The 57,671-nt window shown below is 62.0% G+C and carries 50 protein-coding genes (1 of these 50 running past the window's edge); 34 read left to right on the forward strand and 16 right to left on the reverse strand.

Annotated features, from left to right (window positions below):
- The first annotated feature begins 291 nt into the window (after positions 1 to 291).
- The 9 genes from IE097_RS19465 (at position 292) to IE097_RS03235 (ending at position 8,799) form a co-directional block, all read left to right on the forward strand.
- Positions 292 to 1,656: a lytic polysaccharide monooxygenase gene (locus IE097_RS19465; RefSeq protein ID WP_189458711.1), complete on the forward strand. Its 1,365-nt coding sequence runs from the start codon at positions 292 to 294 to the stop codon at positions 1,654 to 1,656.
- Between the two features lie 148 nt (positions 1,657 to 1,804).
- Positions 1,805 to 2,359, forward strand: a complete 555-nt coding sequence (locus IE097_RS03200) for a GbsR/MarR family transcriptional regulator (RefSeq protein WP_229797403.1) — start codon at positions 1,805 to 1,807, stop codon at positions 2,357 to 2,359.
- Entirely contained in the window at positions 2,356 to 2,577 is a 222-nt protein-coding gene (gene cydP, locus IE097_RS03205) for a cytochrome oxidase putative small subunit CydP (RefSeq protein ID WP_505735615.1), read from the forward strand. Before IE097_RS03200 ends, cydP begins: the two co-directional genes overlap by 4 nt.
- Positions 2,561 to 4,126: a cytochrome ubiquinol oxidase subunit I gene (locus IE097_RS03210; protein ID WP_189458713.1), complete on the forward strand. Its 1,566-nt coding sequence runs from the start codon at positions 2,561 to 2,563 to the stop codon at positions 4,124 to 4,126. Before cydP ends, IE097_RS03210 begins: the two co-directional genes overlap by 17 nt.
- 7 nt (positions 4,127 to 4,133) lie before the next feature.
- Entirely contained in the window at positions 4,134 to 5,273 is a 1,140-nt protein-coding gene (cydB, locus tag IE097_RS03215; protein ID WP_229797404.1) for a cytochrome d ubiquinol oxidase subunit II, read from the forward strand.
- 14 nt (positions 5,274 to 5,287) lie between these two features.
- The gene (gene cydX, locus IE097_RS03220; protein ID WP_189458714.1) at positions 5,288 to 5,446 is read left to right on the forward strand and encodes a cytochrome bd-I oxidase subunit CydX; all 159 of its coding nucleotides are present in this window, start codon (positions 5,288 to 5,290) and stop codon (positions 5,444 to 5,446) included.
- A 160-nt stretch (positions 5,447 to 5,606) separates the two neighbouring features.
- Entirely contained in the window at positions 5,607 to 6,692 is a 1,086-nt protein-coding gene (locus IE097_RS03225; protein ID WP_189458715.1) for a phospholipase A, read from the forward strand.
- 70 nt (positions 6,693 to 6,762) lie between these two features.
- Complete coding sequence (locus IE097_RS03230; RefSeq protein ID WP_189458716.1) at positions 6,763 to 7,923, forward strand: HPP family protein; 1,161 nt, start codon at positions 6,763 to 6,765, stop codon at positions 7,921 to 7,923.
- A gap of 261 nt (positions 7,924 to 8,184) precedes the next feature.
- Positions 8,185 to 8,799: an SEN1982 family lipoprotein gene (locus IE097_RS03235; protein WP_189458717.1), complete on the forward strand. Its 615-nt coding sequence runs from the start codon at positions 8,185 to 8,187 to the stop codon at positions 8,797 to 8,799.
- A 70-nt stretch (positions 8,800 to 8,869) separates the two neighbouring features.
- On the opposite strand, the gene IE097_RS03240 is transcribed toward IE097_RS03235, so the two are convergent.
- The 6 genes from IE097_RS03240 to IE097_RS03265 all read right to left on the reverse strand — a co-directional run bounded on the left by IE097_RS03240 (position 8,870) and on the right by IE097_RS03265 (position 15,187).
- Positions 8,870 to 10,090: an EAL and HDOD domain-containing protein gene (locus IE097_RS03240; protein WP_189458718.1), complete on the reverse strand. Its 1,221-nt coding sequence runs from the start codon at positions 10,088 to 10,090 to the stop codon at positions 8,870 to 8,872.
- Positions 10,091 to 10,158: 68 nt separating this feature from the next.
- Positions 10,159 to 12,009 carry a chemotaxis protein CheA gene (locus tag IE097_RS03245; RefSeq protein ID WP_189458719.1) on the reverse strand — a complete coding sequence of 617 codons (1,851 nt, stop codon included), beginning with the start codon at positions 12,007 to 12,009 and terminating at the stop codon, positions 10,159 to 10,161.
- A 29-nt stretch (positions 12,010 to 12,038) separates the two neighbouring features.
- Positions 12,039 to 12,797, reverse strand: coding sequence for a protein phosphatase CheZ (gene cheZ, locus IE097_RS03250; RefSeq protein ID WP_189458720.1), 759 nt, complete (start codon positions 12,795 to 12,797; stop codon positions 12,039 to 12,041).
- 43 nt (positions 12,798 to 12,840) lie between these two features.
- Positions 12,841 to 13,230 (reverse strand): chemotaxis response regulator CheY, encoded by a 390-nt coding sequence (cheY, locus tag IE097_RS03255; protein WP_189458721.1) that lies wholly within the window; start codon positions 13,228 to 13,230, stop codon positions 12,841 to 12,843.
- Between the two features lie 41 nt (positions 13,231 to 13,271).
- Positions 13,272 to 14,195 carry a chemotaxis protein gene (locus tag IE097_RS03260; RefSeq protein ID WP_189459179.1) on the reverse strand — a complete coding sequence of 308 codons (924 nt, stop codon included), beginning with the start codon at positions 14,193 to 14,195 and terminating at the stop codon, positions 13,272 to 13,274.
- Positions 14,196 to 14,236: 41 nt separating this feature from the next.
- A complete protein-coding gene (locus IE097_RS03265) occupies positions 14,237 to 15,187 on the reverse strand; it encodes a chemotaxis protein (protein WP_189458722.1) in 951 nt (316 codons plus the stop codon).
- Positions 15,188 to 15,397: 210 nt separating this feature from the next.
- Here IE097_RS03265 and IE097_RS03270 point away from each other — a divergent pair, with 210 nt between their 5' ends.
- From IE097_RS03270 to fliJ, 11 genes are all read left to right on the forward strand, one after another.
- The gene (locus IE097_RS03270) at positions 15,398 to 16,570 is read left to right on the forward strand and encodes a sensor histidine kinase (RefSeq protein ID WP_189458723.1); all 1,173 of its coding nucleotides are present in this window, start codon (positions 15,398 to 15,400) and stop codon (positions 16,568 to 16,570) included.
- A gap of 86 nt (positions 16,571 to 16,656) precedes the next feature.
- Positions 16,657 to 16,962 carry an STAS domain-containing protein gene (locus IE097_RS03275; protein ID WP_189458724.1) on the forward strand — a complete coding sequence of 102 codons (306 nt, stop codon included), beginning with the start codon at positions 16,657 to 16,659 and terminating at the stop codon, positions 16,960 to 16,962.
- Positions 16,963 to 16,969: 7 nt separating this feature from the next.
- Positions 16,970 to 18,691: a fused response regulator/phosphatase gene (locus IE097_RS03280; protein ID WP_189458725.1), complete on the forward strand. Its 1,722-nt coding sequence runs from the start codon at positions 16,970 to 16,972 to the stop codon at positions 18,689 to 18,691.
- A 30-nt stretch (positions 18,692 to 18,721) separates the two neighbouring features.
- Positions 18,722 to 19,348 (forward strand): chemotaxis protein CheB, encoded by a 627-nt coding sequence (locus IE097_RS03285; RefSeq protein WP_189458726.1) that lies wholly within the window; start codon positions 18,722 to 18,724, stop codon positions 19,346 to 19,348.
- A gap of 18 nt (positions 19,349 to 19,366) precedes the next feature.
- Entirely contained in the window at positions 19,367 to 20,701 is a 1,335-nt protein-coding gene (locus IE097_RS03290) for a sigma-54-dependent transcriptional regulator (RefSeq protein ID WP_189458727.1), read from the forward strand.
- 51 nt (positions 20,702 to 20,752) lie between these two features.
- Complete coding sequence (fliE, locus tag IE097_RS03295; RefSeq protein WP_189458728.1) at positions 20,753 to 21,073, forward strand: flagellar hook-basal body complex protein FliE; 321 nt, start codon at positions 20,753 to 20,755, stop codon at positions 21,071 to 21,073.
- A gap of 86 nt (positions 21,074 to 21,159) precedes the next feature.
- A complete protein-coding gene (gene fliF, locus IE097_RS03300; RefSeq protein ID WP_189458729.1) occupies positions 21,160 to 22,869 on the forward strand; it encodes a flagellar basal-body MS-ring/collar protein FliF in 1,710 nt (569 codons plus the stop codon).
- A 39-nt stretch (positions 22,870 to 22,908) separates the two neighbouring features.
- Positions 22,909 to 23,865: a flagellar motor switch protein FliG gene (gene fliG, locus IE097_RS03305; protein WP_373295731.1), complete on the forward strand. Its 957-nt coding sequence runs from the start codon at positions 22,909 to 22,911 to the stop codon at positions 23,863 to 23,865.
- A 3-nt stretch (positions 23,866 to 23,868) separates the two neighbouring features.
- Positions 23,869 to 24,645 (forward strand): FliH/SctL family protein, encoded by a 777-nt coding sequence (locus IE097_RS03310; protein WP_189458731.1) that lies wholly within the window; start codon positions 23,869 to 23,871, stop codon positions 24,643 to 24,645.
- Positions 24,638 to 26,035, forward strand: coding sequence for a flagellar protein export ATPase FliI (gene fliI / locus IE097_RS03315; protein WP_308429675.1), 1,398 nt, complete (start codon positions 24,638 to 24,640; stop codon positions 26,033 to 26,035). The genes IE097_RS03310 and fliI overlap by 8 nt, the downstream gene beginning before the upstream one ends.
- 14 nt (positions 26,036 to 26,049) lie before the next feature.
- A complete protein-coding gene (gene fliJ, locus IE097_RS03320) occupies positions 26,050 to 26,475 on the forward strand; it encodes a flagellar export protein FliJ (protein WP_189458732.1) in 426 nt (141 codons plus the stop codon).
- A 12-nt stretch (positions 26,476 to 26,487) separates the two neighbouring features.
- Here the strand turns inward: fliJ and tssE are convergent, their stop codons facing one another.
- From tssE to tssJ, 4 genes are read right to left on the reverse strand one after another with little or no spacing between them, the layout of a single operon-like run.
- A complete protein-coding gene (gene tssE / locus IE097_RS03325; RefSeq protein WP_189458733.1) occupies positions 26,488 to 26,970 on the reverse strand; it encodes a type VI secretion system baseplate subunit TssE in 483 nt (160 codons plus the stop codon).
- On the reverse strand, positions 26,967 to 27,662 hold the full coding sequence (gene icmH / locus IE097_RS03330) for a type IVB secretion system protein IcmH/DotU (RefSeq protein ID WP_189458734.1): 696 nt from the start codon (positions 27,660 to 27,662) through the stop codon (positions 26,967 to 26,969). Before icmH ends, tssE begins: the two co-directional genes overlap by 4 nt.
- A 22-nt stretch (positions 27,663 to 27,684) precedes the next feature.
- On the reverse strand, positions 27,685 to 29,034 hold the full coding sequence (gene tssK / locus IE097_RS03335) for a type VI secretion system baseplate subunit TssK (protein WP_189458735.1): 1,350 nt from the start codon (positions 29,032 to 29,034) through the stop codon (positions 27,685 to 27,687).
- 47 nt (positions 29,035 to 29,081) lie between these two features.
- Positions 29,082 to 29,639, reverse strand: a complete 558-nt coding sequence (gene tssJ / locus IE097_RS03340; RefSeq protein WP_189458736.1) for a type VI secretion system lipoprotein TssJ — start codon at positions 29,637 to 29,639, stop codon at positions 29,082 to 29,084.
- A gap of 167 nt (positions 29,640 to 29,806) precedes the next feature.
- Between tssJ and IE097_RS03345 the strand changes: the two genes are divergently transcribed.
- Genes IE097_RS03345 through tssH form a run of 13 tightly spaced genes read left to right on the forward strand, consistent with a single transcriptional unit; the run spans position 29,807 to position 51,635 of the window.
- Positions 29,807 to 30,637, forward strand: a complete 831-nt coding sequence (locus IE097_RS03345) for a M15 family metallopeptidase (RefSeq protein ID WP_229797406.1) — start codon at positions 29,807 to 29,809, stop codon at positions 30,635 to 30,637.
- A 48-nt stretch (positions 30,638 to 30,685) separates the two neighbouring features.
- On the forward strand, positions 30,686 to 34,432 hold the full coding sequence (gene tssM / locus IE097_RS03350) for a type VI secretion system membrane subunit TssM (RefSeq protein ID WP_189458737.1): 3,747 nt from the start codon (positions 30,686 to 30,688) through the stop codon (positions 34,430 to 34,432).
- An 8-nt stretch (positions 34,433 to 34,440) separates the two neighbouring features.
- Positions 34,441 to 35,460, forward strand: a complete 1,020-nt coding sequence (gene tagF / locus IE097_RS03355) for a type VI secretion system-associated protein TagF (RefSeq protein ID WP_189458738.1) — start codon at positions 34,441 to 34,443, stop codon at positions 35,458 to 35,460.
- Positions 35,461 to 35,516: 56 nt separating this feature from the next.
- Complete coding sequence (gene tssB, locus IE097_RS03360) at positions 35,517 to 36,026, forward strand: type VI secretion system contractile sheath small subunit (RefSeq protein WP_189458739.1); 510 nt, start codon at positions 35,517 to 35,519, stop codon at positions 36,024 to 36,026.
- Between the two features lie 16 nt (positions 36,027 to 36,042).
- On the forward strand, positions 36,043 to 37,521 hold the full coding sequence (gene tssC, locus IE097_RS03365) for a type VI secretion system contractile sheath large subunit (RefSeq protein ID WP_189458740.1): 1,479 nt from the start codon (positions 36,043 to 36,045) through the stop codon (positions 37,519 to 37,521).
- 46 nt (positions 37,522 to 37,567) lie between these two features.
- The gene (locus IE097_RS03370) at positions 37,568 to 38,065 is read left to right on the forward strand and encodes an Hcp family type VI secretion system effector (protein ID WP_189458741.1); all 498 of its coding nucleotides are present in this window, start codon (positions 37,568 to 37,570) and stop codon (positions 38,063 to 38,065) included.
- A gap of 59 nt (positions 38,066 to 38,124) precedes the next feature.
- Positions 38,125 to 38,589 (forward strand): OmpA family protein, encoded by a 465-nt coding sequence (locus IE097_RS03375; protein ID WP_189458742.1) that lies wholly within the window; start codon positions 38,125 to 38,127, stop codon positions 38,587 to 38,589.
- Complete coding sequence (locus tag IE097_RS03380; RefSeq protein ID WP_189458743.1) at positions 38,590 to 41,625, forward strand: type VI secretion system Vgr family protein; 3,036 nt, start codon at positions 38,590 to 38,592, stop codon at positions 41,623 to 41,625.
- A 47-nt stretch (positions 41,626 to 41,672) separates the two neighbouring features.
- A complete protein-coding gene (locus IE097_RS03385; protein ID WP_189458744.1) occupies positions 41,673 to 44,750 on the forward strand; it encodes a phospholipase in 3,078 nt (1,025 codons plus the stop codon).
- Positions 44,750 to 46,075, forward strand: coding sequence for a hypothetical protein (locus IE097_RS03390; protein ID WP_189458745.1), 1,326 nt, complete (start codon positions 44,750 to 44,752; stop codon positions 46,073 to 46,075). The genes IE097_RS03385 and IE097_RS03390 overlap by 1 nt, the downstream gene beginning before the upstream one ends.
- A 25-nt stretch (positions 46,076 to 46,100) precedes the next feature.
- Complete coding sequence (gene tssF / locus IE097_RS03395) at positions 46,101 to 47,960, forward strand: type VI secretion system baseplate subunit TssF (protein ID WP_189458746.1); 1,860 nt, start codon at positions 46,101 to 46,103, stop codon at positions 47,958 to 47,960.
- The gene (tssG, locus tag IE097_RS03400) at positions 47,924 to 48,955 is read left to right on the forward strand and encodes a type VI secretion system baseplate subunit TssG (RefSeq protein ID WP_189458747.1); all 1,032 of its coding nucleotides are present in this window, start codon (positions 47,924 to 47,926) and stop codon (positions 48,953 to 48,955) included. The genes tssF and tssG overlap by 37 nt, the downstream gene beginning before the upstream one ends.
- A gap of 40 nt (positions 48,956 to 48,995) precedes the next feature.
- Positions 48,996 to 51,635 (forward strand): type VI secretion system ATPase TssH, encoded by a 2,640-nt coding sequence (gene tssH, locus IE097_RS03405; RefSeq protein ID WP_189458748.1) that lies wholly within the window; start codon positions 48,996 to 48,998, stop codon positions 51,633 to 51,635.
- Between the two features lie 63 nt (positions 51,636 to 51,698).
- Here tssH and tssA read toward each other — a convergent pair whose 3' ends face one another.
- The 6 genes from tssA to IE097_RS03435 form a co-directional block, all read right to left on the reverse strand.
- On the reverse strand, positions 51,699 to 52,808 hold the full coding sequence (gene tssA, locus IE097_RS03410; RefSeq protein WP_189458749.1) for a type VI secretion system protein TssA: 1,110 nt from the start codon (positions 52,806 to 52,808) through the stop codon (positions 51,699 to 51,701).
- 25 nt (positions 52,809 to 52,833) lie between these two features.
- Positions 52,834 to 53,097: a PAAR domain-containing protein gene (locus IE097_RS03415; protein ID WP_189458750.1), complete on the reverse strand. Its 264-nt coding sequence runs from the start codon at positions 53,095 to 53,097 to the stop codon at positions 52,834 to 52,836.
- Positions 53,094 to 54,536, reverse strand: a complete 1,443-nt coding sequence (locus IE097_RS03420) for a hypothetical protein (RefSeq protein ID WP_189458751.1) — start codon at positions 54,534 to 54,536, stop codon at positions 53,094 to 53,096. The genes IE097_RS03415 and IE097_RS03420 overlap by 4 nt, the downstream gene beginning before the upstream one ends.
- Before the next feature lie 635 nt (positions 54,537 to 55,171).
- Positions 55,172 to 55,333, reverse strand: a complete 162-nt coding sequence (locus IE097_RS03425; protein ID WP_189458752.1) for a hypothetical protein — start codon at positions 55,331 to 55,333, stop codon at positions 55,172 to 55,174.
- Complete coding sequence (locus tag IE097_RS03430) at positions 55,330 to 55,608, reverse strand: hypothetical protein (RefSeq protein WP_189458753.1); 279 nt, start codon at positions 55,606 to 55,608, stop codon at positions 55,330 to 55,332. The genes IE097_RS03425 and IE097_RS03430 overlap by 4 nt, the downstream gene beginning before the upstream one ends.
- A gap of 74 nt (positions 55,609 to 55,682) precedes the next feature.
- Complete coding sequence (locus IE097_RS03435) at positions 55,683 to 55,886, reverse strand: hypothetical protein (protein WP_189458754.1); 204 nt, start codon at positions 55,884 to 55,886, stop codon at positions 55,683 to 55,685.
- A 684-nt stretch (positions 55,887 to 56,570) separates the two neighbouring features.
- On the opposite strand from IE097_RS03435, the gene IE097_RS03440 reads away from it, so the two are divergent.
- A protein-coding gene (locus IE097_RS03440; RefSeq protein WP_189458755.1) for a ShlB/FhaC/HecB family hemolysin secretion/activation protein crosses the window boundary here: on the forward strand, positions 56,571 to 57,671 show its 5' portion. It continues 603 nt past the right edge of the window; the window shows 1,101 of its 1,704 coding nt (coding positions 1-1,101); its start codon is at positions 56,571 to 56,573; its stop codon lies beyond the right edge, outside the window.

A 57,671-nucleotide genomic window follows, 5' to 3' on the forward strand; every position in this document is an offset into this window, starting at 1 on the left:
TTCCCGTGTGAAAGTAGGTCATCGCCAGACTCCCCATGCAAACCCCCTGCAGCCATGCTGCAGGGGGTTTTTGCTTTGGTGCGAATCGACGGCTGCAAAAACATACCAGTCGCCGTTTGCCGGTGCCGTACGGCTTTGAACTCTTCTCCTGCTCAGTGCTAGATTGTCTCGCTTTCAAAGTCTAAGTTCATGATTTTGAAAGCTAATCAAGATGGCACACAAACCGGGTCGATCAGCCTTATTGATCGCCCGATTTGCCCTGTTGCCAGAACAAGTCTGGAGGAGACGAGGATGAAGCTGTACTGGAGTGCGTTGTTTTTGCCGTTTTTTTCGCTGGTACCCAATCTGGCGCTTGCACATGGCTCGATGGAAGTGCCAGTCAGCCGTGTACTGAACTGCTTCAAGGAAGGTCCCGAAGCCCCGCAATCGGCTGCCTGCCAGGCCGCCGTTGCCATTTCGGGCCCGCAGATGCTGTATGACTGGAATGGCGTGAACCAGTTGCCGAACGGCAACCATCAGGCATTTGTTCCGGATGGCCAGTTGTGCGGTGGCGGCAAGTCGAACTATGCCGGCTTGAATCTTGCCCGTACCGACTGGGTGAGTTCGCCGATCGCGCCGGATGCCAATGGCAATTTCGAGTTCATCTACAACGCCCCGGCGACGCATGCCACGAAAAACTGGGTGTTCTACGTGACCAAGGATGGCTGGGATCAGACACAGCCGCTGAAGTGGAGCGATCTGGAGAAGTTCTGCGAACTGGGCAATACCGCGCCGGATGCGACCAAGCGCTATCACCTGACCTGCCCGCTGCCGAAGAACAAGACCGGCGCGCACATCATCTACAACACCTGGCAGCGTTCGGACAGCGCCGAAGCGTTCTATTCGTGCTCCGACGTCCGCTTCTCGGCCGTCGTGTCGACCTACAAGGAACTGGGGCAGATCCGCGCCTCGCAGGATCTGGCTTCGGACACCAAGGTGACGCTGCGTCTGTTCGACGCCAACGGCGGCGACCTCGAGTCGATCAGCGCCGTGATGAGCTGGGACAGCGTGACCGGTGCGGAAATGTTCCGTGCCGCCAACTGGCCGTACTACCTGGCCAAGGCGATCAACAGCGCATCGCGTTACATCGTTGCCGGCGTACTCAACAGCAGTGGTGCCGTGGTGCCGGAACAGAACGCGACGAGCAACCGCGTCTATTCGCGTGACGGCAAGTCGTATACCTACGCAATCGACGTTGCCGGTACTACCGTACCGACGCCGACGCCGACGCCGACGCCGGTTCCGACTCCGGTTCCGACTCCGGTTCCGACTCCGGTTCCGACTCCGGTTCCGACTCCGGTTCCGACGCCGGTTCCGACGCCGGTTCCGACGCCGGTTCCGACGCCGGTTCCGACGCCGGTTCCGACGCCGGTTCCGACGCCGGTTCCGACGCCGGTTCCGACGCCGGTTCCGACGCCGGTTCCGACCCCGGTTCCGACGCCGGCGCCTTCGTCGAATTGCGCGGCAGCCTGGGTTGCCGGTACGACGTATGCCAATCCGGGCAGTACCGTCAGCTACCTCGGTCACAACTACAAGAACAAGTGGTGGACGGTTGGCGACGATCCGAGCAAGTCCGGGCAGTGGGGCGTGTGGCAAGACCTCGGCGTCTGCAAATAAGCCTGCACAGCAATGATGTACGAAGCCCTCCCATGCGGAGGGCTTTTTTTTCGGGGCTTGCCAGCGCTTTTTGCTGAAATCCGGATTTGTCCGAGATCAAGTTTGTTTTATAATTTCAGGAAATACTGAAAATACAGGAACTGCTGGAATGATGTCTCCGCTCACCGAGCGTTTCGTGCTGCACTTCGGCGAAATGGGCAGCCGCTGGGGTGTGAATCGCACCGTCGGGCAGATCTATGCCTTGTTGTTCCTTTCTGCCGAGCCACTCAATGCCGACGAGATTGGCGAGGCGCTGGGCTTCTCGCGCTCCAACGTCAGTATGGGGCTGAAAGAGCTGCAGGCCTGGCGTCTGGTGCGCTTGCTGCATCAACCGGGCGACCGGCGCGAATATTTCGAGACGCCGAAAGACGTCTGGGAAATATTCCGCACCCTGACCGAAGAGAAGCGCCGACGCGAGGTCGAGCCGACCCTGTCGTTGTTGCGCGATGCCTTGCTCGAGCCGGCACAGGACGACACCGAGCGCCATGCGCAGGCGCGGATGCGGGAAATGCACGACCTGATCGAAATGACCACCGGCTGGTTCGACGAAGTCCATCGCCTGTCACCGGAAACCCTGCAAAAGCTCATGCAGCTGGGGGCGCGGGTGACCAAACTGCTGGAGATGGCTGAACGACTCCGTATCGGCGGCAAGGAGGTCAAGTGAGGCGCCGAACCGGTCTGCCGTTGTGGGCGGAAATTACTATCATGCTGCTGATCAAGTGCCTGCTGCTCTATGGCGCATGGCGGCTGTGGTTCTCCGCGCCACTGGCCAAGAAAATGACCGTTCCCGAAACGGCCATCAACCAGCAGCTGCTGGGGCAGCCCGCAGCTGCCGATCACCGCTCAACCGTCCCTGGAGATAACAATGCTACCCGCCGCTGATGTGGTGGAGTTGTCGCGGCTGCAGTTCGGCCTGACCGCGATGTTCCACTTTCTGTTCGTACCGCTCACGCTTGGCCTGTCGTGGATCCTGGTGATCTGCGAGTCCATGTACGTGATGACCGGGCAGCAGGTCTACAAGGACATGACCCGTTTCTGGGGCAAGCTGTTCGGCATCAATTTCGCCATGGGCGTGACCACCGGGATCACGCTGGAATTCCAGTTCGGCACCAACTGGGCGTACTACTCGCACTATGTCGGCGACATTTTCGGCGTGCCGCTGGCGATCGAAGGGTTGATGGCGTTTTTCCTCGAGTCGACCTTTGTCGGGCTGTTCTTCTTCGGCTGGGACCGGCTGTCCAAGGGACAGCACTTGTTCGTGACCTTTCTGGTCGCGCTCGGCTCGAACCTGTCGGCACTGTGGATCCTGATCGCCAATGGCTGGATGCAGAATCCGGTCGGTGCGGTGTTCAATCCGGAAACGATGCGGATGGAGCTCGCCAGCCTCGGCGAGGTGTTCTTCAACCCGGTCGCACAGGTCAAGTTTGTCCACACCGTGGCGGCAGGCTATGTTGCGGCGTCGATGTTCGTGCTCGGCGTGTCGGCCTGGTATCTGCTGAAGGCGCGCGATACGGGCTTTGCCTTGCGCTCTTTCGCGATCGCCGCCGGGTTCGGTCTGGCTTCGACGCTGTCGGTTGCGGTGCTGGGCGACGAGTCCGGTTATACCGCCGGTGAAGTACAGAAAGTGAAGATGGCCGCGATCGAAGCCGAATGGGAAACCCAGCCGGCGCCGGCGGCGTTCAACCTGTTCGCGATTCCGGACCAGGAAAACGAGCGCAACCACTACGAGGTGAAGATTCCGTATGTGCTGGGTCTGATTGCGACCCGTTCGCTCGACAAGGAGGTCACCGGCATCAAGGACCTTAAGGTCGAGCACGAGGTGCGCATCCGCAGTGGCATGCAGGCCTACGACGCGCTGAGCAAGATGAAGGCCGGCGACAAGAGCGAAGCCGTCAAGGCGCAGTTCGCCAAACACGAGAAGGACCTTGGCTTCGGGCTGCTGCTGAAGAAGTACACCCCGAACGTGATCGATGCGACCGAAGCACAGATCAAGGCCGCGGCCAACGACACGATTCCGCAAGTGGCGCCGCTGTACTGGTCGTTCCGGGTGATGGTCGGCCTCGGCATGTGGTTCCTGTTCATTTTCGCGGCCTCGTTCTACTTCCTGGCACGCCGCAATCTCGCACCGCAGCGCTGGCTGCTGAAGCTGGCGGTCTGGTCGATTCCGCTGCCGTGGATCGCGATCGAGTGCGGCTGGTTTGTCGCCGAATACGGTCGTCAGCCGTGGACGATCTCGGGCATCCTGCCGACGCGCCTTTCGGCGTCGGCGCTCGATGCCGGGCAGCTGCACTTCAGCCTGATCGGCTTGCTGGGCATCTATTCGCTGCTGTTCGCGGTCGAAATGTACCTGATGCTCAAGTACATCCGCCTTGGCCCGTCGAGCCTGCACACCGGCCGCTATTTCCGCGAAGCCCAAGCCCAACAGGCATGAGGGACTGATGATGATTGATTACGAAACACTCAAACTGGTCTGGTGGGCGCTGATCGCCGTGCTGCTGATCGGCTTTGCCCTGACCGGCGGCTTCGACCTCGGCGCCGCTGCGCTCCTGCCCTTTGTCGGCAAGACCGACGAGGAGCGCCGCGTGGCGATCAACGCGATCGGTCCGACCTGGGAAGGCAACCAGACCTGGCTGATCACTGCCGGCGGTGCGATCTTCGCCGCATGGCCGCTGGTGTATGCGGCGGCATTTTCGGTGTTCTACATCGCCTTCATGCTGCTGCTGTTCGCGCTGTTCCTGCGGCCGGTCGGTTTCGACTATCGCAGCAAGGTGACCGATCCGCGCTGGCGGACCACCTGGGACTGGGGCCTGTTCGTGGGCGGGCTGGTGCCGGCCATCCTGTGTGGTGTGGCGATCGGCAATCTGTTCGTCGGCCTGTCGTTCCGGTTCGACGATACGATGCGTGTCAGCTACGGCGCCGGCTTCTTCTCCCTGCTCAACCCGTTCTCGCTGTTCTGCGGGGTGGTGTCGCTGGCGATGCTGTTGCTGCACGGCGCGACCTTCTTGCATCTGCGCACCGATGCCGATGTCCAGCGTCGTGCCCGAACGGCCGTCATTGCGTTCGGTCTGGTTACCGCGCTGCTGTTTGCCCTGGGCGGCATCTGGGTCAGGCAGCTGGCTGGACTGCACATTGCCGAGATCGGTGATGTCAACGGTGTGGTGACGCCCTTGTCGAAATCGGTCCAGGTCGGCGAGGGGGGCTGGTTGGCCAACTTCAGCCTTTGGCCGCTGGCCTGGCTGGCGCCGGTCGCCGGTCTTGCCGGGGCGTTACTGGCCGCGCTGTCGGGCTATCTGCGCTGGCAGTGGCCGGCTTTCCTCGCCAGCGGGCTGGCGATCACCGGCATCATCCTGACTGCCGGGCTGGCGCTGTTCCCGTTCGTACTGCCGTCGTCGCTCGACATCAATTCCAGCCTGACGGTCTGGGACTCGGTATCGAGCCGGAAAACGCTGGCCATCATGCTCGGCGTGGTCATCGTGTTCCTGCCGATCATTTCCATCTACACCACCTGGGTTTACCGGGTCATGCGCGGTACGGTCACGGTTGACCGGATCCGCAAAGAAACGCATACGAGCTACTGAGAGGAGCCCGAACGATGTGGTATTTCGCCTGGATACTCGGCCTTGCCGCCGCGCTGGCTTTCGGCATCATCAACGTCATGTGGCTCGAGAGCCATTTCGCTTTCCGCGAGCGCTACGAGGACAAGGTCAACGACCGGTTCAAGGACGCACGCGGCAAACGGCGCAAGCGCTGAACGAAAAGCGGACCCCGGTCCGCTTTTTTTATTCCCGACGCATGCATTACCCTCGCGTTGCATTGCGGTCGTGGCAGATACTGAATGCAGAAGGCATCGCCCGGCCTTGTTCCGCCGCCGGGAACGACGTCCAAACGCGCGCCGTACCGGGATCCGCCGCATGATCATCCGCTACCTGTCACCATTGCTGATCGCCGTTCCTGCCGCAGCCATCGCGGCAGAGACGGTCTTCCTGCCCCAACAACCGGCCGGGAACGACGTTGACGTGCTGTTCGTCAATCGCGGCGAGCAAGCGGAACGCTTCACGCCGCCGGCGCGACTCATCTGCCCGGGCGGCAAGGAGTGCAGTACCGACAGCACGACGCCGCTGGAGGTGCCGGCCGCGTCGGCAAGGCTGGTCCGCTACCGCATCGAAGCGCCGGTGCAGCCGGTAGCGGCCTTGCCGCCAACGCAGCCCGAGCCGGATACCACGCCGGCCGCATCGGCACCGCAAGCCATCGCCGACCGGGAAATCCGCAACACGACCCTGGCCGACTACAAGCCGCAGCGCTTCTCCGCCTACGAACCGATGTACTTCATCGTCGATTCCGCGCTCGACGATGCGCGCTTCCAGTTCAGCTTCAAGTACCAGTTTTTCGATCCCGAGAACGAGTATGTCCATCGCAATCCCTGGCTGGCAGGACTGCGCTTCGCCTATACGCAAACGTCGCTCTGGGATATCGGTGACGATTCGAGCCCGTTCTTCGATACCAGCTATCAGCCCGAGTTTTACTACGAACAGGCCAATGTGCTGACGTTGCCTGGCGTCAGCCGCACCGACGTGGCGGTCGGCTACCGGCACGAGTCGAACGGTCAGGGCGGCGACGCCTCGCGCAGTCTCAACCAGCTGTTCATCCGGCCCAGCTTCGTGTTCGGCGATCCGCAGGGAACGAATCTGGTGTTCCAGCCGATGCTGTACAGCTACCTCGGCAGCCTGTCCGACAATCCGGACATTGCCGATTATCGCGGTTATGTCGACTGGCGCTTGCGAGCCGGCAGCAGCGACGGGCTGATGTTCGCGACACTGGCGCGTCTGGGCAAAGGCGGGAAGGGCGGTGTGCAGTTTGACCTGAGCTATCCGCTGCGCACGATTTCCGGACTGGATCTGTATGCCTACCTGCAGTACTGGAGCGGCTACGGCGAGAGTCTGCGCACCTACGACGAAAGTACCCAGAGCCTGCGATTCGGGATCAGCTTCACCCGCTAAGCCACCGGTGCTAGAGTCGGTCTCCCGCACCATTTTGGTGAACCATTCGCTTCACCGTAGAACGCCACGCATGAAAACCTTGCTTGATCCGGCCCGCTGGCCACGCCGTCTGTCCCGTTTTGTTCCGCCCCCACCGACTGTCGGTCATCTCGAGCGCTGGCGGGCGGTCGGTTTTGCATTGCTGGCGATATTGATCTGCGGTCTGGCGACCCACTTGCTGCTGGGGCCGGCGTTGTTGCCGTGGCTGGTGGCGTCGATGGGCGCCGCATCGGTCATCATTTTCGCCATGCCCAGCAGCCCGGTCGGCCAGCCTTGGGCCCTGATCGGCGGTCAGGTGCTATCGGCACTGATTGGGGTTGCCAGCCTGCGCTGGCTCGGTCCGTGGCTGCCGCTCGAGTTTGTCGCCGCGCTTGCCGTTGCGCTGTCGATCGCGGCAATGCTGTACGCGCGCTGTCTGCATCCGCCCGGGGGCGCAACGGCGCTGACGGCAGTGCTCGGCGGGGATGCCGTCACGCACCTCGGTTTCGGTTTCGTCTGGATGCCGGTACTGGTGAACGCGCTGATCCTGCTGGCCGTGGCGCTGATTGCCAACAACAGCGTGCGTGGCCGACGCTATCCGCTGGCGAGGGTTCAGGACAATCCGCACGGTACCCGCGATCCGCTGCCGACGGCACGCGTCGGGCTGCGCGAAGATGACCTGACCGCAGCCATGCGCGAACTCGGCGAAATGGTCGACGTCAGTGCCGAGGAGCTCGGCAACATCGTTGCGCGCGCGGAACGGCACGCCAATGCGCGGCAGTGGCACGACATCGACTGCGGCCAGCTGATGTCGCGCGATCTCGTCACGGTGCCGACCGGAGCGCCGGCAAGCGAAGGCTGGGCCTTGTTGCGGCGCCACCGGATCGGTGCCTTGCCGGTGATCGAACCGGGCACCGGGCGGGTTGCCGGCATTCTGGCGCTGGTCGATTTTCTCAAGCATGTCGAGGCGGATACCGCCATGGCGTTGCCGCAACATCGCGATCCGGCACTGACCGTCGACGCGCTGATGAGCCGGAACACTGTCACGGTCAGGCAAACCACGGCGGTGAGCGAACTGGTGCCGCTGATGGCCGATCGTGGCCTGCATCGACTGCCTGTCGTGGATGCCGATGGCCGTTTGGTCGGCATGGTGACGCAGTCGGACCTGATTGCCGCCCTGTCGCATCAGGGTGCAATGACCGCCGCCTCCTGAGCGTACTGTCGTTGACTGGCTAGCACCCAAAGGACGGCGCTGGGTACAGATCGACGAAACCACTCCGCATTGCTTGAACCAATCGCTCGTTGCCGGATCTACCTGCCTTGCCTGCATTCATCGCGCGTGCTTGTGCAGTGCAAGCAATAGTTGCGCCAGCGCAATTCGCAGCCCGGGCATTTTTCGGTATTATTCTTCTTACATTTTGTAACAAGCCGTTTTGGTCGCGAAGTGTGACGGCGGCACCGACAAGGAGATCCCATGCGTTATCTGAAGCAGACCGGCGTGATGTTGTTGATGGCGGCAGGGCTGAGCGCGTGCGGCAAGGGCGGTGACGCCGACGAGGCGACGGTCAAGGTCGACCAGGCCGAAATCATCAGTGCACTGAACAACGAGTTGCATACGGCCGAGCGCAGCTGCATTCCGATGCCGGTACGTTTCGCCGAGCCGGTCGCCAAGGATTTTGCCAAGGAAACCGAACCCAACGGTGCGCAGCTGGCAACGCTGGTCAAGATCGGCCTGATCAAGGCCGTGCCGGCCGAGGGTGGCAAGGTCGAGTTCGAACCGACCGATGCCGGCCGCGAAGCCTACACGGGGCTGGCCGATCCGGCAGGCCCCGGTTTCTGCAGCGGCACGCTTGAAGTCGACAAGATCGTCGATGACAAGACCACCGAAGAGCGCAGCGACTTCCGTCGTCACGAAGTCCGCTACACCTACAAGATTGAGTCGCCGGCATCGTGGCAGGGCGACGCCGAAGTTCTGGCCAACTACCCGGACTTTGCCAAGCTGGTCGAGGGTGTCGGCAAGGCCGAGTTCAAGGCCGTGGTCGAAAGCCGCGGTCAGGGCTGGCGTGTCGACTCGCTGGGCGACAAGTAAACGCCCGTCGCCAAAACAAAAAGCCCGTCGAAAGACGGGCTTTTTGTTTGAGGAGAGGAGGCTTGAAGCTTCAGAGATCCAGCTCTTCGACCCAGCTGAGCGCACTGATGTGCGCGCGGTTGAGCACGTCGGCGGTGATTTGCAGCTGCTCGGTCAGGCGCGGCACCTCGGACATGTCTGGGTCTTCGCATGCTTCGGCCAGCTCGAGGAAGGGACCGTAGATGCCGCTGCGGTTGATCAGCGCATCGCAGATGTTCTCCGGCAGGATCAGCGTTTCCAGCACGCGGTCCATCGGCATGTCGAGCAGGACGTCGAGCAGCGAGAACATGCCGACAATGAACAGGTTGTCCTTTTCCTGTCCGTCCAGATAGTGGGCACCCAGCAATTCGACCATCCGGCCACGGGTCACCGCGGTCTTCAGCAAGGCCGGCGGGGAGCCGCTTTCGGCCGCTGCGGTCACCAGCAGCAGCGTCAGCCAGCGGTAGAGCTTCTGGTAGCCGAGAATGGTCACTGCGTGTCGGAACGACTGGATTTCGCACGACAGACCGAAACCGGCAGAATTGATGTAGCGCAGCAGCTTGAACGACAGCGCAACGTCGCTCTTGAGCGCGTTCTCGATATCGCGGATTTCCGCGTTGTTGCGCAACATGTTCAGCAGGTTGAGGATGTTGGCGTAGCTCGGGTGGATGACCTTGGCCGACAAGGTTTCCGGGCGCGCGAAGTAGTACCCCTGGAAGCAGTCGAAACCGATCTCGAGGCATTGCTTGAATTCGGCCTTGGTTTCGACCTTTTCGGCGACCTGCAGTGCCGGAAACTTGCGCAGTTCCTGCGACAGTGCCGGTACCTGCGGCATCCCGAGCATCTGGATGTCGAGCTTGATGTAGTTGGCGTGCTCGAGGAAATGCATGCTTTCCTGCGTCAGCACGAAGTCGTCGAGCGCAATGCCAAAACCCTGCGCACGCAGGTTCTGCAGCCGCTGCAGCAAGGCCGGCGATGGCTGGGTCGATTCGACGACTTCCAGTACGACACGCTGCGGCTGCAGGAGCTCGAGAAAATTGCTCTCGAGCATCGACTCGGCCACGTTGATGAAGGCAAGTTTGCCTCCCACCAGCCAGTCGGTACCCATATTGGTCAGCGTATTGACCAGCACATTGGTGCTGGCCTGCATGTCGCTGGTGAATTCGGCGCTTTGCGCGTCCTTGTCCAAACGGAACAGCAGTTCGTAACCGATGATCTGCTGTTGCCGGTTGAGAATCGGTTGGCGGCCAATGAATGCGTGATCTTGCGTCATCGTTGTGTCCACGTGCGGGGCGGGTTGGCGGCCATTGTATCAGTCGTTGCTGATCTTTTAACGCCTCATCATGCTGTGGCGAGCCAGCGGGTAGCGCTTGGTGCCGCGGTCTCGGCTGCCGGCGTTGCCAGCAGGTCTTCCATGTCGAGCACCAGCACCACCGAACCGTCGCCGGAAAGTGTTGCGCCTGCGACACCGAGCGGGCGAATGTTCTGCAGCGGTTTGATCACCACGTCGTCGCGACCGATGAAGCTGTCGACGGCAAGGATGAACGAGTGCTCGGCACTCTGCATCAGGACACCGAAGCGCGGGACTTGGGTTTCCGGCCAGCCGAGCAGGCCGGCCAGCGATTTGACCGGGAGGATCTCGTCGCGGACGACGATGGTGGCGCGGCCGGATACTTCCTGGATCGAGCGGTTGTCGATCGGGATGATCTCGCGGACCATCGCCAGCGGGACGGCAAAGGCCTGATCGCAGACTCGGACCACCAGTACCGGCAGGATCGCCAGCGTCAGTGGCAGCGAAATCGAGAAGCGCGTGCCTTCGCCGACGACAGACTGGATATCGATGCGGCCATTGAGCTTCTGGATGTTGGTTTTGACCACGTCCATGCCGACGCCGCGACCGGAGACGCTGGAAATCTGGTCCTTGGTCGAAAAGCCGGGCAGGAAGATCAGCTGCAGGCTCTGCTTGTCGTCGAGGCTGTTGGCCGTTTCGGCATCGATCAGCCCCTTGTCGACGGCCTTCTTGCGGATCACGTCCGGGCGCATGCCATGGCCGTCGTCGGTGATCTCGATCAGGATGTGATCGCCGACCTGGGTGGCGCTGAGCTGGACGATGGCCTTGGCCGGCTTGCCTGCGGCCAGCCGGTCCTCGATGGTTTCGACGCCGTGATCGACCGCGTTGCGCACAAGGTGCACCAGCGGGTCGTTGAGGTCCTCGAGCATCGTCTTGTCGAGTTCGGTTTCTTCGCCGCTGATGACCAGCTCGACTTCCTTGCCGAGCTGGCGGGCCAGATCGCGCGCGAGGCGCGGGTACTTCTGGAACTGGCGGCCGATCGGCTGCATCCGCGTTTTCATCACCGCGTTCTGCAGGTCGCCGACCAGCAGGTCGAGCTGGCTGATCGCTTCGTCCAGTGCCTTCAGTGTCGAACCGTCGATCTTGCCGGACACGACGTCGCTTCGCAGCGTCGTCAGCCGGTTCTTGGTCAAACCGATTTCGCCCGACAGATTCAGCACCTGATCCAGGCGATGGGTGTCGATACGGATCGTGGTTTCCTGCGTGCCGGCGGCTGCGCTGAGGTTGGCGGATTTGGCCGGCAGGCGCGGTGCGGTTTCGTTGAGCATGACTTCGGGTTCGGCGATCGCCATGGCGACCTGGGGGACGGGAGCTGCCGCAGTCGGTTCGTTGCCGAGCAATGCGTCATACAGATGCTGCCAGTCGGGTTCGTTACCAACCGGCGCAGCAACAGGCGCGCTGGCTGCCGGCGTCGCGACCGGTGCGGCGGACTTGGCAGCACCGGGAATTTCGCCACGCAGCACGGCGTCCAGCGTTTCGAGCAGTTCGGGCTCGACCGGTTGCGGCATCCGGCCTTGCGCCAGCGCGCCGAACATCTCGCGCACTTCGCCGGTGGCGGCAAGGATGACGTCGAGGTATTCGGGCGACAGGGTCATTTCGCCATTGCGCAACTTGTCGAACAGGTTCTCGGTGCGGTGGCACAGACTGACCATCGCGTCGACGTTGAGGAAGCCTGCGCCACCCTTGATGGTGTGGAAGCCGCGGAAAATGTCGTTCAGCAGATGGCGATCATCCGGGCGCTTTTCCAGTTCGACCAGCTTGTTGTCGACCTCGGAAATCAGCTCGGTGGATTCGGTGATGAAGTCCTGCAGCAGGTCATCCATGCCGGCGAAATCATTCATTTGGGCTCTCCCGAAAAATGCGGTGACGATCAGAAGCCGAGGCTTTCGAGCAGGTCGTCGACTTGCTGTTGATTGGTGACGACGTCGGTTCGGCCATCACTGTTGATGACCGGACCGTTGAGCAGGCCGCTTTCTTCGTGCTTGGCCTGCTGTTGCGAGAACATCACCAGGAAGTCGAGCAACTGGGCTTCCATGTCCTTGGCCATGTCGAGCACCTTCTTGATGACCTGGCCGGTGAGGTCCTGGAAGTCTTGCGCCATCATGATTTCGAGCATCTGGCTGCTGACGCGCTCGGAGTCGGCATTCGTCTGCGCCAGGTGGGCACGGGTGCGCTGGACCAGCGACTTGAATTCGTCGACCGACAGCTTGTTGGCCAGCAACTGATCCCATTCACCGCCAAGCGTGCGGGCGTCCCCGGCAATGCGGTCCTGCAGCGGCTTGGCTGCATCCAGCGCATTCAGCGTCCGGTCGGCGGCCTGCTCGGTCATCGTCGCGATGTAGGACAGGCGATCACGGGCGTTCGGAATCTGCGACGCGGCTTTTTCCAGCGACTTGTCGAGGCCGAGTTCGCGCAGCGTGTCGTGCAGTTTGCGGGTCAACTGGCCGATGTGCGAGAACATTGCCTTGGCCGGCTCGGCCTGAAGCTCGTCGGTCGAAGCCGCCGTTGGCGCAGCCGCTTCGGCCACAACGGCCTGTGCTGGCGTGCTGTCCCAGGTCGACTGGGCAATGCTGTCGAACAGTGCCTCCAGATCGGCGTTGTCTGCGTTGTTGTTGGCAAGGTCGCTCACGTCGGACTCCTGAATGCGTGTACTCGGAAGGCGCCTGGGCGACTTACTTGTTCAGATTGGCAAAAATTTTCTTGAGCTTTTCGTCGAGGGTCGCCGCGGTGAACGGCTTGACGATATAGCCCGAGGCGCCCGCGGTGGCGGCTTCGATGATGTTTTCCTTCTTGGCCTCGGCCGTCACCATCAGCACCGGCAGGTGCTTGAGCTGCGGGTCGGTGCGTACTGCCTTGAGCAGCTCGATGCCGGTCATGTTCGGCATGTTCCAGTCGGTGACGATGAAATCGTACGGGGCGTTCTTGAGCTTCTGCAGCGCAATCTGGCCGTCTTCGGCTTCTTCAACATTGCCGAAGCCGAGTTCCTTCAACAGGTTGCGGACGATGCGACGCATGGTGGAAAAGTCATCCACCACGAGAAAGCGCAGGTTGTTATCGGACATATAGCGTGTACTCACTCAGGGGTGCAGGCCGGCTGCGGCGGTCAGGCCGTCAGCAACGGCGCCAGCGTGTCGGCCAGCACGATCGGGTCGAATTTAGCGACGTAGGCATCGACGCCTACGCTCGCGCCCATGGCGCGATTGGCATTGGATGATAGCGAGGAATGCATGACCACCGGAATGCCATCGAAGCGACGATCCGATTTGATGTGCTTGGTCAGCACGTAACCATCCATTTCCGGCATCTCGGCATCGACGAGGATCAGGCGCAGCTTCTGCGACAGCGGTTCGCCGTCGTGTCCGGCACGGCCGGCCAGTGCACTGAGCTTGTCCCACGCTTCCTTGCCGTTGTTGGCCTGGTGGTACTTGACGTTGATCTTGTCGAGCACGCCGACGATTTCGCGTCGGGCAACGACCGAGTCGTCGACGAAGAACAGGAACTGGTCGTGTTCGAGACCGACCTGCTGCAGCTCGGGAATCGGCGGTTCGCCGATGACGCTGGCGAGAATCTGTTCGACGTCGAGCACCGACACCAGCTTGCCATCGGGCAGTTCGGTGATTGCGGTGATCAACGCCTGATTGCCGGCGAGCATGTTTTCCGGTGCGCGGACCTTGTCCCAGTCGACACGGATGATGCGGTCGACCTCGTGCACGAGGAAGGCCTGGGTGTGCTTGGAAAACTCGGTGACGATCATCGTCGCATTGGCTTCGCCGGTCGGCCGCTCCTGGGTTGCAACGAACTTCGACAGCGAGATCACCGGGATGATGTTGCCGCGCAGGGAGATCACCCCTTCGACGCCGAACGGCATGTTCGGAGTCTTGGTGATCTTCGGTGTCTGCGAGACTTCGCGAACCTTGAACACGTTGATCCCGAAGGTCTCGCGCGTTCCGAGCGAGAACAGCAGGATTTCCATCTTGTTCGAGCCGGCAAGTTTGGTGCGGGCATCGACATCGTCAAGCAGATTCATGGGAGTGAGGCTCACGGCAGGCTCCGTTCGAAAGTCACGCCTCAGGCGTTCAGAAGGTGTTGGGCTACGAGTTCGGACAGTTTGTGCGGCTCGAACTTGGGCACGTAGCCGTCGACGCCGACCGACTGGCCGAGCTTCTGGTTGGAGTTGCCCGACAGCGACGAGTGCATCAGGATCGGAATGCCGGCGAAGCGAGGATCGCTCTTGATCATCCGCGTCAGCATGTAGCCGTCCATTTCGGGCATTTCCACGTCGGTCAGGATCAGCTGCAGCATCTCACGCACGTGAATGCCGCGGATTTCGGCCGATTTGGCGATGCGCTGAAGTTCGTCCCAGGCGCGTTTGCCGTTGATCGATTGCTGGTGGCGAACCCCCATCGCATCGAGCGTCATCTCGATCTGCTTGCGGGCCACGACCGAGTCGTCAGCAAAGAACACCATCATGTCGCCGAACTTCTGGTGGCGGACCACGGCACCGACATCGATCGCCTGATCGGTCTGCGTGGTCTCGGCCAGCACTTTTTCAACGTCGAGCATCATGACGAGCTTGCCGTTATCGAGTTCGGTCACTGCGGTGACCAGACCGCCCATCTGCACCGTGAGCATGTCGGGCGGAACGCGCATCAGTGACCAGTCCAGTCGCAGGATGGTGTCGACCGCTTCGACCAGAAAGCCCTGCGTCTGGCCGTTGTACTCGGAGACGATCATGATCTCCGGTTTGCTGCCGGTTTTGATCCCGGCATACTTGGCAAGATCGATGACCGGGACGAGCGCACCGCGCAGGCTGACCATGCCTTCGACCGACGGCGGCATGTCGGGCGCCTGGGTGATTTCGGGGGTGCGCATGACTTCGCGCACCTTGAAGACGTTGATGCCGAAGTTTTCGCGACGGCCGGTGCGGGCGTCGACGCCCAGCGTGAACAGCAGGATTTCCAGCTTGTTCGTGCCGGCAAGTTTGGTTCTTGCGTCGATTTTCTTCAGAAGGTCGGACACGGGCGGGGCTCCTGATTACCTGATATTTCTGCCGCTGGATGTAAGTATTTGTCCTGGTGTCGGACGAACGGCCATATAACCACTGCGGGTCTCGAACCAGTATATCGGCAGGATGTTCCAAAACCTTAGGGTTTGCTGATAAACGAGGCAGGGTGCGGCTTTCCAGCCCATTTATAATGTAAAAACGCATGCGCAACAAGGATTGGTGACGTGGCTGCACCCGGAAACAACATAGATCCGCACGAGCTCGAAGCAGCCTTCTCGCTGTTCACCGAAGCATCGCAACAATTGAGCAATGCTTACGCCGAACTACAGCAGCAGGTGCTGACCCTCACCGGCCAACTGGAAATCGCCAACGGTCAGTTGCGGCGCGAACTCGACGAAAAGGCTGCGTTGTCGCGCCGCCTTGCCATCCTGATGGAACGCCTGCCCGGCGGCGTGGTCGAGCTCGACGCGACGGGTAAGGTAACGATGCTGAATGCTGCCGCGCGCAGTTTGCTGGCGCCACTGGCGGAAGGCATGGACTGGTCGTCCTTCAGTACCGAGCATCTGCAGCCGGGCGAGGCCGATTGCTGGCTGTATTCTCATGTACGCGGCGTGTCGCGCCTGCGGCTTGTCGGCAGCAATGTGCCCGAGGAGGCATGCCGCATCCTGCTTGTACAGGACCTGACCGAAACATGGGCGCTGGAGCAGTCGCTGGCGCAGCACAAGCGCCTTGCGGCAATGGGCGAGATGGCTGCCGGACTGGCGCATCAGTTGCGGACACCGCTGGCGACGGCCTTGCTGTATGCCGGACATCTGGCGCGTCCCCAGCTTGGCGATGTAGATCGTTGCCGCTTTGCCGGCAAAACCGTTGATCGTTTGCGTCACCTTGAGGCGCTGACCCAGGACATGCTGCATTTTGTCCGCGGCAACACCCTCGATATGGAACCGATACCGCTTGATGACTGCCTGCTCGAGGCCGTTCACACCATTGAGCCGCAACTCGAGGCAAAGCAGCTGCGTCTTGTTTTCTCTCCCTCGGGGCAGGCGGTTAAAGTGCTGGCGGATCGAAAAGCGCTGGTTGGACTGGTGCTGAATTTGCTTGAGAATGCGATGCAGGCGAGCGGTTCTGAGTCTTGCATAGAGCTTTCTTCTTGCTGTGCTTCCGGTTTCGCTACAATAGCTGTAAAAGATCAGGGGTGCGGGGTTCCGCCCGAGTCCGTGGAGCGACTGTTCGAACCGTTCTTCACGACCCGCAAGGAGGGAACCGGACTCGGTCTGGCGATCGTGCACAGTCTGATTGAGCGTTTCGGTGGCTCCATTTCGGTGAGTTCGGTGTTGGGGGAAGGCACGGAATTTGTTGTTCGGTTGCCAGTTCTGAATGACGTCTCTAATGTTTGATGTCGGCACGACAGACATGCCTGATGGGCATGATCTTGATCTGATGTGCTGTATGTGGGTCTTCTAGAAAAGGTTGGATGGGGAAAATGTCGCCTACCGTGCAGATTGAAGGGGATGTGGGACGGGTTGTGCTTTCTGGGCAGTTTGATTTCAGCGCCCATCGCGAGTTTCGCCAGGTCTGCGAGACGCTGATTGCCGATCCCGTGGTCAAGGAAGTGCTCGTCGATTTTCAGAACGTCAATTATCTGGACAGCTCGGCTCTGGGCATGTTGTTGCTGCTGAAGGAAAAAATCGGTGCGGTCAACAAAAGTCTGGCGCTGGTGAACTGCCGCGATACGGTCAAGCAGGTGCTGGAGATCGCCTGTTTCGGCAAGATTTTCACGATCCGCTGAGTCATTCGTGCGCATTCTCGTCGTCGACGATACCGAGGCGGTATTGCTGCTGATTTCCCGCTTCGTCGAGGCCTTGGGGCATGTGGCCATTCCGGCCCGCGATGGCGGCGAGGCGATCCGTCTCTGGCGTGAATGCCAGCCGGATCTGGTGTTGATGGATATGATGATGCCGGTCGTTTCCGGGGCAGAGGCGGCGGCGACGATCAAGGCGGAGGCAGGTGAAACTTGGGTGCCCATCGTTTTCGTCACCGGGATCGGCGAGGAAAGCCGACTGGCCGAGGCCATCGAACTGGGGGCCGATGATTACATCAACAAGCCGGTCAACCTTCGTGTGCTGGAGGCCAAACTCAAGGCCTTTCAGCGCACGCTGGCACTCAATCGCAAGGTGCGTGAACAGTCGGCCAAACTGGCCGACTATTATGCGCGCGCAGAGGAAGAGAAGCGGGTCGTCCAGCATCTGATGGAGCAGATGGTCAACGCCGAGCGTCTTTCCGATGCTCAGCTCGAGTATTGGCTGTCGCCGGCCGAGAGCCTTTCGGGAGACATGATTGCCGCGGCGCGGACACCGGGCCAAGTCCTGCATCTGATGCTTGCCGACGGCATCGGTCACGGGCTCACTGCGGCACTGAATGTGCTGCCGCTGACACAACCCTTCTACAGCATGACCGAGAAGGGTTACACCGTACCGGATATCCTGATTGAAATGAGCAAGAAGGTGCGCCAGGTGCTGCCCGTCGGCCGCTTTGTCGCCGTGGTGCTGATTGCAATCGATGAAGCTAATGGCTGTATCGAGGTGTGGAACGGCGGAATGCCGACGGTGCTGATTGTCGGCGATAGTGGAGTCGTACGTCACCGCTGGGCATCCCGCCATCTGCCGTTGGGCATCACCGAAACGCATGATGTCGATACGTCGACCGAGCGTTTTTATTTCGATGCCCCTGGTACGGTCGTGGCGTTTTCGGACGGACTGATCGAGGCACGCAATCGTGACGGTCAGCCGTTTGGTTTGCTCAAGTTGCAGCGAATTTTGCAGCTACCCGCGTCGCGACGCCTGACCGGGATTCAGACTGGGCTGGACGAGCATTTGCAACAAACCGCGCATCATGACGATATTTCGTTGGTGATGGGGCATTTTGGCAGTCGCTTGCGGGGAGGGGGCAAAGCGCAAGCGCGCCAGTTGACCGCTGCCGAACTGGGTGAGCTGTTTGTGAGTGCGGAACCGTCGTGGCAGTACGGTCTGCAATTGGGCGCGGCCGAACTCAGGTATCTCAACACCGTGCCGTTCATGATGTCGTTCGTGAATGAGATCGAAGTACTGATGCCGCACCAGTCCGACGTTTTTCTGATCCTGACCGAGCTGTTTTCCAATGCGCTCGATCACGGTCTGTTGAAGCTCGACACGGATCTGAAACAGCGGCCGGGTGGGCGCGAGCTTTACCTGTCTGCGAGGAAGGATGGCCTGTCGCGGCTTGCGTCGGGGCGCATCGAAATCGAGCTGGCTGGGTTGCGCTGTCATAATCAGCACATGCTGAAGATCCATGTCCGTGACAGTGGTGCCGGTTTTGATTGGCGTGGCCATGCGGCTCCGCCCGGTGAGTCCGGCCAGGGGACTGGTCTCGCTTTGGTGCGTGCGCTCGCCAGTGTGCTGGTGTTCGGTGATACCGGCAACGACGTGGTCGCGTATTATCTGCTTGATGCGCCTCCGACTCCGCGTGGCGAATTGTCCTGACCGCTTGGCGGTTACCTCAGATTTCTTTCGATGCAGACAGTTTCTTCGCTAGGTATCACGCGGCCGGCCACGATCGACGGTCGGGTAATTGCCGTTGGTGCCTCGACCGGTGGTACCGAAGCGCTCAAGGCGCTTCTGGTGCCGCTGCCGGCTTCCCTGCCGCCGATCGTGATCGTTCAGCACATGCCGGCGATGTTTACCGAATCGTTCGCGCGGCGCCTCGACGGTTTGTGTGTGCTGAACGTCCGCGAAGCGCGGCATGGCGATGTGCTTGAACCCGGCTGCGCCTACCTGGCACCGGGGCACTCTCACCTGCAGCTTGCCCGTCTGGGAGGAAGACTCAGTTGCGCTTTGTCGCAGGACGAACCGGTCAACCGCCACCGACCATCGGTAGAGGTGCTGTTCCGTTCGGTGGCGGAGCTGGTGGGGGCGAGGGCGATCGGCGTCATGCTGACCGGCATGGGCAAGGACGGGGGAACAGGCATGCGCGCCATGCGCGATGCTGGCGCGTACAATTTTGCGCAGGATGAAGCCAGCGCAACCGTGTTCGGCATGCCCAAGGAGGCAATTGCACTCGGTGGTGTCGACGAAGTGTTGCCGTTGTCACGGATTCCGGAGCGTCTGCTGGCACGCGTCGCGCTGCTCCGTCCCAACTAGCCCAAGGAGAATCGAGTCGTGGCTTTACCGGTCCTGGTTGTCGAGGACGACGACGCGTTGCGCGAGGCCTTGTGTGACACGCTGATGCTTGGCGGGCACGCTGTCCTGAGCGCACGCGATGGCAGCGAAGCGTTGACGCTTCTGGCCAGCGGGCAGCGGGTCGGTCTGGTGTTGTCGGATGTGCAGATGCAGCCGATGGATGGCGAAGCGTTGCTGCGTGAAGTGAAGGCGCGCTACGCGTGGCTGCCTGTGATGCTGATGACCGCCTACGGGGTTGTTGATCGTGCCGTTGCAGCGCTGCATGCCGGCGCTTGCCATTATCTGCCCAAACCGTTCGAGCCGGACCTGTTGCTGCAGGAGGTGGCGAAGTACTTGCTCCCGGGGAGCGAGGATGGCGAAGTGATCGCCGAGGACCCGGCTGTCCGGCGGATTTTTGATGTCGCGGAACGGGTCGCCAGGGCGGATGCATCGGTATTGATTACCGGCGAGTCGGGTACCGGCAAGGAAGTGCTGGCACGTTTCCTCCACAGCCGAAGTGCGCGTGCCGCGAGGCCGTTCGTTGCCATCAATTGCGCAGCCATTCCCGAGCAGCTGCTCGAGTCGACGTTGTTCGGTCATGAAAAAGGCGCGTTTACCGGTGCTGCGGTGCAGCATGTCGGCAAGTTCGAACAAGCCAATGGCGGAACGCTGTTGCTGGACGAAATCACCGAAATGCCGCTGTCGCTGCAGGCCAAGTTGCTGCGTGTTTTGCAGGAGCGGGAGGTCGAACGGGTCGGGGGTGTCAGGCCGGTGCCGGTGGACATTCGGGTGCTTGCAACGTCGAATCGTGATCCGCAAGCCGAAGTTGCCGGTGGTCGTTTCCGCGAAGACCTGTATTACCGGCTCAACGTGTTTCCGCTGCATTTGCCGGCGCTGCGTGAGCGGCCCGACGATATTCTGCCGCTGGCCAAGAGCATGTTCGCCCGTCATGCTGCTGTGCAGCTTCGCCGTGTGCCGGCCCTCTCGATTGCCGCTTCTGCCGCTTTGCAGGCGCATTCGTGGGATGGCAACATCCGCGAGCTGGACAATGTCGTTCAGCGGGCCCTGATTCTGGCCCCGGGGGACGAAATTGCCGTCGAACACCTGTATTTGCCGGTGGGGAAGGCAAGTGTTGCCGCCGCTGCGTCCGCGCTACCGGAAACGGTCGCCAAACCTGCCGACATGCGCGAGCTGGAAAAACAGCATATTCTGGAGACGCTGGCGGCCGTCAATGGTGTGCGCAAGCTGGCGGCGGAACGTCTGGGTATGAGCGAGAGGACCCTGCGCTACAAACTGCAGCAGTATCGCGAGGCCGGCGATCCACGGGTCGATTGAACTGGCGCGTATCTTGCTTGATCAAGATCATTCGTAATCAGGACATTATTCATGAGCGTTCAGGGTATCGACCAGCTGCTCGGACAGTTGCAGGCCATGTCGGCCAAGGCGGCGGGGCAGAGTACGCCCGCAGCGGAGGCTACCGGCGGTGCCGATTTTGCCGGCTTGCTCAAGTCTTCGCTTGATCAGGTCAGCCAGATGCAGCAATCCGCGCAGGCCCAGCAAGCCGCGTTTCAGGCCGGTGCCCCGGAGGCTGACCTGCAGGACGTCATGGTGTCGCTACAGAAGGCCAGCCTGAGCTTCCAGACCATGGTGCAGGTCCGCAACAAGCTGGTGAGCGCCTATCAGGAAGTGATGAACATGCAGGTATGATGCACTTCGGTGCTGGCTTACTGTGCTAGGTTGAAAACAGTTAGAATGGCGTGTTGATGATTCCAACTATCCTAGTTTGATTTTCTATGGCTGAAGCGGGCGCGACCAGCGGCAATCTCGGATCGGGGCAGGGGGCCGCAGCGTGGCGTCAGCGATTCGCCGCCATCCCGAATGGCCGCAAGCTCGCCATGATGATCGGCGCGGCAGTGCTGATTGCTGCAGCGGTTGGCGTGTGGCTGCTCGGCAGCACGCCCAGCTACCGCATCCTCTATACCAATATCCCCGACAAAGACGGCGGCGCCATCGTGCAGTCGTTGCAGCAGATGAACGTGCCGTACAAGCTCGATGCTGGCGGAACCATCTCCGTGCCTGCCGACAAGATCTACGACACGCGTCTCAAGCTGGCCGCCCAGGGTCTGCCGCGTGCCGGCAATGCCGGCTTCGAGATCATGGACAACCAGAAGTTCGGGGTTTCGCAGTTTGCCGAACAGGTGAACTATCAGCGTGCCATCGAAGGTGAGCTGGCGCGTTCGATCGAAACGATCTCGGTCGTCGAGAAGGCCCGTGTCCATCTGGCGATGCCCAAGCAGACGGTGTTCCTGCGTGACCAGCAAAAGCCCAGCGCATCGGTATTGCTGACCCTGCAGCCGGGGCGTTCGCTCGACAACGGTCAGGTCGCTGGCGTGATCAACCTCGTGTCGGCCAGCATTCCGGATCTGCCGGCCAAGAACGTGACCGTCGTCGATCAGAACGGCGATCTGTTGTCGCGACCACAGGACCTGAACCAGCCCAACCTTGATGCTCGCCAGCTCGTCTACGTGCAGCAGATCGAGAAAAACTATGTCGAGCGCATTCAGGCCATTCTTGCGTCGATCGTCGGCAAGGAAAATGTCCGCGCCGAGGTGACGGCACAGGTCGATTTTGCCGAAGTCGAGCAGACCAGCGAAACCTTCAAGCCGAACAGTCCGCCTAACGAGGCTGCCATTCGCAGCCAGCAGACTGCCGAGCAACTGGGCCGTAACGTTACCGAGGCCGTTGGCGGGGTGCCTGGCGCACTGTCGAACCAGCCCCCCGGCGCCGCAGTCGCGCCGATCAGTGTGCCGCTGGCCTCCGATGTTGCCGCATCGAGTACCGGCAACACCAACAGCAGCAAGAACGCCACGACCAACTACGAGCTGGACAAAACGATCCAGCACGTCAAGCAGCCGGTCGGCAATGTGAAACGACTGTCGGCGGCGGTGGTGGTCAACTACAAGCCGGGGCGCGACAAGAGCGGCCAGGCAACCTACGTGCCGTATAGCCAGCAGGAAATGACGCAGCTGAACGATCTGGTGCGCGAGGCGATGGGTTTCAACAAGGACCGCGGCGACTCGATCAACCTCGTCAATGCGGCATTTGCCGACTCGCAGCCGCTGGCCGAAAAGCCGCTGCAGGAGAAGGCACTCGATTTTGCCCGTGCCAACATGACCGACCTGCTCAAGCTCGGCCTGATTGCGCTGGCGGTACTGTATCTGCTGTTGTTCGTCGTCCGGCCGCTGATGCGTGACCTTGCCCGTGCGCGTGAGCTGCCTGAGCCGGTCGATCTGGAGCTGGGCGAGCCACTGGCCGCCGACGAGGCGCATGCCGCGCAGCGACAGGAAAAAGCCGAAGAAGACAATGTGCGGCTGTCGGCGTTTGCCGACCGGTTGCAGCAGGGCAAGGAAATCGCCAAGAATGATCCGCGCATGGTCGCGACCATCCTGCGCGAATGGATGGCCCGCGAAGAAGAAGCGGCAAATCCGAACAAGGTGGGTTGAGTGAACGAAGAAGGCGTGCGCAAGGCCGCGATCCTGCTGATGACGCTGGGCGAAGAAGCCGCGGTCGAGGTGTTCAAGTATCTGGGGCCGAAGGAAGTGCAGCGGCTCGGCTTCGCGATGGCCAATATGGAGAACGTGCAGCGCGAGGAGGTCAATGTTGCGCTGGAGGACTTTGTTGCCTCGACGGAGAGCCGTGCCAATCTCGGCGCCGCGGACGAGTACATCCGCTCGGTGCTGACCAAGGCGCTCGGTTCGGACAAGGCCGCCAACCTGCTCGACCGTATCCTGCAGGGCAACGACAACAACGGCATCGAATCGCTGAAGTGGATGGATTCGGCGGCGGTGGCCGAGCTGATCCGCAACGAGCATCCTCAGATCGTTGCAACCATTCTCGTTCATCTCGAACCCGACCAGTCGTCGGAGATCCTCGCGCATTTCGTCGAGCGCTTGCGCAATGACGTGCTGCTGCGGATCGCGACGCTCGAGGGGGTGCAGCCGGCGGCGTTGCGCGAGCTGAACGACGTGCTGACGCAGCTGCTGTCCGGATCGGACAAGATCAAGAAGAGCGCCATGGGCGGTGTGCACATGGCCGCGGAAATCCTCAACTTCATGGGCGGCGTCACCGAGGCATCGGCGATCTCGAGCATCCGCGATTACGATCCGGAGCTGGCGCAGAAGATCCAGGACAAGATGTTCACCTTCGACAATCTGCTCGATATCGACGATCGTGGTATCCAGATGCTGCTGCGCGAAATCCAGTCCGATTCGCTCATCGTCGCGCTCAAGGGCACGAGCCAAGCCCTCAAGGACAAGGTGTTCAAGAACATGTCGCAGCGCGCCGCCGAAATGCTGCGCGACGATCTCGAGGCCAAGGGGCCGGTCAAACTGTCCGAAGTCGAGGCCGAGCAGAAGGAAATCCTCAAGATCGTCCGCCGACTTGCCGACGAAGGACAGATCGTGCTGTCCGGCAAGGGCGACGAAGGACTGGTCGAGTAAGCGATGGCCGGCCCGCATCGGCGCGTCATTCCGCGCGAGGAGCTCACCGCTTGGGAGCGCTGGGAGCTTGGCGGCATCGACGAAGAGCGGCGCGCGCGGCAGCCTGCGATGCCTGTCGTGCCTGCGCCCGTACCGCCGGTGGTGGTCGAGCCCGAACCGTTGATCCCGGCCGAGCCGGAGCGCATGCCGGTCGAGACGCTGCCGATGGCCGAAGTCAGCCTGCCGACCGCCGAAGAGATCGAGGCGATCGAGCAGCAGGCGATGCGCGAAGGTTTCGACGCCGGGCTGGAGGCGGGCCGTCTGACTGCCGAGGACGAGATCGGCCGACTCAAGAACGTCCTGCAATCACTGGAGAACGTGACCGCCGGGGCCGAGCGCGAGCTGGCCGAATCGGTGCTCGATCTCGCACTGGTGCTGGCGCGCGAACTGGTCAGGCAGGAAGTCGCTGCCGACCGCAAGCTGTTGCTACCGGCGATTGTCGAAGCGCTGTCCGGCATTCCGCCGGCGAGCGGCACGTCGAGGCTTTATCTTCACCCGGACGATCTGAGCGCACTCGAACCGATGCTGGCGATCGAGCTGTCCGGCGAACACTGGCGGCTGATCGCCGATCCGCGCCTGAGCGCCGGTGATGCGCGGATCGAGACCGCCTCGACCCAGATCGATCTGGCACTGTCGGCCCGCTGGAGTACGCTGTTGCGCGTCCTGAACCGCGCCGGGCGCGATGAATTGAACTGGGACGCACCGGTGTCGCCGCAGGACGGTGCGGCCAGCGGTGGCTGAGCGCCTGCAGGTCTGCCGACAGTACCTGGCTGATTGCGGTGACGCGGTCCGCTGGGTCCGCCCGTGGAAACCGCGCGGCAAGCTTGTCCGTGTCTCGGGTCTGGTGCTCGAGGTGGCGGGGCTCAAACTGCCGCTTGGCGCATCGTGTGAAGTGATGACCCCGGGTGGACATCCGGTCGAGGCGGTCGTCGTCGGGTTCAACGACGACCGATTGTTCCTGATGCCGATCAGCGAAGTCTATGGCGTCGAGCCCGGCGCCGAGGTGGTGCCGCACGAGGATGTGGCCGCCTGGATGCCCGAGTACGGCAACCCCAAACCGCCGGCGCGCCGGCTCGAGGATCATGGCCGGCAGGTGCCGGTCGGCTGGGGGCTGCTCGGGCGGATTCTCGACGGCCTCGGTCGGCCGCTCGACGGACGCGGCAAGCTGCAGGTCGATGCCTACGCGCCGCTGTTCGCACGCGCCTACAATCCGATGGACCGGGAGCCGGTGCGCGACGTCATGGACGTCGGTGTACGTGCGATCAATGCGATGCTGACCGTCGGGCGCGGCCAGCGGCTCGGCCTTTTCGCCGGTTCCGGGGTCGGCAAATCGGTCCTGCTCGGGATGATGGCGCGGTTCACCACGGCGGATGTCGTGGTCGTCGGGCTGATCGGCGAACGCGGTCGCGAGGTCAAGGACTTCATCGATAACATTCTTGGCGACGAGGGGCTGGCGCGTTCGGTGGTTGTCGCCGCACCGGCCGATACGCCGCCGCTGTTGCGCCTTTATGGCGCCGCGTACGCAACCAGCATCGCCGAGTACTTCCGCAATCAGGGCAAGCACGTGCTGCTGATCATGGATTCGCTGACGCGTTATGCGATGGCACAGCGCGAAATTGCACTGGCGGTTGGCGAGCCGCCGGCGACCAAGGGCTATCCGCCGTCGGTGTTCGCGCGGCTGCCGCAACTGGTCGAGCGGGCAGGCAACGGCCGTGAGGGGGGCGGTTCGATTACCGCCTTCTATACCGTCCTGTCCGAAGGCGACGACCAGCAGGATCCGATCGCCGACAACGCGCGGGCGATTCTCGACGGCCACTTTGTGCTGAGCCGGCAACTGGCCGAGTCCGGCCACTATCCGGCGATCGATATCGAGGCGTCGATCTCCCGCGTCATGCACGACATCGTCGCACCGGAGGAGTTCGAACTGGTGCGGCGCTTCAAGTATCTGTACTCGCGCTACCAGCGTTCGCGCGACCTGATCAGTGTCGGGGCCTATGTGCCCGGCTCGGACAGCCTGCTCGACGAAGCGATTCGGCGTTATCCGGCGTTCGAGGGATTTCTGCAGCAGCGGATTCACGAACAGGAAAGCTATGCCGGCGCGCGGACCAAGCTGGCCGGACTGTTCGCATGAGCGGATCATAGGGCATGGCCAAGTTCCGCTTCGAATTCCTGCTCGAGCTCGCGACCGAGGCGCGCGAGCGCGAAGCCAAGGCATTGCAGGCCGCACAGGCGGCCGAGCAGGGTGCGCGCGACCGGCTGGCGCAGATCCAGCACTATTGCGACGAGTATCGCCGCAAGCTCACGCAAAGCGCCCAGACCGGAATCAGCGTGGTGCAGTTCCGCGATTACCAGTTGTTTCTCGGCAAGCTCGACGATGCGACCAGGCAACAGACCGCCGAGGTGACCCGGCTTGCCACTGAGCGCGAGGCCGCGTTGGCCCGGTTTGCCGAGTGCGAGAAGAAGCTCAAGGCCTACGAGGCGCTGAAGGTGCGCCACGGCAAGCAGCAGGACAAACTCGAGCTGTTGCGCGAGCAGAAGCTGCTCGACGAATTCAACAGCCGGCCACGCTAGCCGTACGCGGACTCAGCCGCCCGGACGGATCTTGTAGACGTTCGACGACAGCTGCAGCGTTGCGTCGAATGCGACCGGCGGCTTGTGCGGATGGACCTTGAGGATGGCGTCGACGCGGAAGCGCAGCGCGCGTTCGAGTTCGCGAGGCGCTTCGAGCGAGATGCGGACCCGGCTCAAACGGGGTTCGTGCCGTTCGATCGCCTTGCGTATCCGCTCGCGCAACAGCTCGCGGTCTTCCGGATTCAGCAGGCTGACGCCCGACAGGTCGGGAATGCCGAAACCGACCATGGTCTCGGCAGCCAGCGGATGCGCTTCGAAAACTTCGGTGTAGTCGATCGTCCGCGTGTTGAGCAGGGCTTCGAGGTCCCGCGCCAGCGCACGCTTGAAGTCGGCCATGTCGAACAGCATCCACCCGCCCGTTTGCGGGCGGTCCGGTTCGTCGTCAAGCAGGCGGTCCAGAATCGACGGCTGGACCGAAACACCGGCGCGACTCATCCGCCGATGAAGCTGCTGACCTGCTGGCCGAGCAGCATGCGGTAAGCAACGAAGATCACCACGGCAACAATCGCCAGTACGCCGAAGTACAACCACAGCGGCAATTCGTGACGCACGAAGGCCTGGAAGCGTTGCGGCAGCTTCCAGTTCGGTGCGAATTCGGCCTTGCCGCCCCGGACCTGCTGGATTTCCTGACCGAGCCGGTGCGCGAGGTAGCCGAGTTTTTCGCTGCCTTCCAGCAGGTACTTGCCCTGGAAGCCGAGCAGCAGGCAGGTCTGGAACACCTCGAGCGCTTCGACGTTCTTCGCCGGATCGAGGCGCAGCATTTCCAGCCGGTCAAAAAAACCTTCACCGGCGAGGTGTTCGCCGAACAGGCGCAGCTGCAGCGGCATCCGCTCCCATTCTTCACGCAGCGGAAAATCCGACGAGAGGATGATTTCGTCCATCAACGCGCAGAACGCGTACTTGGCCTGGTCGATCGCTTCGCCGGGTTTGCCGAACTGGCGGGCGTGGCGTTCGAACTGGGCAAGGAACTGGTCGACGCGGCGATTGAACTCGGCCGCGCTGTTCGGTGCATTGCCGTCACGCAGCAGAAACAGCAGATAGGTGCCGTCCTCGAGCATGTCGCGCAGGGCGGGGGCAGTGGGTTGCTCGACGCTGAGCGGGTGGGCGATCTCGGTGGGCGCGTTCATGCCGTTTCCTTGTAAATGGGGGTCAGCGGAAAACGGCAATCAGCTCGAGCCGGAGTTCGGCCAGGGTCTGCGGTACGTAGATGCAGACCGAGCGGGATTGCAGCATGCGCTGGAAAATGTCGCCGCGCGGTTCGAGCGCGAAGTAATGGTTGCCGACGCGGACCGGAATTGCCGACGGCGTCTGGCCGACGTGAGCGAGACTGACGCCCCGCAGTGCCGAGTTGAGGATCTTTTCGACGTCGTCGGGCGCGCCGACCTTGAACTTGAACGGTACCGACTCGATCACCTGCGCGGCCGGCAGGTCGCTCTGTACCGACAGGTAGTAGTCGACGTTGTCGATCAGCCGGTCGCTCTCGAGCCGGCCGATATGGAACGAGGGCTTGGGCTGGCTCAGCGGAATGACCGCGTACCGCGCCGAAATCACCGTCTCGAGCAATTCGCGGATCTGTACGTCCAGCACCGGCAGCACGTCGGACAGCGCTTCGTGCCGGTAAGGCGGCAGATCGCCGAGCGAATAGATGGTCGAGAACGTCTGCAGTTCGCCACAGAACTCGGCGAGCGCCAGATAGAGCTCTTCCGGGTGCAGCGGCTCGCAGCGGGCCAGATGGTTGAGGCGGGCGAAATTGCGATTGACGGTGTGCAGCAGCCAGAACGAAGCAATGTCGGTGGTGCCGTATTCCATGACGTTCTTGGCGCGCTCGCGGTGCGCACCGGCCAGCGCCTGGCTTTTCACCACGAGGATGTCGAGCAGGCGGCGCAGCAGGCGAGACACCGGTTCGGCGGCGCTGACGGTCAGCAGTGGCGGCAGGTAGTCGTCGATGCGCTGCCACTGTCCGGTGGCGTTCTTGGCCAGCCGCGCAATCGGCACCGAATCGTAGCCGTCGCGGTTTTCTTCCTCGACCATCAGGCGCACGTCCAGTGCGAGCGTGCTCAGGTCGGCCTCGAGTGCCTGCGTGTACAGGTCGGCACTGGCCAGCTGCTGGCTCTGGAAACGCGTCGGCCGGTTGCTGCCGGCTGCATCGGCAACGGTATTGCCGCCGTAGGGCATCAGGTGCGCAAGGCAGGCGTACAGCGTGGTTTCGACGCCGAGTTGCGGAATTTCGGCCAGATCGCGCGAGCGGGGTAGCGGCTCGCTTGCAGGCGCCCGGAAGGCGGTGCCATCGCGGAACCGCAGCGACAGCGCATCGACCCGGACCTGACCGCCACGCAGCGCGGCGTCGTCGAGTTCGAGTGCCTGCAGTCCCCAGGGGTGCCGCTGGTGGCTGTGGATGGCATGGGTCAGCTGGTTGGCGTGATGCAGCGCCTGCTGCTGGAAATGCTGGGGGCGAAGGAACATGCCTTCTCCCCAGAGGATGCGTTTTGCGTCGAGCATGCTTCGGGCGGCTTCGCCGTCTCCTTTTTGCAAATCGGGCTGGGCGTTTATCGGCGACCGGCGGCTTTGGGGGCCGGGCCGCAGTCAGGTTTGAAAGCGGCCGGTACGCCCGGCTGCGGCAAGGCCTTGGGCACCTGAACCTGCAGATAGCAGTCCTGCACCTTGAATGTCAGCCCGTCGCTGCGGACGTCGCCGGCATCGACCAGAAAGCGCCAGTAGTGCGGATCCGGCTTGCGGAAATAGCCGACGACCCCGACAAAACGGGTCTCCGGCTTGATCAGGTCCTTGATGGACTGTTTGCTGCCCGGCACGAGTACCAGTTCGCTGCGGGAAATCAGGTCATTGCCTAAAAGCTCTGCGTCAGGCTTTCCGCTTGAGGTGGCATCGAAAGTCAGCTTGTTGAATTCGGCTGCGTCCTTGAGCTGGTAGACGCGGACCACGATCGAGAGCGGCTTTCCGCCTGTGTCCCGATTGATGACCGGTGCGGCTTCGCCCTGGATTGCGTACTCCTTCGGACCGGAAGCGCAGCTTGCCAGCGTGGCTACAGCCAAGGCGGCCATCAGGCAGCGAACGGGCTTTTTCCTTACAAAAAAGCGATGTTTCATGTCCATGCTCGTTCAGATGACTTTGATGTGACGGGAAAAATATTATACATTCCCTCCGAAATTTTTAACGAATCAGAAAGAAATGCGTTTGATTTTTGCTTGGTAAATTCTGTCTTGTTGTTAAGGTTTTTCTTATTTAACCGTCTGTTTCCTGACGAGTGGTCGATTTGAACGAAGTTGTCCTGCTGCTGGCCGGTCTGTCGCTGTTGCTGGCGGCGCTGGCCTGGATCGGGTGGCGTTTCTTTTACTGGGCGCCATCGGCCGTCGCACATGCGGCTGCGCCGCACATGGACGCGGTTGCCGTGCCACGCGCGCAGCCGGTGCCGGTCGTCGAGTCGGTGTCCGGACCGGTGACGCCCGCCGGTGTCACGCCGACGCGTTGGCGGGGGGGGCGCCTGCTGCTGCTGTCGCTGCTGCTGATCGCGATGGTGGTTGTGCTGACGCTGCGTCTGGCCGGTTACCACGTGCTCGGTGATCTCGGGCCGCGGGAGTACGCATCGCTGCGCAACATCCAACTGGCGCTGACCGAGGAAAAGCTCGTTCCGCCGCCGCCGCTGCCGCCGTCGATGTTCGTCACCAGCGAGCGCCCGTCACTGGCCGGTGCCGACCGCGACTGGAGCCGGCTCGATCCGGACTTCGTCCAGCGCGTGCTGGCGCTGATGGCAAGGATGGAGGCCCGCGGCTATCCGCTGGCCTTGCTTGAAGGCTATCGCAGCCCCGAACGGCAGGATTCGCTGGCCTCGCAGGAAAACCTGGTGACCAAGGCCAAGGGCGGACAGAGCAAGCACCAGTACGGCCTGGCGGTCGATCTGGCACCGATGCGCAACGGCAAGATCGTGATCTCGGAGCGGGACCCGTGGGCGATGCAGGCCTACACCGCGCTCGGCGAGGAAGCCGATGCGGCAAAACTGACCTGGGGTGGCCGCTGGAGCTTCAAGGATTACGGCCACATCGAAGTGCCCGGCTCGATCGCTTCGCTGACCCGCGCGAAGCGATAGGCCATTTGAAATGCAAGTAACGAGGTTGTGTACACAATGAAACGCTGGATGAAAAACGCCAAGGTCGCATCGGCCGTCGGCTTCCTGATCCTGATCGCGTTGATCTGGTTCATCGGGCCTTTCCTCGGTCTGGTTTCTCCCGAAGCGCGCTTCGGCTGGATCTTCGGGGTGATGCTGCTCTGGGTGCTGACGCTGCTGATCGGCCAGATGGTCGCCAACCGGGCCGGCGGGCTGATCGAGAAGATGCTGCAGCGCCAGGCCGATGACGCGGTGATGGGGGCCAGCGCCGACAAGCGGGCCGAAGTCAACCTGCTGCGTCAGCGCATGCTGGGGGCGATCGATACGCTGAAGAGTTCGCGCATCGGCAAGGCGCGCGGCAATGCGGCGCTGTACGAGCTGCCGTGGTACATGATCATCGGCCATCCGGCGGCGGGGAAGAGCACGGCGATCCTGCAGTCCGGTCTGACCTTTCCGTTCAGTGACAAGGCCGGCGTCCAGGGTGTCGGCGGTACGCGCAACTGCGACTGGTTCTTCGCGACGGAAGGCGTGCTGCTCGACACGGCCGGCCGTTATGCCACGCAAAGCGAAGATCGCGTCGAGTGGCTCGAATTCCTCAAGCTGCTGAAAAAGCACCGTGCCAAGGCGCCGGTCAACGGCATCCTCGTCGCGATCAGCCTGCCCGAACTGGCGCAGCACAAGTCCGAAGGCTTTGCGATCTACGCGCGGCAGATCCGCGAGCGCATCCACGAAATCGAGGACATTTTCGGCCTGCAGGTGCCGATCTACCTGGTGTTCACCAAGGTCGACCTGCTGGGCGGTTTCGGCGCGTTCTTCGAGGATGCGACCGAGGAAGAGCGCAACCGCGTCTGGGGTGCAACGCTCAGCCACGATCAGGGCGCCGGGTTCAACATCGGCCACGTTGCCGGCCAGCAGTTCGAGCAGCTGTACCGCGGCCTGTCGCAGATGGGCGACGAAAAGCTGCTGCAGCACCGTGGCCCGAATGCCAAGCCGGCCTACTTTGCCTTCCCGGTCGAGTTCCATGCGCTGAAGGAGTCGATCTGCCGCTTCGTCACGCTGCTGCACGAAGACGATCCCTACCATGCCAAACCGCTGCTGCGCGGTTTCTACTTCTCCAGTGCGCTGCAGGAAGGCGTGCCGCGCATCGGCGCGGCGACCCGCGTCGCCGGACAGTTCGACCTGTCGCAACCGGGCTTCGAAACGCGTCAGTCGCCTGCGTCGTACAGCTACTTCCTGCGCGACCTGTTCCGCGAAGTGATTTTCCCAGACCAGCATCTGATCACCCGGCAGACCCGGCCGAGCGGCAGCCGCTGGCGCCTCGCCGGCCTCGTCGCCGGTCTGTCGGTGCTGGCGGTCGTTGCCGGCGGACTGACGTGGTCGTACATCGGCAACCAGAAACTGATTGCGGCCGCGACCGACGAGCGCGTGAAGGCGGAAAAACTGGCGGCCAGCGGGCAGATCTATGACCGGCTCAAGTCGCTCGACATGCTGCAGAAGCGGCTCGAAACGCTGCAGCAGTACCGCAAGGAAGGCCACCCGTGGCAGATCGGCATGGGGTTGTATCGCGGCGCCGAGGTCGAGGCCGCATTGCGCAAGGACTACTTCGAGGGCGTGCGCAAGCTGATGCTCGCGCCGGTCAAGGCCAATCTCGAAACCGCGCTGGTCAACATCAAGGTGGCCGCGCCGGCCCCCGAAGCGCCGAAACCGGTCGAAGCCGCGCCGAAGGTGGCGCCGGCACCGACGCCGGTTCCTGCGCCACGCGCACCGGTCAGGAAACCGGCAGTCAGGAAGCCGGGCCTGCCTGTCATCAACCTCAGCGCGATCACGCCGCTGCAAAAGGCTACCGCTGCAGCGGCTTCCGGCGTTGCTGCTGCGCCTGTCCAGGGCGAAGTGAAACTCGAGCAGGGTTACAACGCGCTGAAGACCTACCTGATGCTGCACGACAAGACCCGCATGGACGAAGCGCACCTGTCCGACCAGCTGCCGCGCTACTGGCGGCCGTGGCTGGAGCAGCAGCGCAGCGATCGTCCGCTCGAGGACATCAACCCGCTGGCCGAACGCATCGTCGCGTTCTACGTCTCGCAGATCAAGGAGCCTGATCTGCCGACGATCGACAACAACGCCGCGACGGTAAGCAGTTCGCGTGAAGTGCTGCGTGGTTCGCTGCGCCGGTTGTCGGCCAAGGAGCGCGTGTACAACGAGCTGAAGGCGCGTGCCAATACCCGCTTCCAGCCGCTGACGGTCGCCCGCATCCTCAACGGCAAGGACGGGGAGATTGTTGCCGGCAGCTACATGGTGCCGGGTGCGTTCACCCGCGAAGCGTGGGACAAGTACATGCGCGGTGCGATCGACGAAGCGAGCCGCGGCGAAATCAAGAGCGACGACTGGGTGCTGGCGGCTTCGCTGCAGGACAACCTCGGTCGCGACGGCGATCTGGAAAAGAACCGCGCCGAACTCGAAGCGTTGTATCGCGCCGACTATGCCCGCGAATGGAAGAAGTTCCTCCAGGGCGTGGCGGTCAAGGATTTTGCCGACCTGAACCAGGCCGCTGCCGGCATGACGCGCCTTGCCGACCCGCAGACGTCGCCGGTCAAGCTGATCATTGCGCGCGCAGCATTCGAAACGGCGTGGGACAACCCGTCCGAACTGAGCAACAAGCTCGAGAACGCCAAGCAGTCGGTGCTGGAGAAAACGACCTCGCTGATCAACGGCGGCACCCAGCCCAAAGCCGCACAGCCGGGCCAGAAGGGTGAGGTCGGCGGCCAGTTCGTCGCCGTCGCACGGCTGAACGAAGGCTCGCCGGCGCCGATCAACGGTTACCTCGACCAGCTTGGCAAGCTCAAGGGCAAGCTGGTGCAGATTGCCTCGACCGACGACCAGGGCGGCGGCGCACGGCAGCTGGTGCAGGCGACGCTGAACGGCAGCGGTTCCGAACTGGCCGATACGCTGCAGTACGTCGACAACACCATGCTCGGCAGCGCCGATGCGGAAACGCGCGAAGTGGTCCGTCCGCTGCTGGTGCGTCCGCTCGTTCAGACCTACGCCGTGCTATTGCCGCCGGTCGAGCGGGATCTGAACCAGGCGTGGGACAAAGAGGTGTACGGGCAGTGGAAGGCGCTGTCATCCAAGTATCCGTTCACCGACAGCCAGGCCGAAGCGCCGCTCGGCGACATCGCCAAGTTCGTCAAACCCAACGACGGCACACTCGACAAGTTCGTCGACAAGTACCTGAACGGTCTGGTGCTGAAGAAGGGGGACGTGCTGGTGCCGCGTACCTGGGCCAACCTCGGCATCCGCTTCCAGCCGGCCTTCCTTTCCGGTGCGGCACGACTCGGTGATGCCGGGACGACGCTGACGCAGGACGGCTCGGACGCGAAGTTCGAACTGCAACCGGTGCCGACGTCGGGCTTGTCGGAGATCGTTGTCGAGATCGACGGCCAGACGCTGCGCTACCGTAACGGCCCGCAACCGTGGCAGAGCTTCAGCTGGCCGAATCCGGGCGCCAGCCAGGGCGCGCGCATTCAGGTTGTGGCATTCAACGGTGCCAGTGCGGTGGTGGCGAACCAGCAAGGGCGGATGGGCTGGACCAAGCTGCTGGCGCAAGCGCATGTCGAGCGCAGCGACAACAACAGCGGCACGCTGAGCTGGGCGATCCGCAAGGGTGCCGCCGGTGATGCCGAAGTCGTGCGCGTCAACTACCGCATGGTCAGCGGCCCGAATCCGCTGCAGTTGTCCAGCCTGCGCAAGTTGAGCCTGCCGGAACGGATTACCCAGTAAGGACGACGATGGCTATCACTTTCATGCGCAACCCGGTGGTTGCGCCGCAATACGCGATTTTCGGCAAGCTGCCGCGCCGTGGCGATTTTGTCCGCGTCAATGCATCGCACCCGGTCGCGATCGAGTTCGACCAGCTGCTGGCGGCGAGCCTGAGCTGGGCGAGCGAGCAGCCCGGCTGGCAAGACCGCTATCTGGCTGCCGAGGCGAGCGAATTCTTCTACGTGTCGGCCGACCGGCGCTGGGTCTTTTTCGGCGTACTGCAGCCCAGTCGGGACGAGGCAGGGCGCTGCTATCCGCTGGTTGCCGGCGCCATCGTGCCGTTCGACCAGGGCGCGCAGAACCTGTCGCTGCTGGTGCTGGCCAACGAGCTGTTCTTTGCCGGCCTGCGCGACCAGCTCGCCAGCGCGGTCGAGAACTCGGTCGAGATGCTCGCTTGCCGGCAGTTCCTGGAGGCGCAGCTGGCGCTGAACGGCCGTGCCGGCGCCGATCTGGATCTTGCCGGGCAGGTGCTCGAGCGGCATTTGCGACAGACCTCGGCCCGCGAGCTCGACGATCGTCTTGCCGCCAGCGGCAGTGGCGCATCACTCGAAGCAACCTTGCTGGCGTTCGCGTTCCACGGTGATTTCGTTCGCCGCTACGACGGCAGTGCACCGCGTCAGGCGATGCTGTTGCCGTTGCCCGATGGTCCGGGTGAGGAAACGCTGGGGCTGGCCACCTGGCTGACGCTGTATCAGGCCGCGACGCGCGATCACGTCGGGCTGGATCCGCATTATCTGACGGTGTCACTGCAGGGGCGACGCTACCTGGCGATTTCGCCGTCGCGCTTCACCGACAGGCTGATGTCCCTGCTTTGGGGCTTGCCGCCTGCGCCGTTGTCGGTCCTCGACGCCGGTGATGCCGAGGCGCCGTGGTCCAAACATCAGTCTTACGCGGAGGCGGCTTACATCCTCGGCCGGCAGCTGGCCGACCCGACGCTCAAACTCGATTCATTACGCAATATCGTTTCAAATCTTACTTGTAAATTTTGATTTACCTATGTTTGAATTAATTTTTTGTGAAAAACTAACCGGGACTGGTGGGGAAAATGGGTAAGGAAAGCACTCAGAAAAAGCTGTCACGTGTCCGCCCGCCGCGGGTGCAGATCACCTATGACGTGGAAGTCGGCGATGCGATCGAGACCAAGGAGCTGCCTTTCGTGCTCGGCGTACTCGGTGACTACTCCGGACAGAGCAAGGTACCGCTGCCGAAGCTGAAGGAGCGCAAGTTCGTCCAGATCGACCGCGACAACTTCGACGACGTGCTCAAGGGCATGGCGCCGCGTCTGGCTTACCGCGTCGACAACAAGCTGGCCGAGGACGGCAGCCAGCTCGGCGTTGAACTCAACTTCAGCGAACTGGCCGACTTCGAACCGCAGAAGGTGGTCGAGCAGGTCGAGCCGCTGGCCAAGCTGCTGGATGCCCGCAAACGCCTTGCCGATCTGAAGAACAAGCTTGTCAGCAACGACAAGCTCGAAGCACTGCTCGACGACATCGTCCGCGACACCGACAAGCTGCGCGAGATCAGCCAGAGCCGCCCGCAAGACCCGAACGCCTGAGCCCGGAGCCATCAGCATGCAAACCGAACAACAATCGCAGGGCGTCGCTGCTGTCGCCGAATCGTCGAGCCTGCTCGATGCCATCATCGACCAGAGCCGGATTGCCACCAACGAACACGAGAAAGGCTATACGCGTGACCTGATCGGCGAGCTCGTCGAGCAGGTGCTGGCCGGTACGGTGACACTGTCGAAGGACCTTGCCGCCAGCATCGATGCGCGCATCGCCGAGATCGACGGGCTGCTGTCCGAGCAGCTGAACGAAATCATGCACCACGAAAGCTTCCAGAAGCTCGAGGCATCGTGGCGCGGCCTGAAGTACCTGACGTCCGAGTCCGAAACCAGCACCCAGCTCAAGATCAAGGTGCTGAACGTTTCGAAGAAGGATCTCGTCAAGGATTTCAAGGCATCGCCGGAGTTCGACCAGAGCGCGCTGTTCAAGAAGATCTACGAAGAGGAATACGGCACCTTCGGTGGCGCACCGTACGCCGGCCTCGTCGGCGACTATGAGTTCGGTCGTCATCCGGAAGATTTCTACCTGCTTGACGAGCTGTCGCACGTGGCTGCGTCGGCGCATGCACCACTGATCACCGCGGCCAGCCCGGGCCTGTTCGGCCTGGAGAGTTTTGCCGATATCGGCAAGCCGCGTGATCTGGCCAAGATTTTCGACACCGTCGAATACGCCAAATGGAAGTCGTTCCGCGAATCGGAAGACTCGCGTTACGTCGGCATGGTGCTGCCGCACGTGCTCGGCCGCATGCCTTACGGCCGCGACACCGTTCCGGTCGAGGATTTCGATTTCGAAGAAAACGTCGACGGTACCGACCACAGCAAGTACCTGTGGACCAACGCGGTGTACGGCTACGCCGCCCGCCTGACCGATGCATTCGCGCAGTTCGGTTGGCTCGCTGCAATCCGTGGCGTCGAAGGCGGCGGTCTGGTCGAAGGTCTGCCGGCGCATACCTTCAATACCGATGACGGCGAAGTTGCACTCAAGTGCCCGACCGAAGTTGCCATCACCGACCGGACCGAGAAAGTGCTGTCCGATCTGGGCTTCATTTCGCTGGTGCACTGCAAGAACACCGACTACGCGGCGTTCTTCAGCGGTCAGTCGGTACAGAAGGCCAAGACCTACAACACCGATTCGGCCAACGCCAACGCACGGTTGTCGACGCAGCTGCCGTACATCTTCGCCGTGTCGCGGATCGCGCATTACATGAAGTCGATCATGCGCGACAAGATCGGCAGCTTTGCCACCCGCCAGAACGTGCAGGACTTCCTCAATACCTGGCTGGCGCAGTACGTGTTGCTCGACGATTCGGCTTCGCAGGAAGCCAAGTCGAAGTATCCGCTGCGCGAGGCCCGCGTGGACGTGGTCGAGGTACCGGGCAAGCCGGGCGTGTATCGCGCCGCGGCCTTCCTGCGCCCGCACTTCCAGCTCGACGAACTCACGATTTCGCTCCGGCTCGTTGCCGAGCTGCCCAAGGCTGCGCGCTGAGCGGATCGCCGAGTAATTCACATCCATCTACCAGGAGTTTCAATCAATGGCATTCGACGCCTTTCTGAAAATCGACGGCATCCCCGGCGAAAGCACCGACGACAAGCACAAAGAGTGGATCGAGATCCAGTCGTTTGCGCACAAGATCGAGCAGCCGGCGCAAGCCACGGCCAGCTCGGCCGGTGGTGCGACCGCCGAGCGCGTCAACCACGGCGTGTACGAGATCGAGCACTTCCTCGACAAGGCCAGCCCGAAGATCTACGAAGCGTGCTGCACCGGCAAGCACATCAAGGAAGTGACCATCGAGCTGTGCCGTGCTGGCGGCGACAAGGTCAAGTACATGGAAGTCAAGCTCGAGCAGGTGCTGATTTCCAAGGTCGAACCGACCGGCTCGGCCAACGACAGCGGTTTCCCGCAGGAAAAGGTCAGCTTCAGCTACGGCAAGATCAAGTGGACCTACACCCAGCAGAAGCGTGAAGACGGCTCGGGCGGCGGCAACGTCAGCTCGGGTTGGGACCTGACCGCCAACAAGACGATCGCTTAATCGCGGTTGCAATGGCCCGCCGTGACGGCGGGCCAAGCTTTTACTTTTCCGGAGGTTTTATGTTTCGCCTGGCTGTCCTGACTGCTGCCATCCTTTTGTCCGCCTGCACGCAGAATCCGCCGGCGAAAGAAGCCGTGGGCCCATGGGGAAAATCGGCGGCCAACGCTGCTGCGGCCAATGCGACCGATGCGGCCAAGAGCAAGGCGACCACGGTCGCGAAGGATGCGGCGACCAACGCGGTCGACCCCTCGTTGCTGGCCTTCGCCACCCAGAGCGTCAAACTGGATGACCAGGCGCAAGCGCAGGTCAAACTGCTGCTGCCGCAGGCCGTGACGGCCAAGACCATCGTCATTACCGGCTACTGCAATCGCAAGGAAATCGGCAACGCCAAGGCCGCGGCAATGGCCCGCGCCAACAATGCCAAGAAAGAACTCGTCAACCTCGGTGTTTCGGCCAGCAAGATCAAGGTGAAGGTCGTGACCGACGAACCGCGCCACGCCGCCAAGATCGATTTTCCAGCCTAAGTGATGCTCGACCAGCTGCTCGCTGCGTTTGCCAGCGCGTTCAGTCAGGACCAGCGTTTACTGACACTGCAACTGGGCGAGGGCGGCGCCTTCGGCGAGCAGTTGCTGCCGCAGAAGCTGCAGGCCGATGAAGCGCTGTCCAGACCGTACCGCTACGCACTCGAGTGCCTGTCGCCGGATGCCGAGCTCGAACTCAAGACCTTGCTGGGCCAGCCGGCGGAACTGGGGATCGAGACCGCCGACGGTGGCAGCGTGGTCCGTGCCGGCATTGTCACCACGGCCGAATCGCTGGGCTCGGATGGCGGCTTTGCTCGCTACCGGTTGACGATCGAACCGCCGTTGGCGCTGCTGCGACATCGCCGCACCAGCCGGGTGTTCCAGGACCAGTCGGTTCCCGACATCGTCAAGGCGATCGTTGCCGAGCATCAGGGCCGCAACGCGGTCATCCAGTCGCACTTCGCCGTCGAGTTCGAACTCGGCCAGATCTACGCCCCGCGCAGCTACTGCCTTCAGTATCGCGAGAGCGACCTCGACTTCATCCAGCGCCTGCTGGCCGAGGAGGGCCTGAGCTACCGTTTCGCCCATGAAGGCGGCGAGGCGCCGATGGTGACGATGCGGGTGTTTGACGACGCCTACGCGCTGCCGCAACTGGCACAAGCGCGCATCCGCTTCCACCGCGCCGACGCGACCGAAGCCGACGACACCATCACCGGCTGGGATTCGCAACGCCAGCTCGGCCCCGGCCAGGCCAGCCTGACCAGCTTCGACTACAAGCCGACCCGCACCGGTGACGCCGCCAGCACCAGTGGCACCCAGCAGGGTGGTGGATCACAAGCTGAAGTCAGCCTCGACGACTATGACCCGCAAACGCTGTACTACGGCAGCGACGGCGAAGACCTGAATCGCTACGCCCGGCTGCGCCAGCAGGCGCACGACCTGAACAAGAAGGGGTTCAGCGGCGAAGCCACGGTGCGCAGCTTGGAGCCCGGCCGGTGGTTCACGCTGCTTGACCATCCGGCGCACGACTTCGACGCCCCGGAAGACCGCGAATTCACTGTCACCGGCGTGCGCTTCACTGCCAGCAACAACCTGCCGGACGAGCTGGCCCGGCTGTTGCCGTCGCTGCAGGGCGCAAAGCTCGCCGCCGGCACGCAAGCCGCACCGTTCAATGCCCGATTTGATGCCCAGCGCCGCGGCATCCCGCTGACGCCGGCCTATGCACCGCACGGCAAACCCACCAGCCGCGGCATGCAGACCGCTACCGTGGTCGGCCCCGGTGACGGTGAAGTGCACACCGACGAACTCGGCCGCATCAAGGTGCAGTTCCACTGGCAACGGACTCAGGAACACCCCGAGTATGGCGCCAATCTCGACGACAAGTCGTCCTGCTGGCTGCGCGTCGCCATGCCCTCGGCCGGTGCCGGCTGGGGCCACCAGTTCATTCCCCGCGTCGGGCAGGAAGTACTGGTCGACTTCCTCGAAGGCGACATCGACCGGCCACTGGTCACCGGCGTCGTCTACAACGGCAGCCACCCGGTCCCGGCGTTCAGCGGCGCCGGCTCACTCCCTGCGAACAAGACCCTCTCCGGCATCAAGACCAAGGAACACGGCGGTGGCCAGTACGGCGAACTGCTGTTCGACGACACCCAGGGCGAAGTCCGCACCAAGCTCAGTTCCGAGCACGGCAAGACCCAGCTCAACCAGGGCTTCCTGATCCACTCGCGTAGCGACGGTAAAGGCACCCCGCGCGGCGAAGGCTTCGAACTCAGAACCGACCGGCACGGCGCGATCCGTGCTGCCAACGGCCTGCTGATCACCACCGAAGCCGCCAACGGCGCCGGCGGCAACCAGCTCGACCGCAGCCAGGCGCAGTCGCAACTCGACGCTGCCTTCGAGCTGGCCAGCAGCCTTGGCGACGTCGCCACCCACCAGCTCGCCGACACCGTCGAAACCGGCCCCGAAACCGTCAAGGACAATGCCAAGGCCAGCAAGACGCAGCAGGGGCATCTGCACCACCTGAAGGAAGCCCTCAAGAGCTGGGCCAATGGCACGAACGTGTCAAAGGATGGCAAAGGCGAGCAAGCCGGCCAGCAAGCCCTGATCGTCGTCAGCGCCCCGGCCGGCCTCGCCCAGACCACCCCGAACAGCCAGGCCATCGCCGCCGGCAGCAACCTCGACCTGATCGCCCAGCGCGATACGCAACAAACATCAGGGCGGCGCTGGCTGCACAACGTCGGCGAACACATCAGCCTGTTCGTCGCCGGCGTCAAAGACCAGATCGCGCTGAAGCTGATCGCCGCCAAGGGCAAGGTCCAGGTGCAGGCGCAAAGCGACAACGTCGAGATCAATGCGGCCAGGGACATCCAGCAGGCGGCCAACCAGCACATCAACTGGAACGCCAAGCAGGAAATCCTGCTGACCTCGGGCGGGGCGTACATCCGGATCAAGGGTGGCAACATCGAGATTCATGCGCCGGGCAAGATCGACGTGAAGGGCGCGAGTCATAGCCTCGAAGGGCCTGCGAGTACGAATGTTGTCTTGCCGAAGTTTCCCGTGATTGATCTGGAGCCGACACCATTCAAGCTCGACTTACGGTTGATGGATATACCGGGTCCTCACGGTCATCCGTTGGCGCAAATGCCCTGGCAAATCGTGCGCCCTACCGTATTGACGGACTTCCTTTCCGGGATTACCGATCAGACTGACGTCCTTGCAGAAGGCGTGAGCGACGATCAAGGGAAGATCGTGCTCGACGCCAAACAGGAAGAGCTGTTGGCGGAGCAGCACTGCAAAAGTCCGGGATGCTTGTGGATTACCTGCGCGGGCCAGCTTGCAAAGCTGGACATGGTGGCGGAATCGGCTGGCTGGACCGAGGAAGAGCAACTGATGCACGCCTTGGGTGCACTCGACTACGCAGACGATATCCAGGATGGAAAACTATCCGGCACTTCGCCCTTGGATGTTCGTCGAGCGACCAGGGCGCACGAACTGAGCAGTGCGGAATCCCTGCTGGCCAAATGGAAAAAGGGAAGTTGATGTGTAAAGGTCCGAAGCACCCGGTATCCGGAAGTTCTGGAAAAAAAGTGAATGCGGTTACCCTTTTGGACGGCAAACCGGCGACAACTGTTTTCTCGACCGATTCTGCAATCAAGAATGATCCAGCTGCCGCAGCTACGTTCAAAGGGCCTGCGTTTTCCATTGACCGTCCTGGCAACAAGGTGCAGTTCTTCACCACGGGCAAGGATTATTACGATGATGTGGCAGCCGCAATCGAAAATGCCCAGAAAAGCATTTTCATCACCGGCTGGCAGATCAATTTCGACGTACTGCTAACACCGGGAAAGCGGCTGCTTGATTGTCTTGCCAAGGCTTTGAAGAATCCCGCAGTACGAATTTACATCATGCCATGGTGCTCACCCAAGGCGGGATTGGATACCAACGATTTCGAGACGATGCTGGCGGTGTTCTTGCTGAATGCCGGATTGCCAGGTCCGATACGGGCATTTTGCATGCCCGCGATCGAGCAAAGTGATATGGGGAGCGCCGCGATGGGGTTTTCCCATCACCAGAAGCTGGTGGTGATCGACAATAAGTACGCTTATGTTGGCGGTATCGATCTGGCTTACGGACGACGCGACGATAATGCCTTCAGTCTGAAAGCAGACAGTGCCGGACGAAAGGGACGTGAGATGTACAACAGTTGCATCCCTCCCGTGTTCGATCTGGATCCAGACAAGTATCGCCATTATTTGACTACGGCCGAACTTTTTTCTTCCGCGTTGATGGAAGGGGATTCGCTGTCAAAAGTGTCTCGTGGCATAAGCGCCATGCGCGATGCGGTAACATCCGACGATCTCAGAGCCAATTTCAACAAGAGTCGGGAAGAGTTCGGCGAGTGGCTGCGGAAACCGAGCATCGTGTCCGAAGCGATGGCCAAGGTCAGCAATGCGGTGACTGATGAAGTCATAGACCGTGCGGGGCTCGCGTACGCGCAACTACCAAAAGAGTGGCGTAAAGGCCTGGAGAATCTGCGACAGCTGGGCGGGGGCTATGTCACCAATGCTGCCGGTGCTGTTTTTGGCTGGTTGAACAATTGTGATTTGAGTGATCTGCCTTCCGAGTACACCGATGAGGCGGCGGGAATAGTACGTGTACTGGGGATGCAAGTTTATGCGGCATTGATGCATCTGAGCGACCAGCAAAAAACGTCTTACTCGTATTTGATGAATCCGGCATTCGGACTACTGCCTCCTGGTGGAAAGATGCTCGATGCCAGTAAGCAGCCACGTATGCCTTGGCAGGACGTTCATTCAAAAGTGGAAGGGCCTTCCGTCTATGACCTTTCAATGAACTTTGTCCGGCGTTGGAACTCGATTCAGGGCCGATTGAATCGGGATTACAAAAATCAGGCGATCGCCGGTTGGATCAAGCGGCTGGTCAGCCAAGCGCCGATCCCGCAGCCCAAGCCTGTTTACATCCCCGAGGCTCTCCTACCCAAACGTGCCCCGCCGGTCGGTAGTTTCACAGTACAAGTACTGCGCAGTGCGCCGCGTCAGTTGCTCAAAGACGAGGAGGACGCACTGAGCAAGGCGCCGGGCATGGCATCGGCCGAACGTTTTGGTAGCGGACTGGCACAGGATAATTGCCAAAAAGCCATCGTCAACGTGATCGAGAAAGCCAAACATTTTCTCTATATCGAAGGGCAGTTTTTCCAGAGCGAGCACGGCGATTTCGACCGTTACAACCCTCGGGTGCTCTCCGGCCCCATGGGGAGTCAGGTGGACTTCACCCGGATACCCAACTATCAGCGTTATCGCAAGTTGCTCAATGTGGATGCAGCACTGGTAAATCGCGATATCACGCTGATCAACTATCACGAACTGCGTCGATTGCAGGATACCCGCGAAGGATATGCCTTCTGCCAAGAGTTCAAGCGGGTGCTTGGCCTGTGGATTCAGGTTCAGGCGACGCTGAAGATGAAGAATGATCAGACCACGCTGCTTAATCGGGTCGGCGAAGCGCTAGCTCGACGGATCGAGTTCGCCATCAATCGCGGCGAGCGCTTCCACGTCTACATGGTGTTGCCGGTTCATCCGGAAGGCACCCTGGACACGCTCAACATCATGACCCAGGTGTTCTTGACGCAACAATCCTTGCATCTAGGGAGCTACAGCCTGATCAACCGGATCAGAGGGGCCATTTGCGTCAAGCGCCTGATGGACAAGACGCCTGGGCTAAGCCTCCGTGCCGCGAGAGACAAGGTGGTCGCCATGCCTATCGAGAAGCTCGAGCAGGATCTTGAGCACGACTGGAAGGATTACCTCACGCTGCTCAACTTGCGCAACTGGGACATGCTCGACGGCAAGCCGGTGACCGAGCAGATCTATGTGCACAGCAAGCTGGTCATCGCCGATGATCTGGTTGCCGTGCTCGGGAGCGCCAACATCAACGATCGCAGCCTGCAGGGTGATCGAGATTCCGAGCTGGCGATCTGGGTCAAGGATGGCACGCAGGGCACGACCAAGCCGATCACCGGCGGCACACCGATCCCGGTCAGCCCGGCGATCCACCAATTGCGGGTGGACCTATGGAAGAAGCATTTTGGCCTGAGTGGCAAGGTGCGGCCGGCCAATGAATTGGCGGGGGTATTGGAAAAACCGGCTGATCCGGCGACCTGGAAGGCAATTCAAAAGCGTGCGCAGGCCAATGCCGCCACCTATGAAACTTCGTTTCCATTCATTCCTCGCAACGACAGTGCATTTCAGGAAATGAATCGGCCTCCGGCAGGCACTTCGCCAGAGGTGGTCAATTTGGTCAAGGGAAAGCGTGGTGCTTCGTTGTGGCCAGGTTGGCGGTATGTCAATCCGTTTGATCCTGCTAAAGGCGGGGAACTGGCAATTATCCATCCGTGGGAGCCGCGCTTTTGGGATCCACCGTTGCTTGGCCTATTGGACGACGAAAAGCGGCCAATGCCCGACGTCAAGTTGCCTCGAAACATCGCAGGCTTCATTGTCGCGCTGCCGGTGTTGTGGACGGCAGGCGAAAACAATTATTCCGGAATGAATCTGTCGTTACTCGCCCAACAAGGCATGCCGGCGAATACCCACGATAGCCAATTGGCGGTGCGGCCTATGCCCGATACTGGACAGGGGGTCGTTTGATGTCGCGTTCTATTCTGCCGCTTTTATTGCTATGCGCCACGCTGCCGGCGTGCGGCGAGCCGCCGGCCGACACCAAAGCTCCGAATTACGACCGGAAACTGGCTGTGCAGCAGGATTATCGGCCGCCGCAGGGGTGGCAGACCGAGTGCGTCGGCTATCACCTGATCGATCTGCCCGGTCCGATCGAAGTCGCCATCGGCGGCAGCCCCGGTTTTGAGAAGAACCTGTTTACGCGCGGCGACCTCATCGATATCGGCGAAGCATGGGTAAAAGTCGTGGAGGCACGCGATTTGACTCACACTGAATTTGTCAAGTTGGCCAATTCCACCGAAGCAAGGGATGCTAACGTGCGCGACTTGCAGGAAAAGCTCAAGGACCGGCAGGAGCGACTACAGGAAGCCATTCACGCAAAACAGCGCAGCGAAACGGATCCCAACCATGTAGAGAACCCTGAAAATCCGACGCCGACTGAATCGGATATCAGAATTAGTCGCGAACAGGTCAAGCAAATGGAAGACTGGATTCAAGAATCCTTGGCTGCAAAGGCCACCTGGATCGATCACGACAGTTTCCTCTGGGCAAACGAGTCCGTACAGGTACTGCGGCCCCCATACCTCTACGAGTTTTCATTCAAAAAACATACTTCAATAGAAGAGGCTAGGGCTTTCGTGCAGCGTTTTCAGACACGCAAGTTGGGCGAAATCCCACCAGAGGCCGGTTTCTGTATTCCATTCGGTTTTATTCGCGGTGTATCCGGTTTTCCCTATAACGACCAGACCACCTTTCGGGTGAAAGGCGAGCCTGGCGTGTTGTATACGGTAAAGTTCAAGACCAATGTCGATGGCAGCGAAGGCGTGGCGACCGATGTCGCGGTCAAGGGTTTGGCCGGGCTTATGGGCAAGCTGCAGACGAAGACCTTGGTTTTACCGATGGAATGGTTGCCTGTCGGACCTTATCAGGGCGTGCTGACCGGTTTTCATGCCAAGCCGTACAAGGAGACGAAGCTGCCTGATGGTCGCATTCGGATCGAAAGGCGCGATAAGAAAAGTCAGCCCTATATCGAGATACGGAAGAATCAGGGCGAGATTTATCACGTGGATGCCGGTTTCAGCGGCTTGGCAGATGACCTGATGGTTCCGGCTGTGGCCGCAGAGTTGAACGGTTTTGCCTACGATGCTGACCCGATCATGAACAACCAACCTGCAAAGTCGCTAGAAGCCACGTTGCCGGATTTCAAGCGTTTTATCGCCAGCGTGCGCTTGCGTGAGGAAAATGCACGCGCGTTGCGGGACCAAGCCGTAATCAAGTCTTCGAAAACACAATGACCCTCATTTTTACCGCTTCAAACTGATGCTCGAATCCCTGCTTCCCTATTACGAACGCGAACTCGGCTATCTGCGCGAGCTGTCGGGCGAATTCGCCCAGCGTTACCCGAAAATCGCCGGCCGGCTGCAAATGGAGGGCGATCAGTGCGAGGATCCGCATACCGAGCGGCTGGTCGAGTCGTTCGCGTTTCTGGCCGCGCGCATCCATCGCAAGCTCGATGACGAGTACCCGGAGATCGCGTCGAGTTTTCTCGACGTGCTGTATCCGCACTATCTGCGGCCGATTCCGGCGACGACAATCGTGCAGTTCGAATGCGACCCGCAACGGCCCGAAATCGCCAAGCGCTATACGGTAGCGCGGCAGCAGCCGGTGCATGCGCCGGCGATGGGCGGCGTCGTATGCAAGTTCCGCAGCTGCTACCCGGTCGACCTGTACCCGCTGTCGCTCGCCAGCGCGCGGCTCGAGCTGACCAGCGGTTCGGGGCATCTGCGGCGGATGGCGCCCGACGCGGCGGCAGTGCTGACGCTGGAACTGGAAACGCACGGCGATCTGGATGTTGCCGCGATCGATCTGCAATCGCTGCGCTTCTTCCTCGACGGCGAACCGGCGCTGATGCACTTGCTGTACGAGCTGCTGCTGTCGAAAACCCAGCGCGTGCGCGTCGGTGACGGCAGCGACGATCCGGCCCGCACGCGCGAGTTGCCGGGCGGCTGCATCCAGCCGGTCGGTTTCGGCCGCGACGAAGGCGTGCTCGAGTACGATGCGCGCTCCTTTGTCGGCTACCGGCTGCTCACCGAGTACTTCAGCTTTCCGGACAAGTTCCTGTTCGTCGATGTCACCCGGCTTGGGGAAGTGGCGCCGCGGCTGGTCGGCGGCAAGCTGGTGATCCAGTGCCTGATCGGCCAGTACCCGGAGACCGAGCGCCATGCGCGCTTGCTGAATCATCTGGCGGCAAACCACTTCAAGCTCGGCTGCACGCCGATCGTCAACCTGTTCACCCAGCCGGGCGAGCCGATCCGTGTGACGCACCAGAAGGCGTCGTACCCGGTGCTGGCCGACAGCCGCAAGCAGGCGGCGTACGAGGTGATCCAGATTTCGCGCGTGGTACGGGTCGAAAAGACCGGTGCCAGCGAGAGCAGCGAAGAGGTGCTGCCGTTCTACGCGATCCGCCATGGCGGCGAGAAGGGCGGGCCGCGCTTCTACTGGCACGCCAGCCGCGAGGCATCGCCGCGGGCCGGCGACAAGGGCAGCGATCTGGAGCTGCATCTGGTCGATCTGGATTTCAACCCGGTGCGCCCGGCGGCGGAGGTGCTGAGCCTCGAGCTGCTGTGCAGCAACCGCGACCTGCCCGAGCAGATTCCGTTCGGCGGCAGCCAGTCCGGCACGCATACCGATTTTTCGCTTCCGGGCCATTCGGTGGTCAAGCGCGTCAAGCTGCTGCGCAAGCCGACGCAAAGCCTGCGCGCGCCGCTGAAGCGTGGCCTGCAGTGGCGCCTGATTTCGCATCTGTCGCTCAACTACCTGTCGATCATCGACGGTGGCAAGAGCACGCTGCAGGAAATGCTGGCGCTGTACAACCTGACCGATTCGCCGGTGACCAACCGGCAGATCCAGGGCCTGCATGCGATCAGCAGCCAGGCCGCGGTGACGCGCGTCGCCGGGCGGGATTTCTCCGGTTTCGTCCGCGGGACAGAGGTGACGCTGACGCTGGACGAGGACTATTACGTCGGCGGCGGCATTTACCTGTTTGCCAGCGTGCTCGAGCGCTTTTTCGCGCTGTATTGCGCGCCGAACAGTTTCAGCCGCTTGCGCGTGCGCACGGTGCAACAGAACGAGGAGGTGGCGGCATGGCCGGCACGCGCGGGCGAAGCCATCGTGATCTGAGCGGCGAAATCGCCGCCGACGCGACGCAATACGGCTTTTTTCAGGCGGTGCGGCTCTTGTCGCTGGCCGCACACAAGCAGGGGAAACGTCGCGGGCCGCTACCGGACAAGTTGCGGTTTCGCACGCTGGCGACGCTGTCGTTTCCGCCGAGCGAACTGACGCGCTATCAGCCGGCGAACGACGATGCCGAAGCCGGGGCGCCGGATGAACTCGGCGTCGCCTTCATGGGCCTGACCGGGCCGTCGGGCGTGCTGCCGACCAGCTATACCGAGCTGCTGATCGAACGGCGGGCACATTTCCGTGATACCGCGCTGCACGGTTTTTTCGACCTGTTCAGTCATCGCGCGATCTCGCTATTCTACGGTGCGTGGCGCAAGTACCGGTTCTGGCTCGCGGCCGAGGCCGGCGAAACCGAAGGTTTCTCGCGCAACCTGCTCGATCTGGCCGGGCTTGGGCTGTCGCGACTGCGCGACCGGCTCGGTGGCGAGAACGGTCTCGATGAGACGCTGTTCATCTACTACGCCGGCCTGCTGAGCCAGAAGCCATTGTCGAGCCAGGCACTGGTGACCCTGATCGAGGGTTTCTTCGACGTACGGGCCGAGCTGGGCCAGTTTGCCGGCCAGTGGATCGACGTCCCGCGTGACGAGCAGACGCAACTCGGGCAGTCCGGTTGCGAGCTGGGCCTGTCGGCGTTTGCCGGCAGTCGGATCTGGGACCGGCAGACCAAGGTCGAGCTCAGGCTCGGCCCGCTGCGTCGCGCCCGCTTCGATGCGCTGCTGCCCGGTGGCGCCGGGGCCGATGCCTTGCAGCAACTGCTGCAGTTCGCGCTCGGTCACGGTCTGGCGTGCGACGTGCGGCTGGTGCTCGACAGGCGCGACACCCCCAGACCGGTCCTGAACGACGCCTCGCCATTGCGGCTCGGTGGCAATGCCTGGCTGGTTGCCAGCATGCCGAAGTCCGATCCGGACGAGATGAGTTACACGCTGCTGCACTGATACATACCGACCCATAACGACATCCACACGAGAATCCACCATGCCCACGCCCCTGAAAGCCCTGGTTGCCAAGCTGACGCCGACAGCACGCGCGGCGGTCGAAGACGCCGCCAACCGCGCGGTGACCCGTACGCATTTCGAGATCGAGATCGAACACGTCCTGCTGTCGCTGATCGACCAGACCGACAACGCCTTCACGGCCGCACTGCGCGCCGGTGGTGTCCCGCTGACACAGTTCGAACGCGAGCTCGACGGTACGCTCGAACAGTTCAAGCGCGGCAATACCCGCAATCCGGTACTGTCGAGCTGGCTGCCGCGCTGGCTGGAAAAGGCGTGGCTGATCGCCGGTGCCGAGCATGGCGAACAGGAGATTTCCAGCCTCGATCTGCTGCTGGCACTGCTCGACGACGAAGGGCTGCGCGCGTCGATCAACGGCGCCGCCGCAGCGCTGGCCAAGCTGGACCGTCAGGCGTTGCGTCAGGGCTATGCGGCGCTGCGCCGCCACGGCGAGGAAGGTGGCAACGCGGTGAGCGATTCGGTACCCGAGGCCAGCGATCCGATCGTCGTGCCGGCCGCCGGCAAGCGCGGCTCGCCCGGTCTGGACAAGTACACGATCGATCTGACCGCGCAGGCACGCGCCGGCAAGATCGATCCGGTGCTCGGCCGCGATGCCGAAATCCGGCTGATGACCGACATCCTGATGCGCCGGCGCCAGAACAACCCGATCCTGACCGGCGAGCCCGGCGTCGGCAAGACCGCTGTCGTCGAAGGGCTGGCGCTGAAGATCGTCCGCGGCGAGGTGCCACCCGCACTGGCCGGGGTGACGCTGCGCACGCTCGACCTCGGCCTGCTGCAGGCCGGTGCCAGCGTCAAGGGCGAGTTCGAGAACCGGCTGCGGCAGGTGATCGATGAAGTGAAGGCCAGCCCGGTGCCGATCATCCTGTTCATCGACGAAGCGCATACGATGATCGGTGCCGGTGGTGCGGCCGGCCAGAACGACGCGGCCAATCTGCTCAAGCCGGCGCTGGCGCGCGGCGAGCTGCGCACGATCGCGGCGACGACGTGGGCCGAATACAAGAAGTACTTCGAGAAGGATGCGGCGCTGGCGCGGCGCTTCCAGGTCGTCAAGGTCGACGAGCCGGCGCCGGAGATTGCCGTGCAGATGGTGCGCGGCATTGCCGAAGCCATGGCGGGACACCACAAGGTGCAGATCCTCAACGAGGCGGTGGCCGCAGCGGTCATTCTGTCGAGCCGCTACATTGCCGGCCGTCAGTTGCCGGACAAGGCGATCAGCGTGCTCGACACCGCCTGCGCCCGCGTTGCGCTCTCGCGTGCCGGTCGGCCCGGCCCGATCGAGGATGTCGAAGCGCTGATCGGCAACGTCGACCGTGAACTGGCCACGCTCGAAACCGAGGAAGGCCACGCCGAACGGATCGCTGAACTGAAGGTGCAGCGTGAAGGGCTGAGCGCCGACCTGGAAACGCTGCAGCAAAAATGGCAGGCGCAGCAGGCGCTGGTGGCCGAAATCGATGAGCTCAGGGCTGCCGCAACCAGTGGCGGCGCCAAGCCGGCCAAGGGCAAGAAGATCAGCCCGCTGCAAGCCAAGCGCAACGAGCTGCGCGAGCTGCACAAGACCCTGCCGCTGGCATTCGAATGCGTCGACGAGAACGTCATCGCCGACGTGATCAGTGGCTGGACCGGCATTCCGCTGGGGCGCATGGTCAGCAACGAACTTGAACAGGTACAGAAACTCGCCGGCCTGCTGGCCGAGCGCGTCATCGGTCAGGACCATGCGCTCGAGCAGATCGCCGAGCGGGTGCAGATTGCCAAGGCCAACCTCGACGACCCGAGCAAGCCCAAGGGCGTGTTCATGCTAGTCGGCCCGTCCGGCGTCGGCAAGACCGAAACCGCGCTGGCGCTGGCCGAGGCGCTGTACGGCGGCGAGCGCAACCTGATCACGATCAATATGTCCGAGTATCAGGAAGCGCACAGCGTTTCCGGCCTCAAGGGCTCGCCACCGGGCTACGTCGGCTACGGCGAAGGCGGCGTGCTGACCGAGGCCGTGCGGCGCAAGCCGTACTCGGTGGTGCTGCTCGACGAGGTCGAAAAGGCCCATCCGGACGTGCTCGAGCTGTTCTTCCAGGTGTTCGACAAGGGCGTGCTCGAGGATTCGGAAGGCCGAGAGGTCGACTTCAAGAACACCATCATCCTGCTGACGTCGAATGCAGGTACCGATCTAGTGATGCGCGCAGTCGAGGGCGGGGTGACGATCGGCGACGAAAACCGTGATCCGAGCGCCGACGATCTGGTCGAAGTGCTGCGCCCGACGCTGCAGAAGGTGTTCAAGCCGGCTTTCCTCGGCCGGCTGACCATCGTGCCGTACTTCCCGGTCAGCGACGAAGTGCTGCAGAAGATCGTCGCGCTCAAGCTCGACAAGATCCGCCGCCGCATCGAAGCCAATCACAACGCCAAGGTCGAGTTCCCGGCCGAACTGGTCGAACTGATCACCTCGCGCTGCTTCGACGTCGACAGTGGTGCCCGCGATGCCGACGCGATCCTGACCCGGACGGTGCTGGCGAAAATCTCCAACGAACTGCTGGGCCGTCTGGCCGCGGCCAAACCGGTGAAGAAGATTGCCGTGAGCGTGAAGGGCGACGAGATCAAGGTGAAGCTGAGCTGATCGCCGGTTGACCACAAAACAAAACGGCCCGGAAGGGCCGTTTTGTTTTGGCGCTGAACAGGCTCAGTCGTTCGCGCGGATATCCAGCAATTCCTTCAGCTGCCCGAGCGTCGAATCGTCCTTGATCACCGTCTTCAGCCATTCTTCCAGCGGCATCTCGGCCCACTTGGCGGCGCGTTCGGCCAGCAGGGCGACGGGGCTGTGCGGTTCGTTGGTACGGAAGTAGCGGGCGACCTCGCGCAACTGGCGCACGGCATCGGCGCGGGTGGTCACCGGGCCGTGGTTCACTGCGGCTTGCGGCGTGTTCATCGGCGTACTCGCGGTCGGCGGGACAAAGGGGGCGATTTCGGTTGCGGGCGCAGGGACGGCGGCGGCCGGCGGTGGCGCGGCGACGACCGTGCCGCCGCACTGTTCCAGCAGCCTACGCGCGACGTCGCCAATCGCGCTCAGGGCATCGCGCACTTCGGCCAGGCTCGGTGCGTTGTAGCCGAAGCGCTCGTCCAGTTGCTTGTCGAGCGTGCCGTACGCCGTTTGTGCTGTTTCGATTTCGCCGACCAGACGTGCAAACCAGGGGGCGCCGCAGGCGTTGACTGCCTTGTCGAATACGTCGCCGGCCAGCTTCCCTTCGGCAATTGCCCGGGAGCGGGCATCCTGGTCGCGCAGGCCGAGGTTTTCGACTTCGCGCGACTCCTGCCAGCGGTACCAGTCGTAGCCGCCGTGTTGCGGCGAGACCAGTGCGACCTGACGCAGGGCGAGGCCGAGCTGGCTGTTGAGCCATTCGAGCTTGCCGATCCGTTCGTCGAGGTCATCCGGGTCGAATTCGGGGTAGAGCGTTTCCCAGAAGCGGTTCAGCAAGCCCCCGATCAGGTCGAGACCGAAGGCGGCGCCGCCAAAGCCTTCGGTCTTGGTCAGCGCCTCGGCCAGCCAGACGGCCAGCTGCAGATCCTTGCTCTTGCTGGCGAGTGCGTCGTCGCACAGCTGGCGGACCTTGCTCCATTCGGCCGTCTTGCGGCTGGATTCCCAGTCGCCCAGATCAAGACTGGGGTCGTCGGCACGACGTGCTTCGCGAATCGCGTCAAAAAGTGGCGAGTAGCCGAGGTCCTCGCCGGCGGGGGAGTCGGCACTGATCGGAGCGAGCAGCAGTTCGAGGCGGGCGTTGTGGTTGTTGTCCATTGAGTTCGGTTCCGAGCAAAGGCACTCAGCCCTTGGCGACATTGGGGACGGTGGAAATCAGTGTGGCGCCGCAGCTGGTCTTGTGGCCTTCCAGCGCGACCGGCTTGCCGTCGATCAGCCAGTTCGGATCGCCTTCGACGATGGTGACGCTGCCGTGTCCCTTCTCGGGGCAGGTGACCGAATCGCCGAGCCGGGCAATCGCCTTGCCCATGGCCTTGGCGTTGGGTGAAGCGCTGACGACCGAGCCGCCATGGCTGGTCGGATCGCCGAGCCGGATCACTTTCTTCATGTGGTTTGTTCCTCGGGAAGGGCGTGGCTGACCACGCCGCTGACGATCCGGGTTTCGCCATCAAACTCGGCGATCAGCACCGGCTGTTGCAGCTGCGCCGCCTGAGTGATGGCGATGGCGTTCAGCAAGGCGCTGCGTGCGCCGCCGACGTCGCCGAATTCGGTGACGACGTTGCTGGCGTCGTTGATCGGATTGAGTTCGGATTCGAAGTAGCTCAGCACCGTCGCAACCGCGGCCAACCGCGATCCGCCGACGTCGACGCCACCGCAGTTGTGCGCCAGCCATGCGAGCGTATGGCTCCGGTCGTCACCCGATTCGGCCGGATCGAACGGTAACGGCCGCAGGCAGGCGTTGATCAGTGCGCCTTCGACCGTGGCGCGCAGCTGCTGGCTGAGTTTGTTGCCTGTCGGCAGTGCACTGTCGCTGTAGAGTTCGCGGCTCAGGTGGATGCGGGCAATCGGCGGCAGGTCGGTCAGGCCGGCACGGTATTGTCCAGGGACCCGTCCCCAGCCCGACGCATCGTCCTTTCGGCCATGGTCACGTTCCCAGTAGGGCTGGTAGGGATCCGCTTCATCGCTCGTTGTATCGGCGGTCACTACGGGCGCTGCGAGACCGGCGCGCGTAAACAGCTGCAGCACGACGGCCTGGCCCGGCTTGCCATGCCAGCGTTGCAGTTCGACCTGTTGCGGATCCAGCGGCTCGAACTCGTCTTCGTCGGGCTGCTCTGCCAGTGGCGAATCGCACGCCAGCAGCAGCAGACCCGGCTGCGTCGGATCGTTGCGCAACAGTGCAATCACCCGGTCGTTGAGACTGCCGTTGCCGGGCAGGAATTTGCAGGCCGTGGTCGCTGCTTCATCGTGGCCGGCTTCGATCAACGCATCGTGGAGTGAAAGCCTGACCTGCTCCAGCAGGGCTCGGCCATCCTGCCCCTGACCGGGCAGGACATACAACGGCAGCCAGGCCAGAGCGGGGGTCTCCGTTATGGCGCTGGCGAGGGTCTCGCTCAGCGCTTCGGCAATGGCGGCAGTGCGCTCGGAGACTTCGGCGATCGGTGCGCCCTGAGTCCACAGCGCTTGCGCGGGCGCGGTATCGCACCACGCCGGCATCGATTCGGCGACAACATTTGCCCAGACCGCCCGGCACTCGGCGAAATGCTGACGTTCATGCAGCTCGGCATCGTGGGTCTGGCGGGCCTGGGCAACCCGGTCCGCCTGCGCTTTGGCTTGGGCATCAACATCCGCCTGTTGCTTTGCCGCTTCCCGCTTGGTCTTCCAGCTGCGCCAGCACGCGATGCCCAGCGCGAACAGCATCGGTGGCAACACCAGCAAAGCAAACAGTGAAGGCGCCGACATTGCACCGGCGTTGAACGGGATCACAAAGCCGAGCAGACCCAACCACAGTACAGCCAAGCCGATCAGGATCGATAGATTGAGAATCATTGCTTGCTTATGTTGTTCTTTCTTGATTGTTGCTGGCTATTTTATCTTTTTTTTAAATTGTGTCGATTGACCGTATTTTTGTTGTCAGGTTTTTTCGGCGTGCACTCGAGCCGATTTCTGGGCGAGTGATCAGTTGCCGTCAGTGTCACAAGAATGGCGATTGCATCACTATCTGAGAAACAAGCGGCGTAAACATGTGCGCAGGAAGGGGATGGGGCTTAAGTTCTGGTTGACTGAATAGATCGATATGTTGGTGTAAATAATTGATTTTAAATGATAATTTGATTATTTTTGTCAGGCGACCTGCCCAGTGACCTCCCGCCACAACAGCCGCTCGGCAGAGGACAATTCTGCGTTGCGAAGGGTGTTCCGCGGACCAGTCAGTGGCGTGGTTTCCCGAGAGGGCGGCGATGTCGTAGTGTCAGGCGTGCGATGGGTGACAGCCCGTTGATCTTGTAAAGCGTTCTGTCGTGTCGCCCGGTGTTACCCGGCGCCTTCCGAGTCAGGCTGTTGCGCCCGTTTCATTTTTCCGACGATTGTCCGGCAGCCATGCCGGGGAGCCATTGGGGCCGAGAAGGCTTGCCATCCTTGCCAGCAACCACGTGCCCAGGCAAAGCATCGGGGATTGACCCGCATCAGGACTGTTCCTTGAGCACTTCGCTGACCCATTGGTTGATCCGTACGTAAAAGGGAATCTCGGCCGAGCTGGCTGCTGCTGGACCTGCTGTCGCAGCAGTCAGCCCGGCGTTGCGGAAATAGTAACGCGCCAGCGTCTTTGGCCCATGCTTGTCGATCACCCTATCTTCGCGGTCCCGGCAAGTGAGTTGGGTTTGTGCTTGCAACTCGCAGCACAGCCGCGTCGGCCGGAGGATCCGCCGGTCTCGCGCAGCCAAAACGCCGGGACGATCAGATCGAAATCGCTTTCCGAAAGCGTGCCTCGGGCCCCGCTGACGGGCCGGAGGTGCAACCGCACGCAGTCGAGCAGCATGGTCCGGCTGACGGAATCGGTTTCGTCCACATCCAGTCTTGTAAGTGTGATCCGCAGGCAGATCGTGTGCGGGATCGACATCATTCAGCCCCAACCGAGCTTGGGCGAAGGCCTTGGCCGTATGGGCCGCCGTCGGCATGGGGCTGCGGCTGTGCCGATCAGGTCGGTTCGAACTGCCGCGGAACTTGCCGTTGTTTGTACTGATCCAGCGGCAGGCCGTCCGACTTTGCCTGCACCCGTTTCGGCTTGGCGGCGAGCAGCGGCAAGCCGGACGCAAAGGCCACTTCCGACAAGCGATCGAACAGCTCCGGTTCGAGACGCGCGAACGTACTACCCGGCATCAGGATGAAGGCCGATGGCATGTGACGCCCGAAAACGATTGGACGCGCAGGCTTCGGAGCAGCACTGGATGGTCAGTTTGAATAGGAGCGAGCCGAGTTGGGGGCGTTTTCGCCTGATGGATTCGACTGGCCAATTCGATCTGGGCCCGTAGCGTCAACGCCTGCTCCAGGCCCCCTGATCGGAGAAGAGCCGGCGGATTTCGGTGCCCGGTTTGTGAGGCTGCATGCGTGTAATTCTGGCAGGCGTGTTCAGAAGGCGATCATGAAAATGAGTGTCAATTCTGACTGGCTCGTTCCTGTTTTTTCTTGCGGGTAAGGCCTCTGGAACTTCCAGCTGGACACCGTGTCTGCTTTTCTGGCTTAGACATTTAGCATATTTTTACCTAAATGCAACACGAGAATTCTGTAAGATTTATAAAAACCATAAGCTTTGATGTAGTATTTTTCTTACTAATTTACTGGGTTCTTTCTGGTTTGTTGTGGTTGGCGAGGCTTGTCTGCCCGACGGGCGAAACGGTGACGCCGTCACCTCGTTCTGGTCGGTGTGCAGTAGGCATTGACGGGGCATGTGCGAGGAGGCTCGCCATGTTGCCAAGTTGAATTGCGTGGTCGTTGAGTCAAAGTACCGTTATGTCAGTGGGTAAAGCGGGTGTTGCGGGGAACGGGAAGGCAGGTTGGGCACCCGTCCGGGTGTGTGGTCTGTGGATGGCTGCTTTCTCGTTGATTACGCATTTTGCATATGCAATTCCGCAGGGCGACGAGCAGATCATCCGTCAGCAGCAGCGGCAGCAGGATCAGGAACGTCAGGATCGGCTCAGCGAACCCCGCGTGGTCCTGCCGACTCCCGAGGTGGCTGCATCCGGTGATTCCTTTCCGGTGGAGAAAAATTGCTTCCCGGTGACCCTGGTCGCACTGGATGTGCCGTCGCATGCGCTGGATGCGTTGCAGCTGACGGGGGCGGGAAGATTGCTCGATGGTGATTTCTACTGGCTGAGGCAGACTGCGAACGGTTATGCAGGGCGCTGTATCGGCGCAAAGGGCGTCGAGTACGTCGCCAAGCAGCTGACCCAGCAACTGCTTGACCATGGCTACATCACCAGCCGTGTGCTGGTCCCCGAGCAGGACCTGTCCACCGGTGTGCTGGCGCTGACGGTCATGCCGGGCTGGATTGGCGAAATCCGCTTCGCCGATCCGTCGCTGTACGGCACTTGGCGCAGCGCCTTCCCGACCGGAAAAGGACGGTTGCTGAACTTGCGCGATCTGGAGCAGGGGCTGGAGCAAATGAAGCGTGTCCCGAGTCAGGATGTCGACATGCAGATCGTCCCGGGCAAGGTTGCCGGCGAGAGCGATGTCGTCATTGCCATCAAGCGTGGCAAGCCGTGGAAAGTCGTCGCGACGCTGGATGACACCGGTTCGCATGCCACCGGCAAGCTTCAGGCCGGTGTGTCGCTGTCGCTGGACAATCCGCTGGGCCTGAACGATCTGCTCAATATCGGCTACACCCACGATGCCGACGTCAACCGCGGCGGGTTGGGGACGCTGGGCAAGAGCATGTATTACTCGGTGCCGTGGGGTTACTGGACCTTGACCGCGACTGCCAACGAATCGCGCTATCACCAGACGATCGCCGGCGTCGCGCAGGATTTCGTCTCCAGCGGCATCTCCGACAACATGGCGGTGCGCGTCAGCCGGCTGGTCTACCGCGACCAGTCGACCCAGTTTTCGCTGCAGGCCCAGACGGGCAAGCGGATCAGCCACAGCTTCATCGACGATACCGAAATCGAGGTGCAGCGCCGCGCCAACAGC

Source organism: Jeongeupia chitinilytica (genome assembly GCF_014652315.1).
Taxonomy (GTDB): Bacteria; Pseudomonadota; Gammaproteobacteria; order Burkholderiales; family Chitinibacteraceae; genus Jeongeupia; species Jeongeupia chitinilytica.

What these genes read in the sequence shown, in the direction of transcription:
- IE097_RS03225 (WP_189458715.1), top strand. Translation starts at nt 5,607, where the DNA reads ATGATCATCCGCTACCTGTCACCATTGCTGATCGCCGTTCCTGCCGCA.
- IE097_RS03310 (WP_189458731.1), top strand. Translation starts at nt 23,869, where the DNA reads ATGGCCGGCCCGCATCGGCGCGTCATTCCGCGCGAGGAGCTCACCGCT.
- tssK (WP_189458735.1), bottom strand. Translation starts at nt 29,034, where the DNA reads ATGCTCGACGCAAAACGCATCCTCTGGGGAGAAGGCATGTTCCTTCGC.
- IE097_RS03200 (WP_229797403.1), top strand. Translation starts at nt 1,805, where the DNA reads ATGATGTCTCCGCTCACCGAGCGTTTCGTGCTGCACTTCGGCGAAATG.
- IE097_RS03415 (WP_189458750.1), bottom strand. Translation starts at nt 53,097, where the DNA reads ATGAAGAAAGTGATCCGGCTCGGCGATCCGACCAGCCATGGCGGCTCG.
- IE097_RS19465 (WP_189458711.1), top strand. Translation starts at nt 292, where the DNA reads ATGAAGCTGTACTGGAGTGCGTTGTTTTTGCCGTTTTTTTCGCTGGTA.
- IE097_RS03390 (WP_189458745.1), top strand. Translation starts at nt 44,750, where the DNA reads ATGTCGCGTTCTATTCTGCCGCTTTTATTGCTATGCGCCACGCTGCCG.
- IE097_RS03430 (WP_189458753.1), bottom strand. Translation starts at nt 55,608, where the DNA reads ATGATGTCGATCCCGCACACGATCTGCCTGCGGATCACACTTACAAGA.
- tssM (WP_189458737.1), top strand. Translation starts at nt 30,686, where the DNA reads ATGAAAAACGCCAAGGTCGCATCGGCCGTCGGCTTCCTGATCCTGATC.
- tssF (WP_189458746.1), top strand. Translation starts at nt 46,101, where the DNA reads ATGCTCGAATCCCTGCTTCCCTATTACGAACGCGAACTCGGCTATCTG.
- icmH (WP_189458734.1), bottom strand. Translation starts at nt 27,662, where the DNA reads ATGAACGCGCCCACCGAGATCGCCCACCCGCTCAGCGTCGAGCAACCC.
- IE097_RS03435 (WP_189458754.1), bottom strand. Translation starts at nt 55,886, where the DNA reads ATGCCATCGGCCTTCATCCTGATGCCGGGTAGTACGTTCGCGCGTCTC.
- tagF (WP_189458738.1), top strand. Translation starts at nt 34,441, where the DNA reads ATGGCTATCACTTTCATGCGCAACCCGGTGGTTGCGCCGCAATACGCG.
- IE097_RS03240 (WP_189458718.1), bottom strand. Translation starts at nt 10,090, where the DNA reads ATGACGCAAGATCACGCATTCATTGGCCGCCAACCGATTCTCAACCGG.
- tssC (WP_189458740.1), top strand. Translation starts at nt 36,043, where the DNA reads ATGCAAACCGAACAACAATCGCAGGGCGTCGCTGCTGTCGCCGAATCG.
- IE097_RS03370 (WP_189458741.1), top strand. Translation starts at nt 37,568, where the DNA reads ATGGCATTCGACGCCTTTCTGAAAATCGACGGCATCCCCGGCGAAAGC.
- fliJ (WP_189458732.1), top strand. Translation starts at nt 26,050, where the DNA reads ATGGCCAAGTTCCGCTTCGAATTCCTGCTCGAGCTCGCGACCGAGGCG.
- IE097_RS03260 (WP_189459179.1), bottom strand. Translation starts at nt 14,195, where the DNA reads ATGAATCTGCTTGACGATGTCGATGCCCGCACCAAACTTGCCGGCTCG.
- IE097_RS03375 (WP_189458742.1), top strand. Translation starts at nt 38,125, where the DNA reads ATGTTTCGCCTGGCTGTCCTGACTGCTGCCATCCTTTTGTCCGCCTGC.
- fliF (WP_189458729.1), top strand. Translation starts at nt 21,160, where the DNA reads ATGGCTGAAGCGGGCGCGACCAGCGGCAATCTCGGATCGGGGCAGGGG.
- tssJ (WP_189458736.1), bottom strand. Translation starts at nt 29,639, where the DNA reads ATGAAACATCGCTTTTTTGTAAGGAAAAAGCCCGTTCGCTGCCTGATG.
- IE097_RS03275 (WP_189458724.1), top strand. Translation starts at nt 16,657, where the DNA reads ATGTCGCCTACCGTGCAGATTGAAGGGGATGTGGGACGGGTTGTGCTT.
- tssG (WP_189458747.1), top strand. Translation starts at nt 47,924, where the DNA reads ATGGCCGGCACGCGCGGGCGAAGCCATCGTGATCTGAGCGGCGAAATC.
- IE097_RS03420 (WP_189458751.1), bottom strand. Translation starts at nt 54,536, where the DNA reads ATGATTCTCAATCTATCGATCCTGATCGGCTTGGCTGTACTGTGGTTG.
- tssA (WP_189458749.1), bottom strand. Translation starts at nt 52,808, where the DNA reads ATGGACAACAACCACAACGCCCGCCTCGAACTGCTGCTCGCTCCGATC.
- IE097_RS03285 (WP_189458726.1), top strand. Translation starts at nt 18,722, where the DNA reads ATGCAGACAGTTTCTTCGCTAGGTATCACGCGGCCGGCCACGATCGAC.
- cheY (WP_189458721.1), bottom strand. Translation starts at nt 13,230, where the DNA reads ATGTCCGATAACAACCTGCGCTTTCTCGTGGTGGATGACTTTTCCACC.
- IE097_RS03210 (WP_189458713.1), top strand. Translation starts at nt 2,561, where the DNA reads ATGCTACCCGCCGCTGATGTGGTGGAGTTGTCGCGGCTGCAGTTCGGC.
- tssH (WP_189458748.1), top strand. Translation starts at nt 48,996, where the DNA reads ATGCCCACGCCCCTGAAAGCCCTGGTTGCCAAGCTGACGCCGACAGCA.
- cydX (WP_189458714.1), top strand. Translation starts at nt 5,288, where the DNA reads ATGTGGTATTTCGCCTGGATACTCGGCCTTGCCGCCGCGCTGGCTTTC.
- tssB (WP_189458739.1), top strand. Translation starts at nt 35,517, where the DNA reads ATGGGTAAGGAAAGCACTCAGAAAAAGCTGTCACGTGTCCGCCCGCCG.
- IE097_RS03245 (WP_189458719.1), bottom strand. Translation starts at nt 12,009, where the DNA reads ATGAATGATTTCGCCGGCATGGATGACCTGCTGCAGGACTTCATCACC.
- IE097_RS03230 (WP_189458716.1), top strand. Translation starts at nt 6,763, where the DNA reads ATGAAAACCTTGCTTGATCCGGCCCGCTGGCCACGCCGTCTGTCCCGT.
- tssE (WP_189458733.1), bottom strand. Translation starts at nt 26,970, where the DNA reads ATGAGTCGCGCCGGTGTTTCGGTCCAGCCGTCGATTCTGGACCGCCTG.
- fliE (WP_189458728.1), top strand. Translation starts at nt 20,753, where the DNA reads ATGAGCGTTCAGGGTATCGACCAGCTGCTCGGACAGTTGCAGGCCATG.
- IE097_RS03235 (WP_189458717.1), top strand. Translation starts at nt 8,185, where the DNA reads ATGCGTTATCTGAAGCAGACCGGCGTGATGTTGTTGATGGCGGCAGGG.
- fliG (WP_373295731.1), top strand. Translation starts at nt 22,909, where the DNA reads ATGACGCTGGGCGAAGAAGCCGCGGTCGAGGTGTTCAAGTATCTGGGG.
- cydB (WP_229797404.1), top strand. Translation starts at nt 4,134, where the DNA reads ATGATGATTGATTACGAAACACTCAAACTGGTCTGGTGGGCGCTGATC.